The 56,450-nt window shown below is 38.5% G+C and carries 58 protein-coding genes and 5 tRNA genes (2 of these 63 cut by a window edge); 37 read left to right on the forward strand and 26 right to left on the reverse strand.

The annotated features are described in order from the left end of the window. Positions 1 to 455, reverse strand: the beginning of a protein-coding gene (gene amrS, locus SAR02S_RS00265; RefSeq protein ID WP_041955811.1) for an AmmeMemoRadiSam system radical SAM enzyme. It extends 535 nt beyond the left edge of the window; only the first 455 of its 990 coding nucleotides appear in the window; its start codon is at positions 453 to 455; its stop codon lies beyond the left edge, outside the window. Beyond that, positions 455 to 997: an AmmeMemoRadiSam system protein A gene (gene amrA / locus SAR02S_RS00270; RefSeq protein WP_041955814.1), complete on the reverse strand. Its 543-nt coding sequence runs from the start codon at positions 995 to 997 to the stop codon at positions 455 to 457. The genes amrS and amrA overlap by 1 nt, the downstream gene beginning before the upstream one ends. 68 nt (positions 998 to 1,065) lie before the next feature. Here amrA and SAR02S_RS00275 point away from each other — a divergent pair, with 68 nt between their 5' ends. From SAR02S_RS00275 to SAR02S_RS00290, 4 genes are read left to right on the forward strand one after another with little or no spacing between them, the layout of a single operon-like run. Continuing rightward, positions 1,066 to 1,563: a DUF6622 family protein gene (locus tag SAR02S_RS00275; protein WP_041955817.1), complete on the forward strand. Its 498-nt coding sequence runs from the start codon at positions 1,066 to 1,068 to the stop codon at positions 1,561 to 1,563. A 43-nt stretch (positions 1,564 to 1,606) separates the two neighbouring features. Continuing rightward, complete coding sequence (locus SAR02S_RS00280) at positions 1,607 to 2,005, forward strand: hypothetical protein (RefSeq protein WP_041955819.1); 399 nt, start codon at positions 1,607 to 1,609, stop codon at positions 2,003 to 2,005. A gap of 51 nt (positions 2,006 to 2,056) precedes the next feature. Then, positions 2,057 to 2,857 (forward strand): AraC family transcriptional regulator, encoded by an 801-nt coding sequence (locus SAR02S_RS00285; RefSeq protein WP_041955821.1) that lies wholly within the window; start codon positions 2,057 to 2,059, stop codon positions 2,855 to 2,857. 36 nt (positions 2,858 to 2,893) lie between these two features. Further along, positions 2,894 to 3,793: a DMT family transporter gene (locus SAR02S_RS00290; RefSeq protein ID WP_041955823.1), complete on the forward strand. Its 900-nt coding sequence runs from the start codon at positions 2,894 to 2,896 to the stop codon at positions 3,791 to 3,793. Here the strand turns inward: SAR02S_RS00290 and SAR02S_RS00295 are convergent. Continuing rightward, the gene (locus SAR02S_RS00295) at positions 3,756 to 4,328 is read right to left on the reverse strand and encodes a YqiA/YcfP family alpha/beta fold hydrolase (protein ID WP_041955825.1); all 573 of its coding nucleotides are present in this window, start codon (positions 4,326 to 4,328) and stop codon (positions 3,756 to 3,758) included. The genes SAR02S_RS00290 and SAR02S_RS00295 overlap by 38 nt on opposite strands. A gap of 191 nt (positions 4,329 to 4,519) precedes the next feature. Here SAR02S_RS00295 and SAR02S_RS00300 point away from each other — a divergent pair, with 191 nt between their 5' ends. Then, positions 4,520 to 4,804 carry a hypothetical protein gene (locus SAR02S_RS00300; RefSeq protein WP_041955827.1) on the forward strand — a complete coding sequence of 95 codons (285 nt, stop codon included), beginning with the start codon at positions 4,520 to 4,522 and terminating at the stop codon, positions 4,802 to 4,804. A gap of 3 nt (positions 4,805 to 4,807) precedes the next feature. Then, a complete protein-coding gene (locus tag SAR02S_RS00305; RefSeq protein ID WP_041955831.1) occupies positions 4,808 to 6,871 on the forward strand; it encodes a molybdopterin oxidoreductase family protein in 2,064 nt (687 codons plus the stop codon). 80 nt (positions 6,872 to 6,951) lie between these two features. Here SAR02S_RS00305 and SAR02S_RS00310 read toward each other — a convergent pair. From SAR02S_RS00310 to SAR02S_RS00325, 4 genes are all read right to left on the reverse strand, one after another. Then, positions 6,952 to 7,039, reverse strand: a tRNA-Ser gene (locus SAR02S_RS00310). Between the two features lie 34 nt (positions 7,040 to 7,073). Further along, positions 7,074 to 7,147, reverse strand: a tRNA-Cys gene (locus SAR02S_RS00315). A gap of 22 nt (positions 7,148 to 7,169) precedes the next feature. Then, a tRNA-Leu gene (locus SAR02S_RS00320) sits at positions 7,170 to 7,256 on the reverse strand. 29 nt (positions 7,257 to 7,285) lie between these two features. Then, a tRNA-Gly gene (locus SAR02S_RS00325) sits at positions 7,286 to 7,360 on the reverse strand. A 129-nt stretch (positions 7,361 to 7,489) separates the two neighbouring features. Here SAR02S_RS00325 and ilvD point away from each other — a divergent pair. Genes ilvD through SAR02S_RS00340 form a run of 3 tightly spaced genes read left to right on the forward strand, consistent with a single transcriptional unit; the run spans position 7,490 to position 10,021 of the window. After that, positions 7,490 to 9,169 carry a dihydroxy-acid dehydratase gene (gene ilvD / locus SAR02S_RS00330; RefSeq protein WP_041955835.1) on the forward strand — a complete coding sequence of 560 codons (1,680 nt, stop codon included), beginning with the start codon at positions 7,490 to 7,492 and terminating at the stop codon, positions 9,167 to 9,169. Then, positions 9,169 to 9,807 carry a MarC family protein gene (locus SAR02S_RS00335; RefSeq protein WP_041955837.1) on the forward strand — a complete coding sequence of 213 codons (639 nt, stop codon included), beginning with the start codon at positions 9,169 to 9,171 and terminating at the stop codon, positions 9,805 to 9,807. Before ilvD ends, SAR02S_RS00335 begins: the two co-directional genes overlap by 1 nt. A 13-nt stretch (positions 9,808 to 9,820) precedes the next feature. Then, entirely contained in the window at positions 9,821 to 10,021 is a 201-nt protein-coding gene (locus SAR02S_RS00340; RefSeq protein ID WP_041955840.1) for a hypothetical protein, read from the forward strand. Positions 10,022 to 10,458: 437 nt separating this feature from the next. On the opposite strand, the gene SAR02S_RS13520 is transcribed toward SAR02S_RS00340, so the two are convergent. After that, the gene (locus SAR02S_RS13520; RefSeq protein ID WP_041955843.1) at positions 10,459 to 12,129 is read right to left on the reverse strand and encodes a methyl-accepting chemotaxis protein; all 1,671 of its coding nucleotides are present in this window, start codon (positions 12,127 to 12,129) and stop codon (positions 10,459 to 10,461) included. Between the two features lie 177 nt (positions 12,130 to 12,306). Here SAR02S_RS13520 and galU point away from each other — a divergent pair, with 177 nt between their 5' ends. The 3 genes from galU to recJ all read left to right on the forward strand — a co-directional run bounded on the left by galU (position 12,307) and on the right by recJ (position 16,534). Beyond that, positions 12,307 to 13,176, forward strand: coding sequence for a UTP--glucose-1-phosphate uridylyltransferase GalU (gene galU, locus SAR02S_RS00350; RefSeq protein WP_084218416.1), 870 nt, complete (start codon positions 12,307 to 12,309; stop codon positions 13,174 to 13,176). Between the two features lie 141 nt (positions 13,177 to 13,317). After that, entirely contained in the window at positions 13,318 to 14,958 is a 1,641-nt protein-coding gene (pyrG, locus tag SAR02S_RS00355) for a CTP synthase (protein ID WP_041955845.1), read from the forward strand. Beyond that, a complete protein-coding gene (gene recJ / locus SAR02S_RS00360) occupies positions 14,951 to 16,534 on the forward strand; it encodes a single-stranded-DNA-specific exonuclease RecJ (RefSeq protein WP_041955846.1) in 1,584 nt (527 codons plus the stop codon). Before pyrG ends, recJ begins: the two co-directional genes overlap by 8 nt. Here the strand turns inward: recJ and SAR02S_RS00365 are convergent. The 9 genes from SAR02S_RS00365 to purB form a co-directional block, all read right to left on the reverse strand. Then, positions 16,531 to 17,190: a protein-L-isoaspartate(D-aspartate) O-methyltransferase gene (locus SAR02S_RS00365; protein ID WP_041955847.1), complete on the reverse strand. Its 660-nt coding sequence runs from the start codon at positions 17,188 to 17,190 to the stop codon at positions 16,531 to 16,533. The two genes, recJ and SAR02S_RS00365, sit on opposite strands and share 4 nt — an antisense overlap. Continuing rightward, positions 17,168 to 17,923 (reverse strand): carbon-nitrogen hydrolase family protein, encoded by a 756-nt coding sequence (locus SAR02S_RS00370; protein WP_041955848.1) that lies wholly within the window; start codon positions 17,921 to 17,923, stop codon positions 17,168 to 17,170. Before SAR02S_RS00370 ends, SAR02S_RS00365 begins: the two co-directional genes overlap by 23 nt. Then, positions 17,913 to 18,935: a ribonucleotide-diphosphate reductase subunit beta gene (locus SAR02S_RS00375; RefSeq protein ID WP_041955849.1), complete on the reverse strand. Its 1,023-nt coding sequence runs from the start codon at positions 18,933 to 18,935 to the stop codon at positions 17,913 to 17,915. The genes SAR02S_RS00370 and SAR02S_RS00375 overlap by 11 nt, the downstream gene beginning before the upstream one ends. A 37-nt stretch (positions 18,936 to 18,972) precedes the next feature. Beyond that, the gene (locus SAR02S_RS00380) at positions 18,973 to 19,665 is read right to left on the reverse strand and encodes an anaerobic ribonucleoside-triphosphate reductase activating protein (protein ID WP_232293961.1); all 693 of its coding nucleotides are present in this window, start codon (positions 19,663 to 19,665) and stop codon (positions 18,973 to 18,975) included. Then, positions 19,643 to 19,807, reverse strand: coding sequence for an anaerobic ribonucleoside-triphosphate reductase (gene nrdD, locus SAR02S_RS13390; RefSeq protein WP_041955852.1), 165 nt, complete (start codon positions 19,805 to 19,807; stop codon positions 19,643 to 19,645). Before nrdD ends, SAR02S_RS00380 begins: the two co-directional genes overlap by 23 nt. Then, positions 19,804 to 21,909, reverse strand: a complete 2,106-nt coding sequence (locus SAR02S_RS00390) for a ribonucleoside triphosphate reductase (RefSeq protein WP_041955854.1) — start codon at positions 21,907 to 21,909, stop codon at positions 19,804 to 19,806. The genes nrdD and SAR02S_RS00390 overlap by 4 nt, the downstream gene beginning before the upstream one ends. 202 nt (positions 21,910 to 22,111) lie before the next feature. Beyond that, a complete protein-coding gene (locus SAR02S_RS00395) occupies positions 22,112 to 22,804 on the reverse strand; it encodes an aspartate/glutamate racemase family protein (protein ID WP_041955856.1) in 693 nt (230 codons plus the stop codon). 28 nt (positions 22,805 to 22,832) lie between these two features. After that, positions 22,833 to 25,199, reverse strand: coding sequence for a ribonucleoside-diphosphate reductase subunit alpha (locus SAR02S_RS00400; RefSeq protein WP_041955859.1), 2,367 nt, complete (start codon positions 25,197 to 25,199; stop codon positions 22,833 to 22,835). Next, the gene (gene purB, locus SAR02S_RS00405; protein WP_041955860.1) at positions 25,199 to 26,527 is read right to left on the reverse strand and encodes an adenylosuccinate lyase; all 1,329 of its coding nucleotides are present in this window, start codon (positions 26,525 to 26,527) and stop codon (positions 25,199 to 25,201) included. The genes SAR02S_RS00400 and purB overlap by 1 nt, the downstream gene beginning before the upstream one ends. 118 nt (positions 26,528 to 26,645) lie before the next feature. On the opposite strand from purB, the gene SAR02S_RS00410 reads away from it, so the two are divergent. Together SAR02S_RS00410 and SAR02S_RS00415 are read left to right on the forward strand one after the other, a co-directional pair. After that, positions 26,646 to 27,554: an RluA family pseudouridine synthase gene (locus tag SAR02S_RS00410; RefSeq protein ID WP_052433490.1), complete on the forward strand. Its 909-nt coding sequence runs from the start codon at positions 26,646 to 26,648 to the stop codon at positions 27,552 to 27,554. Between the two features lie 2 nt (positions 27,555 to 27,556). Beyond that, on the forward strand, positions 27,557 to 28,171 hold the full coding sequence (locus SAR02S_RS00415; protein WP_041955862.1) for a fumarylacetoacetate hydrolase family protein: 615 nt from the start codon (positions 27,557 to 27,559) through the stop codon (positions 28,169 to 28,171). 113 nt (positions 28,172 to 28,284) lie between these two features. On the opposite strand, the gene rlmN is transcribed toward SAR02S_RS00415, so the two are convergent. The 3 genes from rlmN to hisF form a co-directional block, all read right to left on the reverse strand. Next, on the reverse strand, positions 28,285 to 29,361 hold the full coding sequence (gene rlmN / locus SAR02S_RS00420; RefSeq protein ID WP_041955864.1) for a dual-specificity RNA methyltransferase RlmN: 1,077 nt from the start codon (positions 29,359 to 29,361) through the stop codon (positions 28,285 to 28,287). A gap of 131 nt (positions 29,362 to 29,492) precedes the next feature. Further along, complete coding sequence (locus tag SAR02S_RS00425; RefSeq protein ID WP_041955866.1) at positions 29,493 to 30,041, reverse strand: phosphorylase family protein; 549 nt, start codon at positions 30,039 to 30,041, stop codon at positions 29,493 to 29,495. Then, positions 30,038 to 30,796, reverse strand: a complete 759-nt coding sequence (hisF, locus tag SAR02S_RS00430; RefSeq protein ID WP_041955868.1) for an imidazole glycerol phosphate synthase subunit HisF — start codon at positions 30,794 to 30,796, stop codon at positions 30,038 to 30,040. The genes SAR02S_RS00425 and hisF overlap by 4 nt, the downstream gene beginning before the upstream one ends. 149 nt (positions 30,797 to 30,945) lie before the next feature. Here hisF and rsmA point away from each other — a divergent pair, with 149 nt between their 5' ends. The 7 genes from rsmA to SAR02S_RS00465 are packed head-to-tail and all read left to right on the forward strand — an operon-like array spanning position 30,946 to position 38,883. Next, positions 30,946 to 31,797 (forward strand): 16S rRNA (adenine(1518)-N(6)/adenine(1519)-N(6))-dimethyltransferase RsmA, encoded by an 852-nt coding sequence (gene rsmA / locus SAR02S_RS00435; protein WP_041955870.1) that lies wholly within the window; start codon positions 30,946 to 30,948, stop codon positions 31,795 to 31,797. Beyond that, on the forward strand, positions 31,757 to 33,757 hold the full coding sequence (locus SAR02S_RS00440; protein ID WP_041955871.1) for a ribonuclease J: 2,001 nt from the start codon (positions 31,757 to 31,759) through the stop codon (positions 33,755 to 33,757). Before rsmA ends, SAR02S_RS00440 begins: the two co-directional genes overlap by 41 nt. Positions 33,758 to 33,765: 8 nt before the next feature. Beyond that, positions 33,766 to 34,731 carry a KpsF/GutQ family sugar-phosphate isomerase gene (locus SAR02S_RS00445; protein WP_041955873.1) on the forward strand — a complete coding sequence of 322 codons (966 nt, stop codon included), beginning with the start codon at positions 33,766 to 33,768 and terminating at the stop codon, positions 34,729 to 34,731. A 9-nt stretch (positions 34,732 to 34,740) separates the two neighbouring features. Beyond that, positions 34,741 to 35,550, forward strand: a complete 810-nt coding sequence (locus SAR02S_RS00450; protein WP_232293986.1) for a pseudouridine synthase — start codon at positions 34,741 to 34,743, stop codon at positions 35,548 to 35,550. Beyond that, positions 35,540 to 36,739, forward strand: a complete 1,200-nt coding sequence (locus SAR02S_RS00455; RefSeq protein ID WP_041955877.1) for a replication-associated recombination protein A — start codon at positions 35,540 to 35,542, stop codon at positions 36,737 to 36,739. Before SAR02S_RS00450 ends, SAR02S_RS00455 begins: the two co-directional genes overlap by 11 nt. A gap of 42 nt (positions 36,740 to 36,781) precedes the next feature. After that, the gene (fliK, locus tag SAR02S_RS00460; RefSeq protein ID WP_041955879.1) at positions 36,782 to 38,608 is read left to right on the forward strand and encodes a flagellar hook-length control protein FliK; all 1,827 of its coding nucleotides are present in this window, start codon (positions 36,782 to 36,784) and stop codon (positions 38,606 to 38,608) included. Beyond that, a complete protein-coding gene (locus SAR02S_RS00465; RefSeq protein ID WP_041955880.1) occupies positions 38,605 to 38,883 on the forward strand; it encodes an EscU/YscU/HrcU family type III secretion system export apparatus switch protein in 279 nt (92 codons plus the stop codon). Before fliK ends, SAR02S_RS00465 begins: the two co-directional genes overlap by 4 nt. An 84-nt stretch (positions 38,884 to 38,967) precedes the next feature. Here the strand turns inward: SAR02S_RS00465 and SAR02S_RS00470 are convergent, their stop codons facing one another. Continuing rightward, on the reverse strand, positions 38,968 to 39,756 hold the full coding sequence (locus SAR02S_RS00470; protein WP_041955882.1) for a YdcF family protein: 789 nt from the start codon (positions 39,754 to 39,756) through the stop codon (positions 38,968 to 38,970). Beyond that, on the reverse strand, positions 39,756 to 40,751 hold the full coding sequence (gene purM, locus SAR02S_RS00475) for a phosphoribosylformylglycinamidine cyclo-ligase (protein ID WP_041955883.1): 996 nt from the start codon (positions 40,749 to 40,751) through the stop codon (positions 39,756 to 39,758). Before purM ends, SAR02S_RS00470 begins: the two co-directional genes overlap by 1 nt. A gap of 90 nt (positions 40,752 to 40,841) precedes the next feature. Here purM and coaE point away from each other — a divergent pair, with 90 nt between their 5' ends. From coaE to SAR02S_RS00490, 3 genes are read left to right on the forward strand one after another with little or no spacing between them, the layout of a single operon-like run. Then, positions 40,842 to 41,447 carry a dephospho-CoA kinase gene (gene coaE, locus SAR02S_RS00480; protein ID WP_041955886.1) on the forward strand — a complete coding sequence of 202 codons (606 nt, stop codon included), beginning with the start codon at positions 40,842 to 40,844 and terminating at the stop codon, positions 41,445 to 41,447. After that, positions 41,428 to 42,171: a diaminopimelate epimerase gene (gene dapF, locus SAR02S_RS00485; RefSeq protein WP_041955888.1), complete on the forward strand. Its 744-nt coding sequence runs from the start codon at positions 41,428 to 41,430 to the stop codon at positions 42,169 to 42,171. The genes coaE and dapF overlap by 20 nt, the downstream gene beginning before the upstream one ends. Then, the gene (locus SAR02S_RS00490; protein WP_232293962.1) at positions 42,149 to 42,895 is read left to right on the forward strand and encodes a glucosaminidase domain-containing protein; all 747 of its coding nucleotides are present in this window, start codon (positions 42,149 to 42,151) and stop codon (positions 42,893 to 42,895) included. Before dapF ends, SAR02S_RS00490 begins: the two co-directional genes overlap by 23 nt. A gap of 9 nt (positions 42,896 to 42,904) precedes the next feature. Here the strand turns inward: SAR02S_RS00490 and prfA are convergent, their stop codons facing one another. Together prfA and rpsT are read right to left on the reverse strand one after the other, a co-directional pair. Then, positions 42,905 to 43,972: a peptide chain release factor 1 gene (gene prfA / locus SAR02S_RS00495; RefSeq protein WP_041955890.1), complete on the reverse strand. Its 1,068-nt coding sequence runs from the start codon at positions 43,970 to 43,972 to the stop codon at positions 42,905 to 42,907. 36 nt (positions 43,973 to 44,008) lie between these two features. Further along, a complete protein-coding gene (gene rpsT / locus SAR02S_RS00500; RefSeq protein WP_041955892.1) occupies positions 44,009 to 44,284 on the reverse strand; it encodes a 30S ribosomal protein S20 in 276 nt (91 codons plus the stop codon). Positions 44,285 to 44,628: 344 nt separating this feature from the next. Between rpsT and glmM the strand changes: the two genes are divergently transcribed. From glmM to rplT, 7 genes are all read left to right on the forward strand, one after another. Next, entirely contained in the window at positions 44,629 to 45,969 is a 1,341-nt protein-coding gene (gene glmM, locus SAR02S_RS00505; RefSeq protein ID WP_041955895.1) for a phosphoglucosamine mutase, read from the forward strand. Next, the gene (gene lspA / locus SAR02S_RS00510; protein ID WP_041955897.1) at positions 45,962 to 46,408 is read left to right on the forward strand and encodes a signal peptidase II; all 447 of its coding nucleotides are present in this window, start codon (positions 45,962 to 45,964) and stop codon (positions 46,406 to 46,408) included. The genes glmM and lspA overlap by 8 nt, the downstream gene beginning before the upstream one ends. 82 nt (positions 46,409 to 46,490) lie before the next feature. Next, positions 46,491 to 46,566: transfer RNA gene (locus SAR02S_RS00515), tRNA-Val, on the forward strand. A gap of 52 nt (positions 46,567 to 46,618) precedes the next feature. After that, the gene (gene thrS, locus SAR02S_RS00520; RefSeq protein ID WP_198133056.1) at positions 46,619 to 48,436 is read left to right on the forward strand and encodes a threonine--tRNA ligase; all 1,818 of its coding nucleotides are present in this window, start codon (positions 46,619 to 46,621) and stop codon (positions 48,434 to 48,436) included. Next, on the forward strand, positions 48,433 to 48,948 hold the full coding sequence (infC, locus tag SAR02S_RS00525) for a translation initiation factor IF-3 (RefSeq protein WP_041955899.1): 516 nt from the start codon (positions 48,433 to 48,435) through the stop codon (positions 48,946 to 48,948). The genes thrS and infC overlap by 4 nt, the downstream gene beginning before the upstream one ends. Positions 48,949 to 49,074: 126 nt before the next feature. Then, complete coding sequence (rpmI, locus tag SAR02S_RS00530) at positions 49,075 to 49,269, forward strand: 50S ribosomal protein L35 (protein WP_041955902.1); 195 nt, start codon at positions 49,075 to 49,077, stop codon at positions 49,267 to 49,269. A 115-nt stretch (positions 49,270 to 49,384) separates the two neighbouring features. After that, positions 49,385 to 49,738, forward strand: coding sequence for a 50S ribosomal protein L20 (rplT, locus tag SAR02S_RS00535; protein WP_037961431.1), 354 nt, complete (start codon positions 49,385 to 49,387; stop codon positions 49,736 to 49,738). A gap of 371 nt (positions 49,739 to 50,109) precedes the next feature. On the opposite strand, the gene ccoG is transcribed toward rplT, so the two are convergent. Both ccoG and SAR02S_RS00545 read right to left on the reverse strand, forming a co-directional pair. Beyond that, entirely contained in the window at positions 50,110 to 51,480 is a 1,371-nt protein-coding gene (gene ccoG, locus SAR02S_RS00540; RefSeq protein ID WP_041955907.1) for a cytochrome c oxidase accessory protein CcoG, read from the reverse strand. Then, a complete protein-coding gene (locus SAR02S_RS00545) occupies positions 51,470 to 52,168 on the reverse strand; it encodes a recombinase family protein (RefSeq protein ID WP_041955909.1) in 699 nt (232 codons plus the stop codon). The genes ccoG and SAR02S_RS00545 overlap by 11 nt, the downstream gene beginning before the upstream one ends. A gap of 201 nt (positions 52,169 to 52,369) precedes the next feature. Between SAR02S_RS00545 and rpsU the strand changes: the two genes are divergently transcribed. The 6 genes from rpsU to SAR02S_RS00575 form a co-directional block, all read left to right on the forward strand. Further along, positions 52,370 to 52,582, forward strand: coding sequence for a 30S ribosomal protein S21 (gene rpsU / locus SAR02S_RS00550; RefSeq protein ID WP_025343347.1), 213 nt, complete (start codon positions 52,370 to 52,372; stop codon positions 52,580 to 52,582). Positions 52,583 to 52,715: 133 nt separating this feature from the next. Further along, positions 52,716 to 53,429: a helix-turn-helix domain-containing protein gene (locus SAR02S_RS00555; RefSeq protein ID WP_041955912.1), complete on the forward strand. Its 714-nt coding sequence runs from the start codon at positions 52,716 to 52,718 to the stop codon at positions 53,427 to 53,429. Between the two features lie 6 nt (positions 53,430 to 53,435). Next, positions 53,436 to 54,068, forward strand: a complete 633-nt coding sequence (locus tag SAR02S_RS00560) for a UPF0323 family lipoprotein (RefSeq protein WP_041955914.1) — start codon at positions 53,436 to 53,438, stop codon at positions 54,066 to 54,068. Between the two features lie 2 nt (positions 54,069 to 54,070). Continuing rightward, entirely contained in the window at positions 54,071 to 55,252 is a 1,182-nt protein-coding gene (locus SAR02S_RS00565) for a glutathionylspermidine synthase family protein (RefSeq protein WP_041955916.1), read from the forward strand. A gap of 3 nt (positions 55,253 to 55,255) precedes the next feature. Continuing rightward, the gene (locus SAR02S_RS00570) at positions 55,256 to 56,188 is read left to right on the forward strand and encodes a D-2-hydroxyacid dehydrogenase (protein ID WP_041955919.1); all 933 of its coding nucleotides are present in this window, start codon (positions 55,256 to 55,258) and stop codon (positions 56,186 to 56,188) included. Positions 56,189 to 56,197: 9 nt separating this feature from the next. Then, positions 56,198 to 56,450, forward strand: partial view of a YajQ family cyclic di-GMP-binding protein gene (locus tag SAR02S_RS00575; protein ID WP_041955920.1) — the 5' portion only. It continues 245 nt past the right edge of the window; only the first 253 of its 498 coding nucleotides appear in the window; it begins with the start codon at positions 56,198 to 56,200; the stop codon falls past the right edge of the window.

Below are 56,450 nucleotides of genomic sequence, written 5' to 3' on the forward strand. Positions count from 1 at the left end.
TTGGTGACGAAGATGTTTTTGATACCTTTTTCATGGGCTAAAAGGGCTATGTCTTTGGCATAAGGGTAAAAAATGGTAGGTTCATTGTAGGTGTACGCGATGGAGGCACATTCGTATTTGAGTGCCATTTCGACGATTTGCAAAGGAGAGAAAAATTCTTTTACATGTAATGTTTTTTCTTGCGAAATACTCCAATTTTGACAAAACGGACATTTGAAATTGCAGCCAATCGTTCCGAGCGAAAAGGCTCTGGTGTCGGGCAAAAAGTGGTAGAGTGGTTTTTTTTCCACAGGGTCAACGTGCATTGCCACGGGGTAGCCATAGACTAGATTTTTGATGACGCCATCAACGTTTTTATTCACACCACAAATCCCTGCTTGCCCCTCTTTGAGATGACAGTAGTGTGCACAGAGAAGACAAACGAGACGCGATCCTTCTGCTTTAAAGTAGTTCATTATTTCACCTTTTGGACTTTGTAACGCCAGATGTCAGGATGACTTTCCAAACACTCAGATTCGAGTCCGGCCTTTTGGCAGAGATGTGAAAAGAAAAGCTCAAAGGTGGGCAGTTGCTCCCAAACTTGGGGTAAAAACGTTGCTTTACGGCTCCCTTTTTGAAGGATGATACCATCTTCGCCTACCGTGACTTTGCTTTTAAGATCGTCGCTATTTTCATACGTGATAAGCTCAGGTTCACTTAGAAGTGAGACTTCGATGTGGATGCGTGAAAACTCTTCAGGATTCAGTGGATAAAAGCGTGGATCATCAAAGGCGGCGGCTTTTGCGTTGTAAATGAGGTCGTCTAATAAGGGTCGATGAGCGATGAGTGAGCCGATACATCCGCGAAGTTGACGGTCTAATGTGAGGGTTACAAACGTTGCTTTGGGTTTGGCAAATTCGGGATAGAGTTCCAGTAGAGCTTTTTTATCAAGCGTATCAGTGTGACTAAAGCCATCTTTGATGGCATTTTTAGCAATATCTAGGATCACGTTTTGCATGGTGCCTCCTTGGTGGAGGTTTATTATATGATAAAATGGCTGATAGGTTATACAAAAAAGGAGTCTTTATGCTCATGGCAATTTTGGAGCGAACACCTGTATGGGTCTATGTGCTGTTTTTAGCATTACTAGGGTTGGGCTGGACGCAGAGCCGTGATCGCATTGTCCCCTACGCTAGGGCATTGATACTTCCTCTCATTATGGTTCTTTTCTCCATCTATAGTGTTGTTTCTGCTTTTGGTATGAGCATTGGAGTTGTTGCATGGAGTTTGGGCATGATAATTGTTATGGCGCTTGGAATTCGCATACGGGCTTTTTACAATGCTGTTTTTATGGAAGAACACAAAGCGTTTGCCATTAAAGGAAGTTGGTTATGGTTAGCTTTGATGATGGTCATTTTTTGGCTAAAATTTGCCGTAGGCGTAGCTCTTGCTAGAGAATTAGAAATCGTTTATGAGCCTTGGTTTATCCTTGGAATTAGTTTATGTTATGGTGTGCTGAGTGGTATTTTTTTAGTTCGAATGGTTATTTTATGGAAGATCAAAAGTTTACATGTAAAACATTAACACAGTTTTGCTAGACTATCGTATGATTTTTAAGGAGCAATGGATGAAACAGTGGATAGTAATGGCGATGTGTATAGGTCTTTTTTCAGGCTGTAGCATGAGTTTCAATTATAATTTTTGGAGTCAAAAAGCACCTGCCACACCTTCCCCTGTTGTAACTGAAGTCAAAATAGCACTTCCTAGCACCATTTTGATGTATGATTTAGATATTACCGACCGCCCTTATACCAGCCTTGGTGAAGTAAATGTGAGTGTCACGAAACTCAACCCATGGGGTGATGATCCAAAACAATCTGACGCTGAAGCAAAACTCAAAGAAGAAGCAGCGAAAAAAGGTGCAGATGCACTTATTTATGTTCGCTATACCAAAGTGGGCGTTTCGTACAATCGCTGGAGTGGCATCGAGGGCAAAGCTCAAGCGGTTAAGTTTACACGCTATTAAAAGCGCAATTTTGTACTATTTTTATTGACAAAGTTGCGTTATACTAAAACCATGAAATCTGCACTTTTAAACGATACTATTTTTGAGAACATCACCAACTCCAATGGTCAATTTACCAACCATTTTCATGACACCTACACCATTGGACTCACGCATGATGGTATGTTCAAGTCTATTCACGAACATAAAGCAACCCTCGCTTACCAATACTCCACGCGCGTAATTAACCCTGGCGAAGTGCATTGTGGTGATTCACATGCATGGCAATACACCAATTTTTACCCTAGCGTTGAACTTTTAAGCAGTTTGTATGAGCAAATGTATGGTGAAAAAAAGATGCCGATTTTTGAACAGCATATTATCCAAGATGAGGCATTATATAGGCTTTTGGTCTCTTTTTTTCGCAGTGTCTATGAGCATGAAGAAACACTGCCCTGCGAGTCAAAACTTATCGATGCCCTCTCGCACCTGATAGCCAACTACACGCGTTCAGCGACACCCTACCCTTTTACATGTAAAGCAAAAAATACCATGTCGATGGTGGTTGAGTATATCCATGAATATTTAGATACCGAGATTTCACTGGACGCACTTTCAAAGGCGGCGATGGTGAGCAAGTACCATTTTCTAAGACTTTTTAAAAGCCACACGGGCTTGACGCCACATCAATACATCATTGCAGAGCGTATTCATAAGGCAAAAGAGCTTGTATTGGAGGGTGAATCGCTTTCGCTTGCAGGGCTTCATGCAGGTTTTAGTGACCAGTCACATTTTATCCGCAGCTTTCGCAAAATTTATGGCTATTCGCCAAAGACACTGCTTCAAAAAAGCAATTTTATTCTATATAAATAATATCAAAAAGAGTAAAATTCGCGCCAAGGAGTTACCATGGTCAATAAAAATCTTTTTTTCTTTTTACTCTTTCTCGCAATGGTCGCATGGGGTGGTTCGTGGGTCAATGTGAAAGTTTTAGGACATTATGTCAGTGCTTACGAGATGATCTTTTTGCGTTTTGGCATTACCGCTATTACGATGGTTCCGATCATTGTGTGGCTCAAGCACTCATTCAAAATTGATCTCAAAAGCTTCGGTTTGGTGGTACTCGTAGCGCTTGCATTGATCTTTTACAATAAATATTATTACCTTGGAACCAAGTTTGGTACGGCCTCTTTGGGTGGTGCGATGGTAACGACGATGATCCCCATTTTAACGTTTGTTTTACTAGCATTGATGGGTGTTAAAAAGGTGAGTTCAAAAGATCTGTTTGCTCTTGGTTTGGGTGCTATTGGCGTTTTGACGATGCTGCATATTTGGACATTTGATCTAGCGCACATACTGGTGATTCAAAATCTTTACTTTTTTCTTGCAGCTATTTTATGGGCAATTTTGACGATTATTAGCTCTAAGTCAACGAAAATTTCACCGATTGTCTTTACGTTTTACATGTACATTGTCACTGTTGCACTTGACTGGATTTTATTTGTGGATGTGAGTGCAATACCCTTTTCGTCACTTGATGGTATCTTTTGGATTAATACGCTGTTGATTTCCTTGGCTGCTTCCACCTTTTCCAATACGATCTATTTCTTAGGAATTGAAAAATTAGGTGCAGCCGAGGTGAGCTCGTTCGTCTTTTTGGTGCCGTTTTCAGCGATTGGACTGAGCGCTCTTTTCTTAGATGAAAAAGTAGATTTCTTCATCATCATTGGAACGATTTTAACGCTTTTTGCCGTTAAAATGCTCAATAATATTACAATTTTAAAGCGACGCCGAAAAAACGCTGAATAGTTGTAAAATGGCGATCCAGCCCTTCAAAGCTGTGATTGCCACCCTCTTCTACAACCATCTTCGCACCTTCTAAAAAGTCGAGTGCTTCTTCGTAGTCTAAGACCTCATCACCTTTTTGCAAAAGAAGTAAAATATTTTCAAGATTAGGCTCTTCTATCTCATAGCTTTCAAGCATTTCAAGATGAGACTCATTCCATTCATATGCGCTATTGTCATAGTAATTCACACCATGACCAAGTGCTCTTTGAAGTGTTTCAGGTGCATTCACCGCTGGATTTATGAGCACGGCTTTGAGATTGTACTTATCGCTGAGATACAGTGAATAGTAGCCACCAAGCGATGAACCCATAAGATAAACTGGCTCATTGTCCTGATAAGATTCGATGAGTTCACTAAGCGTTTTAATGGCAAGATCAGGAATCGTAGGCAAGGATGGTGCAATGAAGCGAATCTTGTTTTCTTGGCAATAAGTACGAAGTAATTTTGCTTTACTTGCCTCGCCACTAGAGCCAAATCCGTGAATATAAATGATCATGTTCTACCTTTTAATCAATAAATTAAGCACCAAAGGTGCGCGGGCCTTGTGCCGAACAAAACCCAGTGTTAACGTAGTTTTCAAAGCTTGCTTTGAAAACGTGTGTAGAGTTTTGTAAAGGACTCTCCTAAATGGAGTATAGCAAAAGTTTCGTTAGGCTATAATACGCGTAATTACTTAAAGAGGACAACATGAAATTACAAGAATTAGAAGCTAGAAAAATCATTTTAATGGTGATGGGTGACAAGCGGACACTCACCAAAAGCGATGAAGAATTGGCACTGCTTCTCAAAAAAAGATTGACCAAAAAAGAGTGCGAAGTTTTAAATGCTGAAGCACTTGGCAAAGACAAAGAGACGCTGATGAGTGAGCAAAAAATAGATGCAACACGTTACGATGCACTCAAAGCAAGTGCGATTAAAAAGATCAAAAATGAGTCCGTTCATGGAGATTTTTTCTATACCAAAGGTGAATAAAACATGGAACACGTTGAAGTCATAGACAGTGTTTGTACCTATTGTGGTGTGGGATGCGACATCGCTGCGAATGTCAAAGACAATAAAATTAAAAGCATTTTTGCCCATCCTGAAGGCGTAGTTTCAGAGGGAAACCTGTGCGTCAAAGGCAAATACGGCTTTGAGTTTGTGGATGCCCCAGATCGTCTGAGAATTCCGCGTATTCGCAAAAGTTTTTTGGCGCAAAACCCTGCAATTTACGAAGCGATAGCTTTACATGTAAACGAGTTGGATGAGACGTGGGTTGAAACGACTTTGGATGCAGCCACCACGGCGGCGGCTATGAAACTTCAAGAGATTCAAGCAAAGTACGGACGTAAAAGTGTCTGCTCCATCGGAGGGGCGCGAACCTCGTGTGAAAGTTCATACTTACTTCAAAAGTTCACCCGTCATACCCTAAACTCTCCGCATGTCGATAACTGCGCACGCATTTGCCACTCTCCAAGCCTGAAAGGCATGCGTACCACCATCGGTGAAGGTGCGGCGACCAATCCTTACAATGACATCTACAATGCGGAGTTTATGATCGTTTTTGGCTCCAACACCACCGAAGCGCACCCCATTATCTCCAACCGCATCGTTGATATGGCAAGCAAACATGATAATCTAGCCGTTTTTGATGTGCGAGAAATCACCCTTCACCGCTTTGCCAAATACAAAGGTATCATTCCTCACGAAGCCAATCTGCTTGTTTTAAATATGCTGGCATATGTCATCATCACCGAAGAGCTTTACAATGAGCATTTTCTAGCAGATCGCACCAAAGGTTTTGAAGCGTTTAAAGAGAAGATTTTAAATGACCCTTATGCGAATCCCAAATACTTCGAAAGTATTGAAGGCTATGAAAGCCTTAGCAAACTGATTCCTAAAGTAGCGCGTGAATACGCACTTAAACGATCGATGATTTTCTGGGGTCTTGGTATAACTGAGCACATTGATGGCTCATATGCGGTGATGGCGATCACGCATTTAGCGCTGATGACAGGAAACATCGGGAAACAAGGCGCAGGTCTTATGCCACTTCGTGGACAAAATAATGTCCAAGGTGCATGTGACATGGGCATGTTGCCTTACTACGACCCTGATTATCAAACGCCTAAAGAGATCGGACTGATGACGCCTGAGCTTGTCAATGAAATGCTAGAGGGTCGCATCAAAGCGGTGATCAATATGGGCGAAGATCTCACCCACGTTCACCCGAACAGCAATAAAGTGAACCGCGCACTGGATAACGTTGAATTTATCATGGTGCAAGAACTTTTTATGACAGAAATCGCGAACCAAGCAGACATTGTCATCGGCGTGAAATCCGCTTATGAAAAAACAGGTGTTTACGTAAACGCGATGCGTCGCCTTCACCTCTCGCAACCGCTTGTAAAGTCTGACTTACCCGATGATTGGGAAGTCATCAAATTACTCGATAACAAAATGGGTGGAAACTACGCGTATGAAGATTCAAAGCAAATTTGGGATGAAGTGCGAGAAGTGGCGTACAGGCGTTTTTCAGGAGCTAGTTACAATAGACTAGAGCGTCACCGCGTTCGTGGGCTTCAATGGCCCGTACACACCGAAGATACGCCGATTTTACATCAACTAGACTTCCGAACCGAAGATGGCTACGGTGAGTTTCACTACCACCCCTATCAACTTCGAGGCATGGTGCAAGAGATATGTGAAAAAAGACTCACAGGGTATCATCTCACCACGGGAAGAACATTGGCACAGTATAACAATGCTTCACAAACCAGTCGCTGTGAAAAACTCAATAAACGTTATGACGAAACGATTTTATTAGTGCATGAAGATGATGCAGAAGATTTTACCAGTGAAAAAGTCATATTGAAAACAGAATTTGGGCAAAGTACGCCACTCACCGTAAAGTTTACCGACAAAGTACAACCTAAAACACTTTTCTGTACGTTTCATCATGCCAAGTCGAAAATCAATAATCTTTTTGGTGATCGATGTGATGAACTCATTTTAACAGCAGCGTTTAAGTCGATCAAAGTGGAAATTGTGAATGTTTGAGTTTGATTAAAGTAGCTACTCGTTAGCTACTTTAAAAAAGTAGTGAAATAAAGTTTGTATTTAGGGATTTTAATATGAAGTGGCCGGGAGAGAGGGATTTGAACCCCCGGAGGTATTACCCTCAACGGTTTTCAAGACCGCCGCATTAAGCCGCTCTGCCATCTCCCGACAGAAAATTTGTAGATGATACATAATACAAAGGTGGAGGCGACACCCGGATTTGAACCGGGGATCAAGGCTTTGCAGGCCCATGCCTTACCGCTTGGCTATATCGCCACCGTATTTCTCTATATCTAAGTGGTGCCCGGAGCCGGATTTGAACCGGCACACCCAAACGGGCGAGGGATTTTAAGTCCCTTGCGTCTACCAGTTTCGCCATCCGGGCAACGCGTTTCTTTTTAAGATTAAACTAAATGGAGCGGGAAACGAGGTTCGAACTCGCGACCCCGACCTTGGCAAGGTCGTGCTCTACCACTGAGCTATTCCCGCATCTAAAAAAGAGATGAGAGTATAGCAGTTTTTTTTCGCAATGTAAAGTCATTTGCGAAAAATTCTTTACATGTAAGCTTTTTTAGAGCGGTTTTGCTATAATCTAAGAAAATTTTTAAGGAATAATTGATGCGTAGTGATCAAGTCAAAAAAGGGTACAACAGAGCGCCACACCGAAGTTTGTTTCGAGCAACAGGTCTAAAAGATGAAGATTTTAACAAACCATTCATTGGAGTAGCAAACTCTTATATTGATATTATTCCTGGTCACTTTTTCTTACATGAGTACGCTGTCATCATTAAAGATGAGATTCGTAAGAACGGCTGTGTGCCATTTGAGTTCAACACCATTGGTGTCGATGATGGTATTGCGATGGGGCATGATGGTATGCTCTACTCTCTTCCAAGTCGTGAGTTGATTGCTAACTCTATCGAGACCATGATGAATGCACATATGTTGGATGCGATGATTTGTATTCCTAACTGTGATAAGATCGTTCCAGGTATGATCATGGGTGCGCTTCGTGTCAATGTTCCAACGGTATTTGTAAGTGGTGGACCAATGAAAAAAGGCTATACCAAAGAGGGAGCTCCGATTGATTTAACGACGGCATTTGAAGCAGTTGGTAAATTTGAAAAAGGCGACATTAACGAGGCCGAGCTTAAAGACATTGAGTGCAATGCTTGCCCAAGTGGTGGTAGTTGCTCGGGTATGTTTACCGCCAATAGTATGAATACATTGATGGAAGCAATGGGCATCGCTCTCCCCGGTAACGGCACGATCCCAGCTTTAACACCTGAGCGTGAAGTGCTTTTACGCGCTGCGGCAAAACGTATTTGTGAGATTGCCATCGATGATCGTTTCAAGCTTCGTAATATTCTTAATGAAAAAGCGGTACGCAATGCTTTTGCTGTTGATATGGCAATGGGCGGCAGTTCTAACACTGTACTTCATATGTTAGCCATAGCTAAAGAAGCAGGCGTTAAGTTTGAAATCAAAGATATTAATGAGATCAGTAAGAACGTTTCACATATCGCCAAAATTGCCCCTTCTCTTTCAACGGTTCATATGGAAGACATCAACCGTGCGGGCGGTGTGAGTGCGGTGATGAAAGAGGTCAGTAGACGTGATAATGGCATTTTATTTTTAGATAATTTAACCGTTACAGGTGAAACCGTTGGTGAGCGCATTGCCAATGCTGAGATTAAAGATACTGCAATCATTCATACGCTTGAAAATCCTTACTCTAAAGTGGGCGGTCTTGCTATTTTATTTGGTAACTTGGCAGTTGAGGGTTGTGTTATTAAAACCGCTGGTATTGTGGGTGGTCGTCAATTTATCGGTAAAGCGGTCTGTTTTGACTCTCAACAAGAAGCACTTGCTGGAATCGTTGGTGGAAAAGTGAAAAAAGGCGACGTGGTTGTCATTCGTTATGAAGGTCCTCGTGGAGGTCCTGGTATGCAAGAGATGCTTGCTCCTACGAGTTTAATCATGGGTATGGGGCTTGGAGCCGACGTAGCACTTATCACCGATGGACGCTTCTCTGGAGCAACCAGAGGCCTTAGCATTGGGCATGTGAGTCCAGAGGCAGCTGAGGGTGGTCTTATCGGTCTTGTTCAAGATGGCGATACCATACAGATCGATGTAGATGCCTATACGATTGAAGCATTGATTGATGAAGAAGAATTGGCACGCCGTAAAGCTGCATTCAAACCAAAAGTGAAAACCATTCAAGGTAGTTGGTTGAAACAATATCGCCAACTAGTCACCAACGCAAGCAGTGGTGCTGTTTTAAAGACTGATGCGTAATGGCTGAATTTTTTAATTTATTACTCCAACATACCATCACAATGATGGCGATTGTTGATCCTTTGGGAGTGAGTGCGATTATGCTCTCACTCTTGCCGCAAAGTACAACGAAAGAGCATATTAATCAAATTGCTTGGAAAGCTACAGTCACCATTATTGTCGCTTTCTTTGTCGTTTTACTTACGGGTAATTTTTTGCTCAATCTTTTTGGTATTGAAATTGATTCGCTCAAAGTGATGGGCGGAATCGTGCTATTACTAACAGCGATTAAAATGGTTCAAGGTTCTATGGAGTCCAAAAACCAAACAGAAGAAGAACGAGAGGAAGCGATCAAAAATGATGAGTTTTCGGTTATTCCTTTGGGTATTCCTATTACTTTTGGGCCAGGTATTTTTGCAACCATCATTATTTTACGCGGACATAGTGAAGGTATTACTTCAGTTGCTGCGCTCATTATCGCTTATCTTATTGTTGCACTAAGCGTTTATCTCTCTTTTAAAAATAGTATTTATATTCGGCACTATCTCGGTATTACAGGACAAAAGATTGTGAGTCGTTTGATGGGCTTAATTGTTGGTGCTATTGCAGTACAGTTTGTTGTGGGTGGTATTAGCACGCTTGTAAAACATTACATGTAAAGAGGAAATAAGTATGAACCAAGGTGGCTGGACCTGTCCTCATGATGTGGAAGGTATGTGTGACATCATTAAAAAAGAGTGTGATCCAGGTGACAAAGGTTGTGTTTTGTACGGAAAAGCGAAATTTTCCTGTGAAGATTCACCTTCAAATGAAGCGTTTGAAAAACGTATGGAGCGCAAAATGCGCGAGATGCTAGGGGCAAACGACGAGTAATATAGTTTAAAAAGATGTGGTTTTGGAGATTGCTCCAAAACCACGAAGTGAGTGACAAATTAGGGTTAATACTCTATTATAGTGATTGTGATTGGATAAGATATACAAAGCCAACCGCACATAAAACTGCATTGATAAGCGTCATAGCTATTCCAGCTTTTACAACATTTAATTTCTTCATCATAACGGCTCCTTTTTATGTTTTCGGAATTATATGCACTTAAAACTTAAAATACAATAAAGTTGCCAAAAATAATTTTATTAACTTTATTTTGGTAACTTTTCTACACTTTAAATTTAATGAAAATAATGATATTAAAACTATAAAATAAGCTAATATTAAGTAAATAGAGGGTTTTTTGATGCAGTTATACTTGGGAATATAAGAAGTGTATGGAGATTTACACTTCCTACAATCATATTTGAAAAGAAGTCAATTAATTTTTGGGTCTATATCCTATTCTAAATCCGCCCCAATGACGGCCTTTAACGTAAATGGGGATCGAAATATCGTGCATGACATCGCCATTTTCTCTTCGGTAGGTTTGAAGAAGTACGCGTTTTTCGTGGTTTGCACCTCTAACACCACTGTCTGTAAAGATACGTTTGCTACGGTTACCAAAAAGATCCTTCTCATAATTACCCGTAAGTGGCGCACGTGCGTTGTGCGTTGAGATGTACCCTGATTTATGCATTGCAACAGCATAAAAAAGCATTTTTGGATTTTCATTCATCAACGTATCTATAATAGGAGGAAAGGTTTGATCTGTGAAGGCATCATAAGTCGTAGTATATTTTTGAGGATTTGTATTGGCGATGGGTTTGAAGTTGGTATCGAAAACAGCTTCTATACTTAGCTTTCCATTGGATATAGCATTCTCAAATAATGCTTCAACGCGCGATTTTGCATTAAAACAAAGTTGATACATTTTTTCATGGTATTCATCCATCGCAAAAGCACTGAGATTTTCATGGGCTTCTTCAGCTCCCGAGATAATTGCTTGCGTTTGTCCTGAAATAGCTTTCATCTCTTTTGTGCCAGATTCGAGTTGGTCACTGATTTTTGAGATAGCCTCTTTAATGCTCAGTAGTTGGTCACTGTTATAATCAGCACTCTTTGCAATGGTGTCAATTTGGTTTTCTATTTTTTCGGCATTACCGATAAAAAGCTTGATCTCATCGCCCACATGTTGAACGGTATGGGTTGCACGCTCTATCTCATGGCGCAAGGTTTCAATACTAGCATAGACATCATTTGTATCTTGTTGAATTTGTTTGACAATAAGAGTAACTTCACTGGTTGATTTTGAAGTGCGCTCTGCAAGATTGCGTACTTCGTCGGCGACAACAGCAAAACCACGCCCGTGTTCACCGGCACGTGCTGCTTCGATCGCAGCATTCAATGCTAAAAGATTGGTTTGGTCGGCTATATCGTCAATGACGGTTGTTACATTTTGGATGGTGATGGATTTTTCTTTAAGATCATTCACTTTGGAAGAGGCATCTGCTGATTGAACATTGATTGTATTCATACGCGTGATAATCTCATTAAGTTCTGCAATACTTTGTTGACTCTCTTTCATAGAAAGCTTGGCAAATGATGATGCTTCTTGGGCATTTGAACTTACTAAATTGACTTGTTCAAAAATGTTTTGAGTCGAACTTGAAATTTCTGCAATAGAGTGTGCTTTTTCTTCTAGCTTTTTAGACATAGAGTCAATTGAATACATTAACTGTGCTGTTGCAATGGAATTTCTACCCGCACTTTGTGAGTAGTTTTCACTCAAATAGGTTAGGAGTGTAACAAGTCGATAGATTCTTGGAAAAAGAAAATTGAGTAAAGTGTTTTGTTCTGTTACATGTAAAAACTCTTTTTGATACGTTTCTCGTAAATTTTTATCTCTAGCATCAAACTCGCTAAGGAGTTCTGTGGCATGGGAAAAGGGTTGAATGATAGTTTTATACAATGTGAGCGTTGCAAGCATAAAAAGAGCAAATGCAATGATAGCGATGATGAAAGGCTCAGTAATAAACCATGTGATCCCAAACAAGCCTATTCCAAAAAGAATAAAAATAGCACTGATTTTAAAAAAGTAGCGTTGAAGCATTATGTCCCTCGACTCTAATTAAGATGAATGAATTAGGGTAACACATTAAGATGATAAAGGTATGAAAAAAAATAACGATGACAAAAAAATGACTTTGAGTGTTTAGATTTGATACTCATAGAAAAAAGAGCAAAATTAAGATAAAATTTCACACTTAAAATTTTCAGGAGCGATACAGTGTCAAGTATCTCAAAATATAGCAAAATCAATAGTCTAAAATCTGTTAAAAAATGCCTTTTCCCTGCCGCTGGGTATGGTACGCGCTTTCTTCCAGCAACCAAAGCGATGCCTAAAGAGATGTTACCCGTTCTTACCAAACCATTGATCCAATACGGAGTTGAAGAAGCAGTAAGTGCTGGCATTGATACGATGGCAATCGTTACAGGTCGTGGTAAACGTGCCATTGAAGATCACTTCGATGTCAGTTATGAACTTGAGCATCAAATCAAAGGAACCTCAAAAGAGAGTTATCTTACTGAAATTCGTAACCTTATTGATAATTGTACCTTCAGTTATACAAGACAAGTGGAGATGAAAGGTTTGGGTCATGCGATCCTTACGGGTAAAACGTTGATTGGTGACGAACCTTTTGCGGTTATTTTGGCGGATGACTTATGTGACAATAACGATGAAGATCCAGTCCTTAAACAGATGGTTGAAGTGTATGAAAAGTATCGCTGTTGTGTGGTTGCAATCGAAGAAGTACCAAAAGAAGAGACAAATAAATACGGTGTGATTGATGGAAAAATTGTGGATGGTAATGAGTCCGTACTTCGTGTCTCAAACATGGTGGAAAAACCAGACCCAAAAGACGCTCCAACGAATCTAGCGATCATTGGTCGTTATATTTTAACACCCGATATTTTTGATGTTATTGAAAATACAAAACCGGGTAAAGGTGGCGAAATTCAGATCACCGATGCTCTTTTAGAGCTTGCAAAACAAGGTAAAGTTATCGCGTATAAATTCCAAGGAAGACGTTTTGACTGTGGCTCCATTGAGGGCTTTGTTGAAGCGACTAACTACTTTCACGACAAAGCAAAATAAGCTTTACATGTAAAGCCTCACGAGAGTATTGATGAGGCTTTCTCACCTTTTTTCACTGCTTTAAACCACACGAAGATAAACCCTTTATTAGCTTAGCTTAGCTATAATCTTGCCATTAAATAATAATGAGGCGGAAAGATTATGTCCAATCACGAAACAAAGTATATTTTTATTACTGGAGGCGTTTTAAGCTCTCTTGGTAAAGGCATAGCAGCGGCGAGTATCTCTACACTTTTAAAAAATGTTGGCTTTAAAGTTAGCATTCTGAAAGCTGATCCTTACATCAATGTCGATCCTGGAACGATGAGTCCCTTGGAGCACGGAGAGGTTTTTGTCACCGATGATGGTGCCGAGACCGATCTTGATCTTGGACATTATGAGCGTTTCTTGGATGAAAATCTAACCCAAGCCAACAACTTTACAACAGGTCGTGTTTATTCCTCTGTTATCGAAAAAGAGCGACGTGGCGATTATCTTGGTAAAACGATCCAAGTGATTCCTCACATTGTTGATGAGATTGCAAACCGCATCAAAGAAGCGGGTCGTGGTCAAGATATTTTGATTGTTGAGATTGGTGGAACTGTGGGTGATATCGAAGGATTACCTTTTTTAGAAGCCATTCGTTCTCTTAAAAGTGAACTTGGAAAACGCAGAGCTATGAATATTCATCTTACTTTGGTTCCTTTCATCAAAGCTGCAGGTGAGCTCAAAACCAAACCAACGCAACACTCGGTTCAAGAGCTTCGTCGTATTGGTATAACGCCTGATATGCTTATTTGCCGCTCCGAATACCCACTTCCTAAAGAGCTTAAAAACAAGCTAGCTTTTTCTTGTGGCGTAGAGCGTAATTCTGTCATTGAGTGTTTAGATGCGACAACGATTTATCAAGTGCCACTCAGTTTTCTCAAAGAGAACATTTTAGCGCCGATTTCTGAAGCGCTTGATCTAGGAGATTTGACACCTCATATGGATGAGTGGGACCTTTTGGTTAAGCGTGTCATTGCGCCACGTGATGAGTTGATGATCGCATTTGTGGGTAAATACCTTGATCTTAAAGAGTCTTATAAATCGCTCACAGAGTCGTTGATCCATGCGGGAGCACATCTGAATGCTAAAGTGAAAATTCGCTGGGTAGATTCTGAAGTCATTGAAGAAAAAGGTTGCGAAGATATTCTTTCCGATGTAGATGGCATTTTGGTTGCGGGTGGTTTTGGTGAGCGTGGTGTTGTCGGTAAAATGGCAGCCATTCAATATGCGCGAGAACATCAAATCCCTTACCTTGGAATATGTCTAGGTATGCAGCTTGCAATGATTGAATTTGCACGCAACGTTTTGCATCTTGAAGATGCCAATTCGGCTGAATTTAATCCTACATGTAAAAATCCTATTATCTATTTGATCGACTCTTTTATGGATGCGAGTGGTCAAAAACAATTGCGTACCTTCCAAAGCCCATTGGGTGGAACAATGCGTTTGGGTGGCTATGAGTGTGAAACAAAACCAGACTCATTGTTGCGATCTGTTTACGATGGAGCCAAAGTAATCCGCGAACGTCATCGCCACCGATACGAAGCTAACCCAGCATACCGTGAAGCCTTTGAAAAAGCGGGACTCATCGTGAGTGGTGAGAGTCATGGCTTGATTGAAGCAGTAGAACTTAAAGGTCATCCATGGTTTTTAGGTGTTCAGTTTCACCCTGAGTTTACATCACGTTTAACCAATCCTAATAAAACGATTGTGGGCTTTGCGAGAGCGGCTTTAACACAACGTCAAAATGGCTAAGCTACTGACCAAAGAGGAGATAAAACGGATTCTTCAAAGCAGGTTCGAGAATGACGAATGTACCCGTTTAAATGAGATTCCTAAGCCCTCCTCTTTAAAAGATATTGCACGAGCATCGAAACGCATTGCCGATGCGATGCGAAATGGTGAGCGTATTGCCATTGTAGGTGATTACGATGTCGATGGAGTCATATCTTCGGTTATTTTAAGCCAATTTTTTGATGATCTAGGGGTTGATTACTCCTTAATTATCCCTAACCGTTTTACCGATGGTTATGGTTTAAATCCAGATATTGTTGCAAAGCTTGATGTGCATGTGATTATCACCGTTGATAATGGTATCTCTGCCATTGAAGCCGCTCAAATTTGTAAAGAACAAGGGATTGATCTCATCATTACCGATCACCATAGTATCCCTTCTGTTCTACCTGAAGCGTATGCTATTGTCAATCCTAAACAAGAAGATTGTGCTTTTCCTCATTGTGAAATTTGTGGGGCACAAGTCGCATGGTATTTAGTCGCTGCACTCAAAGAGGAGCTAGGCGTCGAGTATGACCTTTCGAGCTTCTTAGACCTACTTTGCATCGCGATTATGGCAGATATGATGGAACTTGTGGGGATGAATCGCGTGATGGTCAAAAAAGGCATAGTCGAGCTTAACCACTCTAAACGTGCCGCTTTTGAGGCTATTAAACAGTATTTTGGCAAAGCAACCTTAGAAGGCGATGATATTTCATTTTTGATAGCACCACTCATTAATAGTTCAGGACGTATGGAAGATGCCATTTTCTCTTATGAATTTTTGAAGTCAAAAAATGTAGATGATGCTTTAAAAAAACTTGATTATATTGTTTCTTTGAATGAAGCACGCAAAGAAGAGGAACGCCTTTTATTTGAAGCAACGCTTCCTTACGTCAAAGAGGCTGAAAATATCATCGTGGCATGGGGTGAAGAGTGGCATGAAGGTATTGTAGGGATCGTCGCTTCTAGGCTCTCCAAACGCTTTAAAAAGCCTGCTATTGTCTTTTCAATTAGAGATGAGAGGGCCAAAGGGAGCGCACGTGGCATTGGCGATGTGGATATTTTAGAATTGATTCGTTCGCAAGAAGCTATTTTACTAGGATTCGGTGGGCACAAAGGTGCTGCGGGTGTTTCAATAGAAATCAAGCATTTGGAACAATTTCGTACCAATTTAGAGAAAGCATCGATCCAATTTACGCAAGAAGTATTGGAAGCGGATAATGATCTTTTGGGCGAGATCACTGCGGATCAGATTGATTTTGAGCTTTTAGAGATTTTAGAAAATCAAGAGCCTTATGGGCAGAAAAATCCAAAACCGAGCTTTTTACTGCAGAATATTCTGGTGAAAGTCGATCGGTTGATTGGCAAAGATGGGCAGCATTTGAAACTTATTTTGCAAGAGGGAAGTAACGCCCTTGAAGCGCTTTTCTTTAACTATGATATGAAAGCCAAACAGGGTGATCGCATTGATATTCTTTTTACGGTTTCACGTAATGACTATCGAGGGCTTGTGACACCTCAACTTTTAATCAAGCAGATTGTGAAAAAGTATTAAAATTCACGACCATCTTTAACAGGTACAAAGAGGCAATCACCGATTGTCTCTTTTCGTATTCCTTCTTCTGTTTTAATAAAACGGGTAATAATCTGCTTATCTCCTTTTTCAATAGGAGCAACTAAAATCCCCCCCACTTTCAACTGTTCAAAGAGTTTTTGAGGCACTTCTGGCGTTGAAGCTGAAAAAAGAATGCGATCATAAGGTGCAAACTCTCTCCAGCCATTTTGACCATCGTCAAAACGCGTGTGTATGTTAGTAATACCTAAGGTTTTAAAGCGTTCACGTGCCTCTTTAAGAAGGCGTTCAATGCGTTCAATGGTAAAGACTCTGCGAATAATTTTACTTAGGATAAGCGCTTGGTAGCCACTCCCACAACCGATCTCCAAAACACTGTCCGCACCTTTACATGTAAGCGCTTCGGTCATTTTAGCCACGGTTAAAGGCGAGCTGATCCATTGATTAGCAGCCAAAGGCAGAGCGTCTAGTTTATAAGCGTGCATGCTCATGCCTTGTGGCACAAAAAGTTCACGCTCACTCTGGCAAAAAGCATCATAGACATTGGGACTTATAGGACAAATTTTGGCGATTTCATCTGCCATTTTTTTATGTTTTTGAAAACGTATTTTAGTGTTAAAGTGAGCCGTTTGCGGCATTATGATTGAGTCCTATGTCAAGATATCGTCGCATTTTTTTGATCTCGCTAGCATCAAAAGCATGCATTATAAGTCTGCTACGATCATCGATGGTAACGTCACCAAAAGGAGAAATAATAGCACTGCCTTTAGCCATACTTTCATCGGCGCCATTCGCACACAGTACATACGCTTGATTGGCGATTGCCAATGCCGTCGTAAGCACTTCAAAGTGTTTTTTACGAAGTTTGCCCCAGTATGCAGGTACTAAAATCAGATCTGCCCCTTTGATTTGCTCCCAAAGGCATGGAAAGCGAAGTTCAAAGCAGATAAGTACAGCAATTTTTATTCCATCAACATCAATGATACTTATTTCTTCTGTATTTCCTGAGCTAAAGTAGTGCTCTTCTTCGCCTAAGGTGAACAGTTTTGATTTGGCACGTGTATAGATAAGCTCACCATGATGAAAAAGTTTGAAGTTATTCATATATCCCGCATCTGTTTTCTCAATTAAAGTAAGCCCAAATGTTTTACATGTAGAAAGTTTTGCAAGGTTTGGAATCATAGCGGCAGAAAAGAGAGCCGCTTCTTCCATTTTATCGTAGCTGTAAGCGCTCAAACAAAGCTCTGGCGCTAAAACAATGCTATTGGAAGGTGTTTGCTCTACCAGAGCTTGCAGGGTTGCAAAATTCTCCTCAAAGCTTCGTCCTTCATAGGCAAATTGTAAAGTGCAGAGCATCGGTTTAGAAGTCATCGAAAGAAAGACTTCCTTTACTGTAATTCGAGACATTGCCTTCAAAGAAGTTTGTTTTTTGGTCATTAAATTTTGAAAAGTCATCCACCCATTTAATCGGGTGCTTGGCGTTATAGAGTTTTTCAAATCCTACAGCGGTTAAACGATCATCGATAAGATAGTGAATGTACGTCTCGATGATATCATCGGTAAAGCCCATAATTTGATTTTGGGTGATGTATTTGCCCCACTCTATTTCAAGGTCACCTGCTTTTTGGAACATATCATAGACTTTGGCTTTAAGCTCTGGGGTAAAAAGCTCCGGACGCTCTTTTTGAACGGAATTAATCATGTTTTGAAAGATTAAAAGATGCGTAATTTCATCGCGTTGAATAAAACGAATCATCTGCGCACTTCCTAGCATTCTACCAGCACGTGCTAGGGCATAAATAGCGGTAAAACCAGAGTAAAAGTAAATGCCCTCTAAAATCTGGTTGGCAAACATCGCCAGCACGAGTTTTTCATCGGTGACATCACCTGCAAGCTCTTCGTAAACGCTTGAGATATAGTCATTTTTACGACGCAATACCTCATCGTGTTTTTCCATCTCATAAATGAGGTCTGTATTGTCACAAATTGCTTCGACCATAACAGCATAGGATTTCGAGTGGTTTGCCTCTTCGTACGATTGACGTGAAAGACATGCGTTAATCTCTGGGGCTGTGATATAAGGATTGATGTTATCGGTAAGGTTGTTGGTTTGGAAACTGTCCATACTAATAAGTTGGGACCAAACAAGGTCATACATACGTTTTTCAGCATCGGTCAAATTTCGGTTATAGTCGATGACATCTTTAGTCGTATCGACCTCTTTAGGAAACCATGTATTGCCTTCCATCATATCCCAAAGTTTGAGTGCCCAGGTATATTTTGCTTTGGTAAAATTTAAAATTCCATGAGGATTTCCGCCAAAGACTCTGCGATCATTTAAGCTCTCATCTGAGTTTGGGTTGTAGATTTTTTTGCGCTCCATTGCCATTCCTAATACAGTAATATCTAAAAAGATTGTATCAAAAATTTCTTAATTCTATAGGCACAAGAGGGGTTAGTTTGCTCAAATCAAACTGATTTTGTTGCATTTTTGTTGCGCCAAGGGTGGGTTCTACATGTAAATAATTTTGAAGATAATACAAGCCTTGATAGCCCTTTACATGTAAATCGTCTATGATACTATTGATGTCTTGTGGACTCAGCAAATCACTGTGCAGTGTGGTGCGTACTTCAAAAGGAAAATGCCCTTTTATCAGTAGCTTAAGGCTTTGCTCAAAGCGTTCAAAATGACGGTTATGGGTTAAGGTTTCATACTTATATTTAGGAGCTTTATAATCGAGTGCAATATAGTCAACAAGCTCTTTTTCAATCAAACGTGCAAGGAGTTGTGGATTGGAACCATTGGTATCGATTTTAATTTTGTAGCCTAAAGCTTTAATAGCTTCGCAGAACCCTTCAAGATGTGGGTAAAGGGTGCACTCTCCACCGCTTAATACAACACTATCAAGTCGCCCTTGCCTACTTTGAAGGAATTCGAGCGCTTTATCTAAGCTGATAGTACCCTCGTCTCGCACAATGTGCGGGTTGTAGCAATACGGACATGCCATATTGCACTTAGCAAACCAAAAGATAGACGCTAGATGATGTGGATAATCTAGCGTCGTAAATTTGGTAATGCTATGGATTGGGTTATTTATGGCAGCATCTCTCAACAAACTGAATACGCTCTTTGTGTTCACCTGTTTTTCCAACATTAAAACTCTCTACGGGTCTATGGTAACCCATAACACGGGTGTAAACGATACATTTGGTACGTTTTTCTCTCAATTTCTCTAAAATCTCTGTTTTGCTCATGATGCATCTCCTTGTTTGTATTGTTCGACTAACTCTTCGTCACATTTAGGGCAAAATTCATGCTCACCACTGATATAACCATGCTTCTCACACACCGAAAAGACAGGTGTGATCGTAAGGTATGGCATACGGTAGTTCGTAATGACATTTTTAACCAACTTCTTACATGCTTCACTTGAACTAATGCGCTCTTTCATGTAAAGATGCAGTACGGTTCCCCCTGTATAGGAGCATTGAAGATCATCTTGAAGATCCAATGCTTCAAAAGGATCATCGGTAAAATTCGCAGGAAGTTGAGAGGAATTGGTGTAATACACATTTTTTCCTGATCCTGCCTGGATGATCTCAGGGTAGCGTTTTTTATCTTCTTTTGCAAAACGGTATGTTGTACCCTCTGCTGGAGTTGCTTCAAGGTTGTAGAGATTACCAGTCTCTTCTTGATACGCGACCATTTTGTTGCGCACAAATTCTAATATTTCGTGAGCAAATTCCATTCCATATTCATCAGCAATCGTATGTTTGTCATCCGTAAAATTACGGATCATTTCGTTGATGCCGTTGACTCCAATGGTTGAAAAATGGCTGTTAAATCCTGGTAAATAACGTGCTGTATAAGGGTAAAGCCCGCGGTTATACATCTCTTGAACAAACACACGTTTTTTCTCTAAGGTTGATTTTGCAAGATCCATAAGGTATTCAAAACGCTCCATCAACTCTTTTTTGTTGCCTTTGTAAAGATAACCAAGACGTGCCATATTGAGGGTAACCACACCAATACTTCCCGTCATCTCCGCACTTCCGAAAAGTCCACCACCACGCTTTAAAAGCTCTCTAAGATCAAGTTGTAAACGACAACACATAGAGCGCACATGACCAGGTTTATAGGCTTTAGGATTTTCGACGAGTTTACCCTCATCATCTCTGACGTATTGGCTTCCAATAAAGTTTTGGAAATACGAAGAGCCAATTTTGGCTGTGTTTTCAAAGAGTAATTCGGTATTTTCTCCATCCCAGTCAAAATCTTCTGTGATGTTAACGGTAGGAATTGGGAAAGTAAACGGTTGCCCCGTTTTATCGCCTTCAGTCATCACTTCATAGTAAGCTTTATTGATAAGATTCATCTCTTTCTGGAAATGTTTATAAGTCATGGCTTCAAGAGACGTGACACCACGTTTTTTTGCCTCTTCCATAAGCTCAGCATCGTTAATCTCTTTAAAGAGATGACGTTGACTTGAGGTTGGAATTTGATCTGCCAAGTCTTTCGGCACAGTCCAGTCAATAGTAATGTTGGTAAATGGGCTTTGTCCCCAACGCGCTGGAACGTTTAGGTTGTAAATAAAGCTACGAATCGCTTTTTTGATCTCTTTGTATGAGATTTTATCTTTGAACGCGTACGGGGCTAAGTAGGTATCAAATGAGCTGAACGCTTGTGCACCCGCCCATTCACTTTGCAAAATTCCTAGAAAGTTTGCCATTTGTCCTAACGCTTCTCTAAAATGCATTGGAGGACGACTTTCAACGCGACCCCTTACACCATTAAAACCTTCATCCAAAAGTACTCTTAAACTCCAACCTGCACAATACGCTGTCAAACAGTCCAAATCGTGGATATGATAGTCACCATTTCTATGCGCTAAACCCTCTTCTTTAGAATAAATTTTATCGAGCCAGTAGTTGGCGATAACTTTTCCTGCTGTATTGTTCACAAGCCCTGCGTTAGAGTAGCCAGTGTTCGAGTTCGCTTTAATTCTCCAGTCGCTTTTGCCAATGTACTCTTCAATCGTTTGGCTAGAATTGACATAGGTTGTATCTTCATTAAGTCCGTAGATGTGCTCGCGCTGCATTTTATGCGTATGTCGGTAGAGAATGAATGAACGCATAACATCAAAATAGCGTGTTTTATAAAGCTCTTGTTCGATCATATCTTGGAAGTCTTCAACCGCTGCTACACGTTTTTTCTCAATACGCTTGAGAATCTCTTTAAAGATACTTTCGTCGTACGTTACACCTTCGCTTTTAAAGGCCTTTTTGATAGCGTCTTCGATCTTAAAAGGTTCAAATTCTTCTGTTGTTCCGTCACGTTTGAGTACTTTGGTTAGCATGGTTATCCTAGATTTAAAAGTAGTGAAGATTATAGTAAGAGTAAAATTTAAAGAAACTTAATGATTAAGCTGTAACAACTATGTCACAGTCCAAAACAAAGCTTTTTTTAAAAGTTTACTTAAAGGAATAAATCCCTTAATAAAGGGATTATAGTCTATTTTATGCTAAATAATATAAAAATTTAAAATTAATTTATAATATTTAGAGTGCATGATTAAGTGCTTCATTTACATGTAAAATAGTCGTGTCAAACAACGGAAGTTTCGAGCTTTGTTGATCCAGTAAAAGTCCAATTTCGGTACATCCTAAAATAACGGCATCAATGCTTGCATCATGACTTTTAAGATCATCAATAATCTTTAAAAATATTTCTTTGGAAGCTGTTTCAATTTTACCAATACAGAGTTCGTGAAAGATAATTTGATTGATCATTTCTATTGATTTCAGATCGGGAATAACAACATCAATGTGATGCGCATTTAAAATCTCTTTGTAAAAAGACTCTTGCATGGTAAATTTTGTCCCTAACAAGATAACTTTGTGAGAACCATGAGCATTGAGGGCATTTGCTGTCGCTTCCGCAATATGTAAAAAAGGTGTTTTAACATGTGGTGTGACTAAGGGAAGTACTTTATGCATGGTATTGGTACACAGAAGTATAAAATCAACTCCTGCACGCTCTAAAGAGAGAGCTGCTTCCTGAATAATTGAGGCAGCTTCCTCCCATTTTCCTTCACTTTGTAAGCGTGCAATAGGAGCAAAATCAACGGAATGTAAGATAATCTTTGCGCTATGCAGTCCGCCAAGTTTTGTTTTTACGCCTTCGTTGAGAAGTTTGTAATAACTGAGCGTTGACTCCCAACTCATGCCACCAATCAGTCCTATTGTTTTCATTTGCACCTTTTACATGTAAAGCATTTTTTTATTGACAACCCTCACACTCAATGCTACGGTCGGCTACTTCAAGTTTATTCTCAGGAGATTGAGAACGTAGATAGTATGTTGATTTAATACCCAGTTTCCAGCCTAGCATATAGATGTCATTAAGGTACTTTCCACTGGCTTTATCAAGCGTGATAAAGATATTAAGACTTTGTCCTTGATCGATCCATTTTTGTCTAATAGCACCTGCTTTAATAAGCACTCTTTGATCGAGTTCATACGCAGGCGTATAAAATCCCCACGTATCTGGATTAAGATTTGGAGCAACAACAGGGATCATGCCAGAGAGATTCTCTTCAAACCATTTACGTTTATAAACAGGTTCTATGGTTTGCGTTGTTCCTACAAGAATAGAGATTGAACTGGTTGGTGCTATTGCCATCAAATAGCCATTTCGCATACCATTTTGTTTCACTTTTTCTCTTAAGCTGTCCCAGTCGTACATGTAACCAAAAAGACCGCCACGATCAACTAATTTTTTCGCTTCTTCATTGGCTGTATCGATAGGGAAAATGCCTCTACTCCATTTTGAACCTGCAAATTCTGGGTAAGCGCCTTTTTCAATCGCTAGGTTAGAGGATGAGAGGATGACGTTATAGCTGATCGCTTCCATCACTTCATCAATTTTGCTAAAGTGTTCATAACTTCCCCATGCAATGTGTTGTTCAGCAAGCATTTGCGCTTCACCCATAACACCTAAGCCAATAGCCCGTGATTTGAGGTTTGTATGTTTGACTTTTGCATGTGGGTAGAAGTTAAGATCGATAACGTTATCGAGCATTCGAATGGCTATAGGAATCGTTCGCTCAATATCTTCTTTGGTATTAATGATGGAGAGGTTAACACTCGCTAAGTTACATACCGCCGTTTTCCCCTCGACCATCTCTTTTTCAACAATGAAAATATCTTTGCCATCAATGCTATCGAGTGCAGTGACTTTTTTGGCTTCTTTAGTAATGCCACTGTCGACTTTGACTAAATCACTCTCTTCGTAGGTAATGAAAGTTTGATCGTTAAAAACAATCTTAATTTTATAGTGGTTTGGCTGAGTATTTTGAAAAATCTCTGTACATAGGTTAGAACTTCTAATGATTCCTGAATGATCGTTTGGATTAGCTTTATTGGCATTGTCTTTGAAACATAAAAAAGGACTTCCACTTTCAAAATAGCTGGTAAGAATTTTCTTCCATAACTCTTTTGCAGGGACATACTCTTTTGCAACATTTTCATTTTGCTCATATGCAATATAGCGTTTCTCAAACTCTTCACCAAACACTTCACAAAGATCATGCGTTTCTGCTGGGTCAAAAAGCGTCCAAATGGCATTCTCTTCCACTCTTTTCATAAAGAGATCATTGATCCATAATGCTGGGAACAGTTCGTGTGCCCTACGTCTCTCTTCACCTGAGTTTTTCTTCAAGTCTAAGAAGTCAGAAATGTCCATATGCCATGGTTCTAAATAAACAGCAATCGCACCTTTACGAGTTCCTAGCTGATCAACGGCAACGGCGATATCATTGGTAATTTTTAGGAATGGTATAACACCACCAGCCGCATTTTTATGACCGTCGATCATGCCACCCATAGAGCGTACGAGATTCCAATCCCAACCAATACCGCCACCAAATTTACTGAGCAATGACATCTCTTTATAAGAGTCAAAAATACCTTCGATATTATCAGGCGTACTTCCAATGTAGCATGAGCTTAATTGGTGGCGTGTTGTTCGTGCATTTGAAAGTGTAGGTGTTGCGAGCATTACTTCAAATTTACTAATGACATCGTAAAACTTCTTTGCCCAGTCTTGTGAATTTAGTTCATTTTGGGCTAAGAACATTGCAATTGCCATAAACATATGCTGTGGCAATTCAATCGGCTTACCTTGTCTATTTTTGATTAAATAACGATCGTGGAGTGTTTTAATACCAAGATAGTTGAACTGAAGATCGCGCTCTGGTTTGAGGTGAGTTTCTAGATCTTTTAGATCGTATTTTTCTTTAAGACCTAAGGCAATACGTCCCTCTTTTTCACCACGCTCCAGATACTCGGCAAAGCTTCCGTATCCTGTAAAGCCATTGACTTTATGGTAGAGGTCATAAAGAAAAAGACGTGCAGCAACATACGTCCAGTTTGGACGATCAATATCAATTTTATCAACTGCTGTTTTAATCAATGTTTTTTGAATCTCTTCTGTGGTGATTTGATCACGAAATTGAATCTTCGCATCAACCTCAAGTTCACTTTGAGAGACGTTGTCCAAACCTTTGATGGCAGAGCTGGTATATTTTTGTATTTTTGAGATGTCTAGTGGCTCAATGCGACCATTACGCTTTTGGACGGTTAACATTATTTGAACACCCTTTGAAAGATTTTATCAACATTTTTTGTATAGTAGCTATAGTCAAAACACTCTCTGATTTCTGATTCACTCAGTTTTGCTCTAAGATCTTCATCGCCTAGTAAGTTTTGAAGGTACAAACTTTCTCCTTCACTATTAAGAGCTGGTTTTCCATGCTGAAGATCTTCCCATACTTTCATAGCATTACGTTGAACAATTTTGTAGGCATCTTCACGCGATACATTTTTGAGTGGAAGTTCAAGCAGAATACGTTGAGAGAAAACAAGTCCTCCTGTGAGGTTAAGGTTGCGCATCATATTGTCTGGATAAACAACCAATTTTGAGATAACACTGTTGAGGCGATTTAGCATGAAATCTGTGGTAATAAATCCATCGGGTAAAATAAAACGTTCGACAGAGCTGTGACTGATGTCCCTCTCATGCCACAATGCAACGTTTTCCATAGCTGGGATCGCGTAAGAGCGAATCATGCGGCAAAGTCCAGTAATGTTCTCACTGAGGACTGGATTGCGTTTGTGGGGCATTGCAGAGCTTCCTTTTTGTCCTTTTTCAAAGAACTCTTCACATTCATACACTTCAGTACGTTGATAGTGGCGAACAGCAACCGCAATTTTCTCACAACTTGAAGCTAAAAGAGCAAGTGCATTCATTAACGCTGCATAACGATCGCGTTGAATGACTTGGTTTGAAACAGGAGCAGGTGTGAGCCCAAGGTCTTCACATACATACTCTTCAAGTTCAATTGGGGAGTGAGCCATATTTCCCATAGCGCCACTGATTTGCCCTACTGAAATGACTTCCATAACATTTTCAAGATTTTTGAGACTTCGTTTGATCTCTTCGTACCAAATAGCAAGAACCAAACCAAAAGTGATAGGCTCACCATGAATGCCATGACTTCGTCCAACCATCAGCGTCATCTTGTGTTCCATTGCTCTAGTTTTTAAAGATTCCATCAATGTTTTGACATCGTCAATAATTACATGTAAAGAATCACGCATTTGAAGTGCAACTGCCGTATCGATACAATCAGAACTGGTCATGCCATAATGTACCCATCTGCTTTCTTCTCCAAGGCTGTCTGCAACACTGGTTAAAAAAGCAATAACATCATGCCTTGTTACTTTTTCAATTTCATCAATTCTGTCAATATTAAATTTGGCATTCTTAACAATTTTTTCACAATCGACATCTGGAATGAGCCCTAGTTTATTCCACGCTTTAGTTGCGGCCTTTTCGACTTTGAGCCATGCGTCGTATTTTGCCTCAATTGTCCAATGCTTTTTCATCTCTTCTCTTGCGTAGCGCTCTACCATTTTCATTCCTTGTCTATTTTGTGATTTTTCTGTGATAAAATACGGTGAATTTATCTATGGAATCGTGTTTTATTTGATTCTTTATTTTAACAATATAGGACTAAAAAAGGGTTGAATTTTGGCGTATACTTTGAAAAAGTTTGTTCTTGAAGAACCAACACTTGCCTTTCGCTTCTTAATGGATACCTTTGATATCAGCATGGGTGAAGCACAAAAGATGGTTGATAAAAGGCGAGTGTTTGTAGAAGAAGAGCAACTTCTGAAAAAATCAGCTCTGATTGTGGGTAATATTGGTGTTGTTGTCTTTGAAGGTAATCCCAAAGGCTTATTGCCAGTTTTTGAGACGGAAGATTTTGCAGTGTTTGAAAAACCTAGTGGGGTTATGATGCATCCTCGAAAACGAAGTGATGGATATACACTTAATGACGAGATTAAATCACTTTACGGTAAAGATGCCAATGCGGCACATCGTATTGATAAAAGTACGAGTGGTTTGGTGTTAGTCGGAAAACATAAACAAGCCGAAATTGATCTCAAGCGCATCTTTGCAACAAGGCAAGTTCAAAAGAGTTACTTAGCTTTGGTTCATGGTAAAATTGATGACATGATTATGATAGATGAGAAACTAAAACGCGATGTGGAAACAAGTCAAATCCGTCTTAAAGTCCATGTAGATGAAAGAGGAAAAGCTTCTCAAACCAAGATAACGCCCCTACACTATTTCGCAGATAAAAATGCTACGTTGGTTGAGGCTATTCCTTATACCGGAAGACAGCATCAGATTAGAGTTCATTTGTTCCACGTGAAACATCACATTGTTGGTGATCCAATTTATGGTATTGATGAATCTTATGCTGAAAAGTTTTTAGATGGTTTAATGAGTGTGGAAGAGCAATTGGAAATCACTCAAAGTTCACGTCTTCTTTTACATGCACAAACACTTGCATTTGAGTATAAAGGTATTCCTTATAAGATTGAATCAAAATTTGATGCGAAAACGATATTTTACAACTTAATGAAAGGATAGAAATGAAAACAGTTATTTTAGATGGTGTAAGAGTTGCCCCCAGTAAAGTAGTATGTATTGGACGAAATTATGTTGAACATATTAAAGAGTTGAACAATGAGGTCCCTACTTCCATGGTTTTGTTTATGAAACCTAACGCTGCGCTAAGCAGTGAGCTCATAACAGGTGCAATAACACCTCTTCATTATGAAGGAGAAATATCTTTTTTAATAAAGAAAGGAAAGATTGCAGCTGTTGCTTTTGGGCTGGACTTGACTAACCGTGAACTTCAAAGTGAGCTCAAAGGAAAAGGCTTACCATGGGAGCGTGCAAAGGCTTTTGATGGTGCAGCTGTTATGAGTCAGTTTGTAAGTATTGAAGAATACAATATTGATAAACTCTCAATGCAATTATGGATTAATGATGTGTTAGTTCAAGAGGGAAATATTGATCTAATGATTCATAAACCTCTTTCTATTATCAAAGAGATTAACTCATTTTCAACACTTATTGATAACGATATTGTTATGAGCGGTACCCCAAAAGGTGTTGGAAGTTATGTGAAAGGCGATAAATTTGTAGGTAAGATTTTTGTTGCAGACAGAGAAATTATTTCCAAAGAATGGATAGCTAAATAAAATCAAAAGAGCTTTACATGTAAAGCTCTTACTTCTCTTTTTTAAAGAGGACTGTCACCAATCCACCTACTCCTACGATAACAACAATAATTAAAAATCCAAGTTGAAAAAGATCAAGCATTGTCATTTTTTTGCTCCTTATCTTTTAGTTGACCACATGCCGCACTGATATCCAAACCTTTGGATTGACGAATAGTACAAAGTACTCCATGATCTACAAGATACTGTTGAAAAGCAACCATATCTTTCTCTAATGGACGTCCAAATTCACTTCCTGGATGTGGGTTAAAATAGATAAGATTGACTTTCGATTTTATGCCATGTAGGAGCTTCACCAGCTTCTTTGCACTCTTTTGGTCATCATTTACCCCTTTCATCACTAAGTATTCAAACATGACGCGTTTACGTGCATCTATGGGGAAAGCTTTGACGGCATTAATAATCGACTCAATATTATAGGCTTTATTGATAGGCATTAATTTTTGTCGTAGATCATCATCAACAGCGTGTAGTGAAATTGCTAACAGTACCCCTAAATCCATAAGACCAAGTTTTTCGATTTGTGCACTAAGTCCACTGGTAGAAATAGTTTGTCTTCGTGGAGAGATAGAAAGACCATCAAGATCGTTAAAAATACGCACTGCTTTGCTCACGTTAGTAAGATTGTCCAATGGTTCACCCATTCCCATATAAACAATATTAACACGCCTGTTTTCGGCAATAGCATTATCTCTTTTAATCATTAGAATTTGGGTTGTTATTTCACCGGCTGTTAAGTTACGTTTGAATCCACTTTTTCCTGTAAGGCAAAAGGCGCACCCTATTTTACACCCTACTTGAGAAGATATACAGATGGTATAGCGCGTATGATGAAGAAGTTTACCCTCTTCATCTGTTTGTTCTTGCTTCATGGGTAGGAGAACCGATTCTACTGTGTTGCCATCTTTAAGTGAAAATAGGTATTTTTTACTGCCATCCCTACTCTCTTCAACTTTGACGATCATAAGTGGATCAAGATAGTATGTTGAATTGAGTTGTTCTTTAAGCTCTTTTGGTAGATTTTTCATTTCATCAAAAGAAGTAACATATTTTTGATAAAGCCATTGATAAATTTGCTTCGCTCTAAATGCAGGTTTAATAACTTCTGATAACTCATCTTTCGAGAGATCAAATATATTTTGTTTTTCCATAATTCCTCAAATTTTTTATTTTAGTTCTTTCTGAACTTTGAACACGCATTTAAAGCAAAGCTTCAAATGCTACACTAACGCTTAGTTTTCTTCGGCAGAAAGCCCAAGCACGTCGTGCTTTATATTTTGCTTTACAAGATGCAGATTTTTTTTACATGTAAAGCAATTAACTCTTTAGCTTTAGCATGGTTTTTTATAAAATCATTATGTGCATTTTCATTGCAATAATTAGTAACCACAAAAAGGCCAGAACAAGGTATATTGAATTGATTGGCAACGCTTACAATCGAGAAGAACTCCATATTTTCTAACTCAATATTTTTTTCAAGCATTTTATTTGCTAAGGTAACATCCGTAGTAATGTAATTACTTGAATTGATAATAGGCGATGGATGATTTGTTCCACGTGAAACATAAATATTGTCTGCCTCAATTTGATTTTTTAAAGGAGTGTAGCACTGATTTTGTAAATAACCAAGTTCAATATTGGTAGCACTATGACTGTAAATTAGGTCTAAAGGTTGGTAACTGCCATAACTCCCTGCTGTTCCAATAAAAAATAAAAAAGCAGGTTTCTCTTCAAGTACAAGTTGGGTTAAGTTGATAGCGCTTTCTATAAGTCCAACACCAATCGGTTTAGCAAAATCAAATGTTTCATTTCGCCCAGCACAGAGAATCATATTCGTACTGCGATTCCCTCATGTCTGAGGTAACGTTTAAGATCCATAATATCAATCTCTTTAAAGTGAAAAATAGAAGCAGCAAGCGCTGCATCAGCACCATTTAAGAACGCATCTTTAATGTGCTCCATTGTCCCTGCCCCACCACTAGCAATGACAGGAATATCAAGCATGTTACTCATTTGAGAAGTAAGTGGAATGTCATAGCCATTTTTTGCACCATCACAATCCATAGATGTTAAGAGTATTTCACCTGCCCCTCGCTCTTGAGCCTCTTTTGCCCAAGCCAGTGCATCAAGACCCGTATCGATTCTGCCACCATTGATAAAAACATGCCATGAATCACCCATACGTTTAGCATCAATAGCTACAACAATACATTGTGAACCAAAACGTTTAGATGATTCATCTATAAAATGTGGATTAGCGATTGCTGGAGAATTGATGCTCACTTTATCGCATCCTACATGTAAAAGTCGGTAAATGTCTTCCAGTGTTCGTATACCTCCACCAACAGTAAGTGGTATAAAAACTTCGCGAGCTACTTTTTCAACAATATCAACAATTGTTCCGCGTCCTTCATGGCTAGCCGTAATATCTAAAAAAGTGAGTTCATCCGCGCCTTCATCATTGTATCGTTTTGCTATTTCAACAGGATCACCTGCATCTTTAAGTCCAACAAAATTAACACCCTTAACAACGCGTCCATTTTTGACGTCTAGGCAAGGGATAATACGCTTAGCGAAATGCTCCATAAGGCTCTCTTTTATAGATAAATATAAGCATAAATGATAGCAAAAGAATTAAAAAAAACTTCTGAAAATAGAGATTAATTAAGCGTATAACTCTTTTATAAGTAAAGATTAGCTACAATCGGTTAAATTTTAGAAAATAGGCGTGCAAATTGATAGAGGCAAAGAAGAAATTTGGCCAAAATTTTTTAAAAGATAGTAGTGTTTTAAGTAAAATCATCCAAGCGATGCCCCGAAATGATCGAAAACTCGTTGAGATAGGGCCTGGCTTAGGTGATTTGACGCAAGAACTACTGAAGGTTAAGCCTTTAGTAGCATACGAGGTCGATGAAGACTTGTGCGTTTATTTGAGAAAAAAATTCTCAAAAGAGATAGATGAGGGGAGCCTAACATTGGTCCACGCCGATGTTTTAAGCCAATTTGAAAAGGGTTCATTGCTCAACGAACCTTATGATTTGGTGGCGAATTTACCCTATTATATTGCGACAACCATTATTTTGGACGCTTTAGAAGATCCTTATTGTAAATCAATGGAGGTGATGGTTCAAAAAGAGGTTGCAGAGAAATTTGCAGCATCTCCAAAGACCAAAGAATTTACTTCTTTAGCAATTTTAGCCCAAAGTGTTGGCGTTGCAAAACTACTTTTTGATGTAGATCCAACATCGTTTGATCCGCAGCCTAAAGTTGTATCTTCTATTCTCAAGATTGACAAACAAAAAGAGTTTGTTGAAGGGTCATTTTCGGGTATTTTTGAAACCAAAGAGGAATTGCAAAAATTTAAAAAATATTTGCGCTGTTCGTTTCAAAGTCCACGAAAAACTTGGTTGAAAAATATTTCTTCTGAGTTTGATAAGCAGTCTGTGCAAGATTTGATGCAGATGCAAAATCTCCCTGCAACCATTCGTCCTCATGAAATAAGCGTCTTGTCTCATCATCTACTATTTAAACATTTAAGGTTGAATGATGCAAGAAAACGAAGTAACGCAACAACAGAACAACAGTAACGAAAAGCCTCAGGAGAGTACTCCAAAACCTGCTGGGCAACCCAAACAAAACCCTCATCCTAATAACAAAAAACAGGTGAGCCAAAATCCACAAACAAATGTACCAAAAGAGACTTCTGGAGAGACAACTACGGGTGAAAAAAAGCCACGTAATAACAGAAGACGCAAAAGTAACAAATCTCCTACAGCTTCTATAGAGGGTAATGAGCCTTGGCAGAGAGATATGAAAAAGGCTATCGAAGCTAATCAAAAAATGCATAAAGATAGGCTCAATCGCTCTAACCTTATTGACCAAGTGTCTAAAGGAAAGATTAAAATCACTCCACTTGGAGGACTTGGTGAAATCGGTGGGAATATCTGTGTTTTTGAAACAGACACTTCCGCCATTATACTTGATGTGGGTATGAGTTTCCCAAGTGAGGACATGCATGGCGTGGACATCTTGGTTCCAGATTTTAGTTATTTGAGACAAATTAAGAAAAAAATTGCAGGAATTATTATTTCTCACGCACATGAGGATCATATTGGAGCAGTTTCGTATCTTTTTAAAGAGATGCAATTTCCGCTTTATGCAACCCCTCTTCCTCTTGGAATGCTTGCCAATAAATTCGATGAACATGGATTAAAAGCACATAAAAAGTATTTTAGACCCGTTGAAAAACGTAAAATATATAAAATTGGTGAGTTTGAAATAGAGTGGATTCACATTACTCACTCCATCATTGACGCTTCTTCCCTTGCTATTACGACTGAGGCTGGAACAATCATTCATACGGGTGATTTTAAAATAGATCATACCCCAATTGATGGTTATGTAACCGATCTTAACCGTTTTGCAGCTTACGGCGAAAAAGGGGTCCTTTGTTTGATGAGTGATAGTACAAACTCTTACAAAGAAGGTATAACGCGTAGTGAGAGTACTGTTGGAAAAACGTTTGACTCAATTTTTGCAAAAGCAAAAGGTCGTGTCATTATGTCAACCTTCTCTTCTAATATTCATAGAGTTTATCAAGCAATTGATTATGGTTTAAAATATGGTAGAAAAGTCTCCGTTATTGGTCGTTCGATGGAGAGAAACCTCTTTACCGCGATTGATCTTGGCTATATCCAATTGGATAAAAGTATATTTATCGATCCACATGAGGTGAATAAATACCCTGACAAAGATGTTTTGATTGTGACCACAGGCAGTCAAGGTGAAACGATGAGTGCACTTTACAGAATGGCAACGGATGAGCATAGACATGTTAAGATCAAGCCAACCGATCAGATTATTATCTCAGCTAAAGCCATCCCTGGTAATGAAGGTAGTGTCTCTAAAGTACTAAACTTCTTACTTAAAAGTGGAGCTAACGTTGCGTATCAAGATTTTAGTGAAATTCACGTGAGTGGACATGCTGCGCAAGAAGAGCAAAAGCTTATTTTGCGTTTGGTAAAACCACGCTTTTTCCTTCCCGTTCATGGTGAGTACAATCACATTACAAAGCATAAAGAGACGGCGATGCAGTGTGGCATTCCTGAGCGTAATATTGTGCTGATGAGTGATGGTGACCAGATCGAAGTATGTTCAAAATATATGAAAAAGATTAAAACAGTCAAAACAGGGAAAGTGTTTATTGATAATCAAATCAATGAACAGATTGCTGATGATGTTGTTATTGATCGCCAAAAGTTAGCAGATTCTGGTTTGGTTATGTTAGTGATTCAGATCGATAAAAGTGATCACAAATTGATTTCAAAACCAAAAATTATTAGTTATGGTTTAGTTCCTGATCGTGATGATAAAGCTTTCTCCATTGAGATGGAAGGTGTTATTGACCAATTTATTGTAAATGCTAAAGCAGAACTACTTGAGAATGCAAGAGCATTGGAAAATGAAGTAAGACAAGTGGTTCGTAAGCATATTTACCGACAAATGAAAAAATATCCAACGATCGTTCCGACGATCTTTATGATGTAGGGAATGGCATGCAAGATTTTAAAGCTATCGCTAAAGAAGTATTAGAACTTGAAGCAAAAGAGTTGCTTAATGCCGCCCAAATGATCGGTGCTGAGATGAGTGAAGCAACCAACTTAATTGCTAACATCAAAGGTAAATTGATCGTAACAGGCGTGGGGAAAAGTGGACTCATTGGAGCAAAGATCGCGGCAACACTTGCCAGTACAGGAACCAGTAGTTTTTTCCTTCATCCAACAGAAGCGATGCACGGCGATTTAGGTATGGTTGGCAAAGACGATGCGGTGTTGGCGATTAGCTATAGTGGAGAGAGTGAAGAGCTCATCAAAATATTACCGCATATCAAACGTTTTGAAATTCCACTTATTGGTATGGCTCGTACAAAAGAGTCTTCTTTAGGACATTACAGTGATATTTTTCTACCTTTACATGTAGAAAAAGAAGCATGCCCACTAGATGCTGCACCAACATGTTCAACAACACTCACGTTAGCTCTTGGTGATGCGTTAGCCGTTTGTTTAATGAAGAAGAAAAACTTTCAAAAAGAAGACTTTGCATCATTCCATCCTGGTGGAAGTTTGGGCAAACGTCTCTTTGTAAAAGTAAAAGATTTGATGTTAAAGCAAGATCTTCCGACTATCAATGAGGCAACCAAGCTCAAAGATGCCGTTATTAAAATGAGCGAAGGCAGACTAGGCAATGTGCTTATAACGGATAAGAACAATAAACTCTTAGCGATTTTAAGCGACGGCGACTTACGTAGAGCGCTCATGAGAGATGATTTTACAATGGATGCAACCGCGTATGAATACGCTACCAAAAATCCAAAAAAACTAGACGATGAAACGCTTTTAGCGAGTGATGCATTAGCGTTCATTGAAACACACAAAATACAACTTGTAGCGATTACCGATAAGACAGGTACGCTTCAAGGTGTTTTACATATCCACCATTTAGTGGAAGCAGGAATAAAATAAATGGAATTAATGAGACTCAATAAAATGATTTCGCATAACACGCACTATTCAAGGCGTGAGGCGGACGAACTTATCAAAGCAGGACATGTTAAAGTTGATGGCACTGTTGTGGTGGATCTTTCTACACAGGTAAGTTTTAAAAATAAAATTGAACTAAATGGTAAAGCTCTTTTTGAAAAACATGGTTACTCTGTAATCGTTTATCACAAACAAAAAGGTGAGTTAGTCAGTAAAAAAGACGATCGTGGTCGTAGGACAATTTACGATACATTGCCTTCTCAATTTGGGCATTATCTGAGTGTTGGACGGCTGGATTTTGCCAGTGAAGGATTACTGCTTTTGTGTGATTCACCTTCCGTTGTATCAGCGTTGATGCATGGTGATTTAGAGCGTGTTTATTACGTAAAAATTAACGGTATGATAACACCAGCAATGGAAAAAGCGATGCAAGAAGGGCTTTTCCTCGAAAATGCACGCAAAGGTGGACATTCACATAGTGAGATTCGTTCAATGGATTTCGCACCATTTGTTTCGTATCGTATTATCAAAAATAACCCAACATTTTCTACGATTAAAGTGACCATCAATGAAGGCAAGAACAGAGAACTAAGACGTTTCTTTGGTTACTTTGATGTAGATGTTGTTGATCTCAAACGCGTTAGTTATGGCAAAATTGATCTAGGCATGTTAAGACCTGGTAAACACCGTTATTTTGATGGCGGAGAATATACCGCGCTCAGAGATTACCTTGAGTATATTAAAAGAGATGGTGATAAAATTCAAGTGGTTGACGAGGATGAAGAGGACGATGATCAATAACTTCGCTCTCTTCTTTCGCCCGAAAGCGATTGAAGCGTTAGCTGGGCAAAAACATCTGAGTGGTGAGAGTAGCCCTTTTCGAAAGCTATTAAAATCAGGTTCAATGAGCCATTCTCTTTTCTTTGGCCCTGCAGGTGTAGGGAAAACAACGTTAGCTCGTATTGTAGCGAATGAGTTACAGCTTCCTTTTTACGAACTGGATGCGACAAGTGTCAAGGTGGAAGAGATTCGTAAGATACTCTCCCAACACCGAGGAGCACTTCAAAAACCGCTTATTTTTATCGATGAGATTCATCGTCTCTCTAAAACGCAGCAAGAAGTACTTTTGCTTCCGATGGAAAACCATGAAGCGATTATTATTGGTGCTTCAACCGAAAACCCCTATTTTGTTCTGAGTTCTGGCATCCGCTCACGTATGATGCTTTTTGAGTTTTATCCACTTGAAGAGGATGATCTGAAAACCATTGTTGAGCATGTTCGTGAAAAAGTTGATTTTGAGATAGATGAAGATGCACTTGCTTATCTTATAAGTTCAAGTGCGGGGGACAGCAGAGCGCTCTTAAATTTACTGGAATTTGCACTCAAAGTGGATTTACATGTAAAGCTTGAAATGCTTAAAATTCTTCGTCCCAGTGCTCTTAAAGATGGTGTGAGTTCTGATAACACACACTATAACTTAATCAGTGCAATGATTAAAAGTGTTAGAGGTTCGGATGTGGATGCTGCGCTCTATTATTTAGCACGTCTTATTGATGGCGGAGAGAGCCCAGATTTCATCGCTAGACGGCTTGTAATCCTTGCAAGTGAAGATATCGGCAATGCTAACCCTAATGCGCTTAATTTGGCTTCTAGCACCCTTACAAGCGTCAGTAAGATAGGTTATCCCGAAGCACGAATCATTTTATCGCAATGTTTGATTTACCTTGCGTGTAGTCCTAAGTCAAATAGTGCGTATATGGCAATTAATAGCGCCTTAGAATACGTAAAAAATGAAAAAGCTCTCAAAGTTCCCGCTCATCTTAAAAGCCCCTCCCCTAAAGGGTATCTTTATCCTCATGATTTTGGTGGCTGGGTAGAGCAGAAGTATTTGGAAAAACCACTTCATTTTTATGATAATTTGCCGATAGGGTATGAGAAAACACTTTCTGAGTGGTTGATTAAAATCAAAACAAAAGATAAACAGTCATAAAAAGGCGCATGTAATGGTAATGTTTGTTATGGAAGTGTTTTAATGGACATTTCGACTACTTCTCTTCTTGCCAATCAACTCCAAACACTTGATCCCAAAGCTACGGCTAAAGAGAATGCTACAAAGATTATCCAAAACAGTGCTGACATACCTCTTTCAATTACGGCTCAAAAAACTATAACAACACCCAATAATGCGCAAGAAGTCATTGGACAATTGCTCGGAAGTGCTGTAAGTGAAGCCAAATCTAAAAGTGCCATTTTTGAAATTTTACAAAACAATCAGCTTTTTAAAAATATGGGTAATTTTGCTGAAGATATTAAAAATCTAACTTCTCTTGTAAAACTTGATTCGTCTATTGCCAAACCATTAGCACTTTTACAACTCTTTTCTAAGAGTATAGATCAGATTGATACAAAGATGCTTCAAGAACAAGTCAAAAATTCGGGTATTTTTTTTGAATCCAAGTTAGCTAACATCATCACACAAAAAGGTGTACAAGAGAGTATTCAAGCACTCTCATCAGAGCTGCAAGATCATTTTAGTGGAACCAACAAGGCCGTTGCCCCTCTTGCAAAAGAGATCATTATGATTATGGATCACTTAACGTCCACACAAGATCTTACCTCTAAAGAAGCGCAAACAAGCTTGAAAAATTTACTTGATCTTTTTCGCCAAAGTGTGAAGCAAGAACTTTCAGCAGAGGGGACCTCTGTCTTTAAAGAGGCTTATCAAAATATTCAAAAGCTTGACTACGCAATTAAGCAAATGGATTTGATCAACTCTAAAGTCGAAAATTATCCTGCGAGTATGAAAGTGGAAGAGAACTTTACAACGCAAGTAAAAGTTCTCTTAGAAATGCTTAAAGAAAACCTTAGTGCATTGCAACTTGATGATCTTCAGCCACAGATTGATGATTTACTCACTAAAGGAACACTTTTAAAAGAAACTAACAGTGTTGCCCTTCCTGCTAAAGAGCTGTTAGTGACTTCGCCTATTGCAGTTAAAGCGGAAGAGCTTTTGAAAACGGTACAACAACCCTTAGCAGAGCATAATGCAGAAGAAGGTTTAGAAGAAGTTGTGTTAGCAAAAGAAACACCAATGGTTTCACTCTCCTCCGCTTCTTTAACCGCAGCATTGAGTGGTAGTGCCCTGAAACCACCTGAAACAACTGAGGAAGCGCTCAAAATAGTTGCTAATCGCATCAAACAACAAATAGATATTCTTGATCCCAAAAGTGTACAACAAGCTGATTTTGTTGATAAGAGTAATGCATTAGAGCAAAAAATTCATAGTCTTATTAAACCAGAGCTTTTTTTGGGTAAAGCAATCGCTCAAAAACTCTCGCTTGATCCAACTGATGTTGAATTGCTCAGTGATATGAAAGGTGTTTTAACCAAGCTCAGCGACAATCTTCAAACATCACCTCAAAATAAAGAGGCTTTAGAGATTACGAATCGTCTTTTAACACAGATAGAGTACCACCAATTAGTTTCGTACGTGAGTAGCTCAACGCATCTGTATGTCCCTTTTAACTGGGATGGCCTTAAAGGTGGCTCAATGATGATGAAACAATCAAGCGATGATAACTTTCACTGCCAAATCGATCTTGATCTTGAAGCCTATGGTAAGCTCAATATGATGCTTCTACTCTCTGGTGAAAAATACATCGATATTTCGATTGCTGTGCAGAAAAAAGAGCTAAGCGAGAAGATTACAGATCAATTAAATCAATTAAAACGTGCATTCAACGAAGTAGGATTGATTACAGGCAATGTGAAAATGTTAGAATATAAAGACGTAAGCGTTGTTAAAAATGACTATTTTAGCGGGGAAAAGCTCCAATTTGGGATTAATATTACAATATGAATACACCAACTCAAAAACCACAAAAAGCCGTTGCCCTTAAATACGATCGTGAAAAAAGTGGCGCACCAAAAGTTGTTGCCTCTGGCAAAGGCGAAGTGGCAAATAAGATCATTAAATTAGCACAAGAGCATGATATTTTTATCAAAAAAGATGCTGATTTGGTTGAACTTCTCTCTAAGATAGAACTCAATAAAGAGATTCCTCCTATGCTCTATAAAGCAGTTGCAGAAGTCTTTAGCTTCATCTATAAAATTACTGGAGATAAGCGTAAATAAACTTTACATGTAAAAGCTGAGGAACTCGAACAGATGTGCAAAGAGTCGAGGTTAAACGTGAATATCGGTTTAATACCTCTAGGATTAAATCCCTCGAATTTTTAAGCTCAATAAGCCAGCGTACTCATGTAATGCCGTATAACTTAAATAAAGTGATTGAAAATTAGGTACAAAATGAAAAAAAGTAATTTCTTTTGATGTTGGTCCTAATTTAAAGTCTGTTGCACAAGGTGTTACTTGAAATCCAAAATGCTTATAGAGCTTCATTGAGCGTTCCATGTGGTATGCTGAAGTTACAAGACAAATTTTAGGATTTTGAATACCCGATGTTTCAAAAATAGATTTGCTAAATTTTGCGTTTTCGTAAGTATCTAAGCTTTTATCTTCCACATAAATAGAAAAATTGTTTAGGGTCAAGTTTTGTGTAAAGCGTGATTCAAAACCGAGAGTTTGAGACATTTCTTGTATAAATTCTATAAAAGCATCACTTTCTTTATATTCTTCAGCTCCGCCACCACTGAACAGCAGAGGCAATGAATATGATTTTGCAAGCATGAGTCCCCAAAGGGCTCGTTTTGTAGCATCTGGACCAAGAGGCAAGTTTGCACTAGCGGGGATATTACCACCTGATAAAACAATGACACTATCAACGTTTAGTTCAGTAAGTATAGTATTAAAGGGCTTTTCTAAAGGGGTGAGTAAAGCTTCTGCGACTATGAACGTTGATAAGAGGTAAAACGATAGAGCAAAAAGCCCTATCGTTTTTCTAAACTTTTTTGTAAAAAGCGCACTCACGAAGAGTAAAAAAATAAAAATTACAGGCGACAATACAACGTATGTAAAAATTTTTGAAAGAATATAAACCATACTCATTAGAGCATAACAGCGCTTTTAGGGCCAACTTTAAGCTCACCAATCACATAGCCGTCGCTGTTTGCAAGAACTTCATCTACATTTTCAGGACTGACAACAAGAATCATACCCACACCCATGTTAAAGGTACGATGCATTTCACTCTCTTCGACGTATTGGCTCATAAAGTCGAATACTGGAAGTGTTTTGATTTTTGATTTGTAGACATGTGCTTGTAATCCTTCAGGAAGAACGCGAGGAAGGTTCTCAACAATACCACCACCTGTGATGTGTGCTAAAGCGTTAATCTTAGATTTAAGTGCTTTAAAGAGTTTTACGTAGATACGTGTTGGTGTTAAAAGTGTTTCAATGAGTGGTTTCCCATCAAACTCTGTATCAAAGTTATAGCCTAATTTGTCAAAAAATATTTTGCGAACGAGTGAAAAACCATTAGAGTGAACGCCTGAGCTTGGAAGAGCTATAAGAACATCGCCAGCCTTAACGTGTGGAAGACGGTTCATCTCATCTTTTTCAGCAATACCAACTGCAAAACCTGCAAGATCAAAATCTTTACCATGATACATTCCTGGCATTTCAGCTGTTTCTCCACCGATAAGTGAACACTCAGCTTGAATACATCCCTCTGCAATGCCTTGGACAATACTTACAGCAGCGTCTATTTCAAGTTTGCTCATTGCATAGTAGTCAAGAAAGAAAAGTGGTGTTCCAAAGTTGCAGATAAGATCATTCGCACACATCGCAACAAGGTCAATGCCTACAGTGTTGTAAATGCCTGAATCGATTGCAAGCTTAAGTTTTGTTCCAACACCATCGGTTGCACCTAAAATAACAGGTTTTTGGTATCCGGTAGGAAGCTCATATGCACCTGCAAATGAGCCAATACCTCCGATGACATTTTTATCAAAAGTGGATTTGACCAATGGTTTAATATTTTCGACAAATTGGTTTCCCGCGTCTATATCGACGCCAGCGTCTTTGTAGCTGACTGTGCTCATGGATATGCCTTTAGTGAGGTTATTGTTTAATAGATTTTAACAAAAGTATGTTAAAATCGTTATAAAAATAGCAAAAGGTGTTAGGATTCTATGGCGTATGAACATGCGATTGTTTTAACAGGTGGAATAGCCACAGGTAAAAGTACTGTCTCGTCGATGCTCAGATCTCACGGTTTTGAAGTGATCGATGCAGACGTGATCGCGAAAGAGGTTTTACCTTTACATGTAAAAGAGCTAGAAGCTATTTTTGGGGATCGTGTCATTTGTGCTGGAGCAATTGATCGTAAGGCGCTTGGAACACTGATTTTTAATGACAAAGCGGAACGCGAAAAACTAAATGCTTTTTTACATCCCTTGATTCGTCAAGAGATATTTAGACGTTGTGATCTTTTAGAAGAGAAGCAAAAGCCTTATATTATCGATATTCCACTCTATTTTGAGAGTGATGGCTACTCGTGTAAGCTTGTCGCTGTTGTGTATGCACCTGTTGAGGTACAACGCAAACGGCTAATGGTGCGAGAGAATTTCACCAAAGAAGAGGCGCAAAAACGTATTGATGCTCAGATTAGTATTGAAGAGAAGAAGATCTTAGCCGATTTTCTTATCAACAACTCTTTTGATATGAAATTTTTAGAGAGTGAAATCGAAAAATTTATTAAATTTGTACGAGGCAAATATGCAAATTGCAAAATATAATGCAAATGGTAATGACTTTATTATTTTTCATACCTTTATTGAGGTTGATCGAAGTGCATTAGCGCAACAGTTATGCCATAGACAAAGTGGTATTGGAGCTGATGGATTAATCATTTTGCTACCACACGCTGAATATGATTTTAAATGGCAATTTTATAATAGTGATGGAAGTACTGCTTCAATGTGCGGTAATGGTACGCGCGCATGTGCTCACTACGCATTTACCAACCATTTAGCCAAGGCATCCATGCGATTTCTAACAGGTGCTGGGGTCATTACATCAATGGTGGAAAATGATATTGTTGAGACAGCATTAACAACACCTCAAGTGCTGAGCGAATCATTTGAAGAAAATGGATTAACATGGCATTTTTGCGATACAGGAGTACCACATTTGGTTACTTTTGTTGAGGATACAGCATGTTTTGATAAAGTGATTGCACGACAAATGCGCTACAAATACAATGCCAATGTGAATTACGCCAAATTTGAAAAAAATGCTTTACATGTAAGAACCTATGAACGTGGCGTTGAAGATGAAACACTGGCATGCGGCACTGGAATGGCAGCATGTTTTTACAGTGCGTATCGTCAAAAATTAGTAGGAATAAGTGCAAAAGTTTACCCAACCAGTGGGGATGAGTTAAGTTTGCGCATTGAAGATCAGAGACTTTTTTTCAAAGGTAGAATTCAAAAAGTCTTTGAAACGACGCTGGAACTCTAATTTCGTGAAATTTCTTTCTACTCTTTTTATCGCCTCTTGCATGCTCGCTCAGAGCGCTCTTTACGCAGGAGGTTTATCCTCGGAATATTATCAGATTGAAGACAATGCTAAACAAAAAGAGGAATTTATTCGCGAGCTTAAAGTACTGGTTGATAAAGGTAATGATGAGATCAAAAAAGATCGCGAGTTTATTACCAATTTTTTTGCGAAAGCTATGCCTGATGCGTTTCGCGGTCTCAATCATGCTAATGTCGGTTATCTAATCTCTTTACGCAATAAATACGGCATAGAATCGCTCTTTGATAGAGATGAGTACTTTAAACGTATTGATGTCATTCCTACTTCATTAGCATTAGCCCAAGCTTCTCTTGAGAGTGGATGGGGAAAGAGCCGCTTTGCAAGAGAGGCTAATAATCTTTTTGGACACTGGACCTATTCGGGTGTTGGATTGATGCCTCAAAATAGAACGATTGGTAAAACACATATGATCCGTATCTTTGGATCACTTCAAAAATCGGTCAATTCATACATGCTCAATCTTAATACCAATGATGCCTATATCGCATTTCGAGAAAAGAGACTACAAGCGCGCAACAGTGGGAAAAGTTTTGGAGGTATGGAAGCTTCTAAAACGATGGTCAACTACTCTGAATTAAAAGAGGAATATATTAAGATGATTAAAGAGATGATTGATCAAAATAATCTTCTTATTTACGATAAATAGAAGATTATTTTAGAGGTTAGCTTCTTTCATAAGCTCTGCTTGGTAGTGTGTAATAATTGGGTCAATAATTTCATCGTACAAACCGCTTTCCATAATTGCATCCAATCGGTAGATCGTAAGCCCTATTCTATGATCGGTAATACGGTTTTGTGGATAGTTATAGGTACGAATACGAGCACTTCTATCACCGGAACCTACTTGAATTTTTCGTGCCTCACTCTCTTTAGCATTGCGTTCTTGCATCTGCATATCATAGAGTTTTGCTTTGAGAATTTTCATGGCAGCGTCTTTGTTTTTATGCTGAGATTTACCATCTTGGTTGACAACGACAAGGCCTGTTGGTAAATGGGTAATTCTAACGGCACTATCCGTTGTATTAACCGATTGACCGCCATTTCCACTTGATCTCATAACATCAATTTTCAAGTCTTTTTCTTGTATATCAATTTCAACATCATCAACCTCTGGCATAACAGCTACAGTAACCGCTGAAGTGTGTACCCTGCCCTGTGATTCTGTAAGCGGAACGCGTTGTACTCTGTGAACGCCACCTTCGTATTTTAGACGTGAAAAAGCACCCTGCCCTTTAATCAGTGCAATAACTTCTTTATAGCCGTTAAGGACACCTTCACTTAGTGAGACAACTTCCACTTTCCAACCACGACTTTCAGCATAACGAAGATAGGATTTGAAAAGATCTGATGCAAAAATAGCTGCTTCGTCACCGCCTGTACCTGCGCGAATCTCTAAAAAGATATTGCGTTCATCATTAGGATCGGTTGGTAAAAGAAGAAGTTTGATTTCTTCTTCAATCTCTTCTTTTCGAGGTTCAAGTATTTTTAGCTCTTCTTTTGCAAGTTCGCTTAATTCTTCATCATCAAGTAAAAGTTTATTTTCATCAATTTGAGTGAGTGTTGAAAGGTATTCGACTGTCTTGTCTTTGATTTTTTCTAAACTAGACTGTTCTTTGGAAAGTGCAGTCATTTTTTTAATATCTGTTGAGATATCTGGATCACTTAAAAGTGTAGAAAGCTCATTGTAACGTTCAAGAAATGGGAGTAATTTATCTTTCAACATGGGAGGGAACTAAAATAAAGAGGGAGTTGCCGCAAGTTATGCAGCAACACTACCTAGCGTATTAACAAGTTGTGACAATCTGCTTACACGACGTGCAGCTGTATTTTTTGTTAAAATACCTTTGCCTGCATAAGAGTGAAAGTTTTTATTCACATTTTTCAACGCAATTTCAGCAGCCGCTTGATCGCCTGCCTCAACAGCTTCTCTAACAGCACGAGTTAGATTTTTGATTCTAGTTTTATAAAATCTATTTCTTTCGGTGCGTTTTTTTGTTTGTCTAATACGCTTTTCTGCTGACTTGTGGTTTGCCATAGATAAGCCTTTCGTTTTTAAATTTAGGCGTAGATTATATAAAAATAAATATTAAATAGAACTTATTTTAAGGACATTTTAAAATTAAAAGGGCAATTTTTTGATATGTTTTGTTGATTTATGTTTAAATATGCTTTTTTATACCAAAATTTTCATAGCTGTTATAGGTATTTTCATTTTAGGTATCAGAAAATTTATAAAATAATTTGGGTGAAGAATTCTATATAAAGCATGCTTATAAATTCATATTTTATTTGATCATTATATGGTTACATGTAAAGATTAAAAAAGTTTTGTTACAATTTGCTAATCATTTTACATGTAACGAGAAAATAGGAACAACAATGAAACTTTTTGGAACCGATGGAGTGAGAGGCAAAGCAGGTAAGAAACTGAGTGCTTTTATGGCAATGCGTTTGGCAATGGCCGCAGGTATCTATTTTCGTAAAAACTCTATTACTAATAAAATTTTAGTGGGGAAAGACACTAGACGCAGTGGCTATATGATTGAAAATGCAATTGTTTCAGGATTAACAGCCGTTGGTTATGACGTTAGACAAATTGGCCCTATGCCAACACCTGCTATTGCTTTTTTAACAGAAGATATGCGCTGTGATGCAGGTATTATGATCAGTGCATCACACAATCCGTATTTTGATAATGGTATTAAGTTTTTTGATTCGTTTGGTAATAAGCTAGGTGAAACAGAAGAAGATGCAATTGAAAAGATCTATTATGATGATGCTTTAATTGAAGCCAATCAAAAAATAGAGTTTGATATTGGGCGGTCCAAAAGAGTCGATGATGTTATTGGTCGCTACATTGTTCAGATCAAAAACTCGTTTCCAAAGAACTTGACGCTGAAAGGTCTTCGCATTGTTCTTGACACTGCCAATGGCGCGGCTTATAAAGTAGCACCTACTATTTTCAATGAACTAGGGGCGGATGTCATTATTATAAATGATGAGCCAAATGGCAGTAATATTAATCTTAATTGCGGAGCCCTACATCCAGAAGAATTGGGCGAAGAGGTAAGACGTTTGAGAGCAGACATAGGTTTTGCCTTTGATGGGGATGCTGATAGGCTAGTCGTAGTTGACGAAAATGGTAATCCCATACACGGTGACAAACTTCTAGGTAAAATCGCAACTTTTTTAAATAGTCAAAACAGACTTGCTAACAAAGGTGTGTGCGTTACTGTTATGAGTAATCAAGCGTTAGAAGATTATTTGGGTAAAACAGGCATAAAAACCTACCGTTGCGATGTAGGTGACAAAAATGTTTTAGAAGCCTTATATAGGGAAAAAATTAACTTTGGTGGAGAACAAAGTGGACATATTATTCTCTCCGATTTTGCTAAAACAGGAGATGCGTTAGTAGCAGCACTCGCTGTTATGCACTGTATGCTCACAGAGAAGCAAAAGGTGAGTCAATTATTCAATCCTTTTGAACTTTATCCTCAATTGCAACAAAACATTAAAATTGACAATAAAATACCTCTTTCTGAACTTAAAGGTTATGATAAATTGGTGACAGAGTTAGAAAGTAAGAAAATGAGAGTGCTTATTCGTTACTCAGGCACAGAAAATTTACTACGTATTTTACTGGAAGGTCAGAATGAAAAAGTTCTTGAAGATAGTCTGGAGAAGACCGTTAAATTTTTTAAAAGTGCTTTAAATGAATAGAACATGGATCGTTAGTCTTGTTTCTTTATGCCTTGTTTTTGTTGCAGATCAAATGATTAAAGCTCTTTTTTTAGAAGGTTTCCGTTGGTATGGGGATTATTTTTCATTGATTTTGACGTATAATAAAGGTGTTGCATTCTCAATGTTTGCATTTTTGGAAGAGTATTTAAAATATATACAGCTCTTGTTCGTAAGTGGTTTAGGAGTTTATCTTTTTTTTCGAAAAGAGGTCCTGCAAAACTATAGCTTACCTATTGGTATTATTGCAGGTGCAGCGCTCAGCAACATTTACGATCGCTTTATCCATGGCGGTGTCGTTGATTATTTCTTTTGGCATTATGGCTTTGAATTTGCTGTTTTCAATTTTGCTGATGTTATGATTGATTTTGGAGTACTTTTAATTTTATACCGTTCATGGAGAAGCCCAAAAGAGGCTTGAAAGTGCGATTTTACCTCTTTTGATTTAAAAAATAGTTGCATTTTTATTTTTTTTTGGTATAATCTCAGCTCTTAAATTGTGTGGCCGCGTAGCTCAGTTGGTAGAGCACTACCTCGACAAGGTAGTGGTCGGAGGTTCGAATCCTCTCGCGACCACCATTTTTTGTTCTCCCGTCTGTTTGGGAGTTCATACAAGTAAAAGGATCTGATTATGATGAATGATGTTATAGCCTACAAAGAAGGCGCTCTTGTCATCGACACCCAAACTGCTACTGCTTCCTCAAAGACTTACGAAGACAAAATCTTATTTGACAACTCTAAAGATGCCCTTGAAGTGATCCGTCATTCATGTGCGCACTTAATGGCTCAAGCGATTAAAGCGTTGTACAAAGATGCACAATTTTTTGTTGGACCTGTCATTGAAGATGGTTTTTACTATGATTTTCGTGTCAATGAAAAGATCGGTGATGCTGATCTTAAAGAGATTGAAAAAAAGATGGCAGAGCTCGCCAATGCCAAGTTGCCAATTGAGAAGAGTTATACTACTAAAGCGGCCGTTACTCAACATTTTGCACACGATGATCTTAAGCAAGAAGTCTTGCTTAGAATTCCTGATGGTGAAGTTTCCATCTATAAGCAAGGGGATTTTGAAGATTTATGTCGTGGCCCTCACGTTCCCAATACCAAATATCTTAGATTTTTTAAACTCATCAAAGTAGCAGGTGCCTACCTTGGAGGAGATGAAAAACGTGAGATGCTTACCCGTATCTACGGTATAGCTTTTGCAGATAAAGAGAGTCTCAAAGATTATGTTACTATGATTGAAGAGGCGAAGAAACGAGATCATCGTAAACTTGGTAATGAATTAAAGCTCTTTACCTTTGATGATGAAGTAGGTGCAGGACTTCCTATTTGGTTGCCAAATGGAGGAAAATTAAGAAGTAAATTAGAGCAACTTCTTTTTAAAGCACATAGACAACGCGGATATTTACCTGTGCGTGGACCTGAACTTTTAAAATCAGATGCATGGAAAATCAGTGGACATTACCAAAATTATGGTGAAAATATGTATTTTACTGTGATTGATGAATCTGAATATGGTATTAAGCCGATGAACTGTTTAGGACATATCAAAGTGTTCCAAAGCGAGGTTAGAAGTTACCGTGATTTACCTCTCAAATTTTTTGAATACGGTGTTGTTCATCGCCATGAAAAAAGTGGTGTATTACATGGACTTTTTAGGGTGCGCGAATTTACTCAAGATGATGCTCATATTTTCTGTACACCTGATCAAATTAAAGAGAATGTTCTAGAAATTTTAAGTTTTGTCGATTCTATTATGAAAACTTTTGGGTTTAAGTATGAGATGGAAATTTCAACTCGTCCTGAGAAATCAATTGGCGATGAAAAATATTGGGATGCTGCAACCGAAGGCTTAAAAAAAGCACTTGATGAAAACGGCATTAAATACGGCATTGATGAAGGTGGCGGAGCATTTTATGGTCCTAAAATTGACATTAAAATTACCGATGCGCTCAAACGTAAATGGCAATGTGGAACCATTCAAGTTGACTTTAACTTGCCTGAGCGTTTTGATATTTCTTATGTTGATGCAAACAATGAGCATGCGCGACCTGTAATGTTACACCGCGCAATTTTAGGTTCATTTGAGCGCTTTATTGGTATTTTAATTGAGCACACCTCTGGTGAGTTTCCATTCTTTATAGCACCAATTCAAGCTGTGATCGTGCCAATTTCTGATGCTCACTTAGCGTATGCAAAAACATTAGCAAATGAGTTGATGCACGAGGGCATTGATGTTGAGATATCTTCTAAAAATGAGAGTCTCAATAAACGTATTCGCAATGCTGAAACAATGCGTGTACCGATGATTTTGGTCATTGGTGATGCAGAAGTTGAAGGACAAAGCGTTGCCGTAAGAGATAGACGTGAAAGAACACAGTATAATTTAACAAAAGAAGCATTAATATCAAATATGAAGGAGAAACTTAGTGAGGTACACTTTTGAGTAAAGACAAAGAAGTCATGCTAAACGACGAGATCAGGGCAGCTGAGGTAAGATGTGTTGGTGACGATGGCACGCAATATGGCATCATTACCAGAAAAGAGGCTCTTGCGAAAGCAGACGAGCTAGGATTAGATCTCGTTTTAATTGCACCTGATGCAAATCCGCCTGTTTGCAAAATTATGAACTATGGCAAGTTCAAGTACCAACAAGAGAAAAAACTGAAAGAAGCTCGCAAAAATCAGAAAATTATTGAGATCAAAGAGATCAAACTTTCTGTTAAAATTGCGGCTAATGATGTTCACTATAAAGTTAAACATGCCAGAGAGTTTTTGGAAGAGGGAAAGCATGTACGTTTTAGAGTTTTTCTAAAAGGTCGTGAGATGTCTAATCCAGAGATTGGTGAACAGGTTTTAGAGAATCTTTGGCCTCTGATAGAAGATATTGCAGAGCGTGAAAAGACACCAAAGCTTGAAGGTCGTTATATTAATATGCTGGTCACTCCTAAAAAGTAACCTGAACTCGTCGCAATCTTTCATTGTTTTAATCCCCTCTAAGGAAAATTAAGCTATTATAGCCGTTTTCTAATGCTAGGGGGGATATTTCCTCATTAGATTTTAGAATAAATTCAAGGAGTAAGCATGCCGAAAATGAAAACGGTACGCGGTGCAGCTAAACGTTTTAGAGCAGGTAAGAACAGGATCAAAAGAGGCGCAGCCTTTAGAAGTCATATTCTTACTAAAAAACCAACGAAAAGAATGCGTGGTTTGAAAGTTGCTAAATCTGTTAATGCACGCGATGAGAAGTCCGTTAAATTAATGCTTTGTAAAGCGTAATTTAAAAAGAGTTTTTGACAAGAGTCATTCACCCTACATGTAATGTTCCCCTCGTTTATGAGGGCAAGTTCCCCAGTGGGACACCGACATTGATTTATTTGGTCAAGGAGACACCATGGCAAGAGTAAAAACAGGTATCGTCAGAAGAAGACGTCACAAGAAAATTTTAAAGATGGCAAGAGGCTTCTTTAGTGGAAGAAGAAAACACTTTAGAAAAGCGAAAGAGCAAATTGAGAGAAGTTTAGTTTATGCATTCCGTGATAGAAGACAAAAGAAAAGAGATTTTAGAAGACTTTGGATCACACGTATTAATGCAGCATGTAGACTTAACGATATCAGCTACTCACGTTTCATCAATGCTCTAAACAAAGCAAATATTGATTTAGACAGAAAAATTCTTGCAGATATGGCGATGAATGACCCTGAAGCCTTTGCAACTGTTGTAAAACAAGCAAAAGCAGCACTTTAATATCCATTTTGCTAAATGATGGCTAGTCCATCATTTAGCATCCCTCTTTAAATTTATTCCACCACAAATCTTTTTTTTAATATACCAAATTATTTTATAACCTACAAAACAATTACTATGTCAATATCGCTTAAAAAAGTCTATACGTAGTGCAAAAAAGATACCTAAAGCCAAAAATAAAAGACTTCAAGACTGTCAAACTTTCTTACTACTGATAAGATTCAACCATGTGGATTAGAAGTATTTCCCTCTGTAATAAGAAAAAGTTAGGATACGATTCGAGCTCATGCTTCAAGTAAATTATAAGTAGTGTGTGGGGGGGAGTAAATCGCGTAAGGAGAGTAGGGTTTCCTTACGCGAAAGATAAGTGTTTAGGGACGTATATCACTTTTTTTAGGGTAAATGAAGATTGTATGTCGATCAACTACAATCTTTTCTTTTGCATCAACGGCAAATGCTTTAATGCTAATAGGAAGATCTTCCCCTTCAACTTTAAGCTCTTTTGGAACAGAGACAAGAATGACCACTTTTTTTACTTTTTCACCAGCACTAAGTAAGAAAGGTTCACTTGGTTTATCAATTTTAATGTCACTATGAGAGACCTCAAAGTAGTAAAGATGATCTTTAGAGTCTGTATTTTGAAATAAAAATGTGTAGACATTTTCAACGGTTTTACCATCATCTGCCATTTTATAAAGTTGACTTGTGCGATTAATATTTAAAAGCATATATTCTTTTTGCGTACCCATGGCAAAAAGCCCAATTAATGCAATGGTCAGTGCAACCATATATGCAATTGTTCTAAAACGGAAATATTCTGTTTTGATTCCTTTTTCCGCGGCATTAGAGCTAGTCCATGTAATCAAAGAAGTTTTTCCAAGTTTTTCCATAACTGGTGTACATGCATCAGCACACTCCAAGCAGTTAATACACTCTAACTGCATTCCTTTACGAATATCAATGTGCGTTGGACATACGCGAACACAAGCTTCACATCCGGTACAATCATCGGTTGCTAAAGGAGGCTTACTGCTTAGCTTAATACCTTTAGCATCATAAATTTGACCACCGCGTTTTTCATCATAAATCGTTTGAATCGTATTTTCATCAAAGAGTGCTGATTGGATACGTGCATAAGGGCAGATATAAACACAAAAATTCTCTTTGAGCGCAACAACATCGTATACTAAAAACGTCGTAATGCAGATTAAAAAGCCATACATTACACTATTTTCAAGAGGGTCTTTCAGATAAGTAAAAAAGTCTTCAGGAGGGATGAAGTACCACAAAAAGTTAGAGGCTGCCAAAGCTGCTAAAAATGCCCATATGAGAATAGCGAGTATACGTTTAATGATCTGTCCCTCTTCAGGCTCTTTTTGTTTGTTTTTAAGGCTCTTACGTATGCCAAGAAGAGATGTTTGTATAAGATCACGGAAGATAACTCTAAAAATTGTTTGTGGACAGGCCCAACCACACCAAACACGTCCACCAAGAGTTGTAATAAAAAAGATACCTAAGAAAAAAAGCATGATAACAAAAGGCATTAAGTAAAGCTCTTGCATATCAAACGTGGTAAAAAGAAGATGTAACTGTTTTTTATCAAAACTGAGTAAAAAGAAATGTTTTCCTTCTATAGTTATAAATGGCAATATAAGGGAAATAAGCGTAATAATGCCAAAACTAATATAGCGTTTCAATCTATAATAAATAGGTTGAACTGAGCAATCGCTATTACAATTCATGGTGTAATCCTTCTGTTTGATCGATAGGTTGTTTAATGAGTGAACACTCTTTTGTCGCCTGGGACTTAGTAAGTGTTAGTGGTTGTTTTTGAGATGATTGGAGTAGGGTAATTTTTGCTTTAACAAGCTCTTTGAGACCTCTTGAGTTGACATAGTCTTTTAGCGAGGTACGGCTTACATGTAAAATCTTCGCAATTTCACTAATCGAGGTATGGCTTTCAAGGAATTCAATAATTTGAGGTCGATACGTATCAAATTTTGATTTGGACATGCGTCCTTTAGGTCTTCCTTGGGCTTTTTCTTTGTCTAACTTTTTATTGAGTTCACGTTGTTTGACAAGCAAATCAAGTAATACTAAGGGCTTTGTGTCAACATGAATACAAACATTAACATCAGCAATATGGACTGAAATAGAACGTGTAAGTAAACATTCAAAAATTTTGACCAGCTCTTCAACGTTTTTGGAAAAAGTGAAAAGATCAAAGATAATAATATGATCATGTTTTGAAAGGGAACGCAAGAATCCTTTGAACTCTTTTCGTTCTTCGAGTTCAAGTGTAGGATCGGAGTTTTCGATCTCTGTAGTATTGATTTTTAGATCATGATGGTGTGCATACTTTAGGATCTGTTTTTGTTGAACGATGATGGGAAAATCATCACTTCTATTTTTCAAAAGGACAATATTCATAAAAATGTCACCTTTTTATCATTTGATGTGAACGAAAGTATACAGACATTGACGTAGAAAGTCAATATTAAATTGAATTTTTACGTCAGTTTTATTAAAATATGGTATCTAAGAAAAATAATCATATGAGTTAAGCTTACATGTAAAAGGAATTGGGTACAATCCATTTTTAAAATTCATCAGAAAGGTGGTGGATAGAGTATGCCAGGAATTAAAGTACATCCTAACGATTCGTTTGACGAAGCGTATAGAAAGTTCAAAAAACAAGTTGATCGTAACCTAGTTGTAACTGAAGTGCGTGCAAGACGTTTCTATGAAACAGCAACAGAAAAACGCAAAAAAGATAAAATTAGTGCTCGTAAAAAACAGTTGAAAAGACTTTATATGCTTCGCCGTTACGAGTCGAGACTCTAACACACACAGCCAAGAAGTTAGCTTCTTGGCTTCTTCTCTTAACTCTCCAAAAAACTTTCTCAAAATAAACTAAACAAACCTATGATAACATGAATGTAAATATATTTCTCTTTGTTAGCAAAAGGGTTACAAGATGGATAAAAAACTAACCGTTATTGAAGCGGCAAAGCTTTTAGGTGTGAGTAAAGAGGCTATCTATAATCGTTTACGAAGAGGCTCTTTGCAAAGTGTTATTGAAAATGGTGTGAAATACATTTTGCTAACAAAAAGCAGCCTCAAAGAAGGGCCAAATACACGTAAACTCGAAAATGTTACCGATAGCGCTTATGTGGAGCTTTTAAAAGTTCAACTGGAAGAGATGAAACTCAAAAATGAAAAACTAGAATCTGATAAAGAGCGCCTTATTGCTGATAAAGAGCGCCTTTTGATTGAATCTAAAGAAAAAATAGAGATGATTTACAAAGAGAGAGATGAGCAACTTAAAGCCATTTTGACATTGGCTAATCGTCAAATTACACATACTGGAGCCGAGACAGTAACAACCAATACGTCTTCTACAAATATTCCTACACCAAAAAGTTCCACTGCGACACCTTTTTTCTTTGAAGAAGCAGATGTTCTCGATGAAGACGATGAGAGTAGGGTCGTGGAAGATATGTTTGAATCCTACAGTGACTGGAGAGATCTACGAAGCTACCTTAAAGAAAAAGGGTTTTCTAAAAAAGAGAAGCAACACATCAGCGATAAGATTGGTAAAAAAGTAGGTCAACTCAATGATGTGATGGACAAAGATGGCAAGCTTTTTATCAAAAAAGGGAAAAAGCTTAAAGAGATATTGGGAGAATAAAAAGAGATGAAGTATATTCGTAAAATTTCAGATTACATGATTGCCGGTGGTATTGGGGTGATGGTCATTGCTAGCATGCAAGGCTGTGACCAAAAAAAAGATGAAAATAAAAATGCTCTAGCGGATGCTGCAAAAACGCAAGGTGCGCTTGTTATTGTCGATGAAAGTGCCACAGGTGAGTATAAAATTGCGGAAGAGTATCCAAGTTCGACAACACGAGTCATTGTGCGAAAGCCTGATGGCAGTGAGCGCATTTTATCGCAAACAGAAATTGATGCTTTAGTACAAGAAGAGGCAAAGAAGATCGACAATAACACTTCTGCGCTTACAAATCCTCAAGTAAGTTCTGGATCAATGGGCCTAGGGGGTGTTTTACTCTCAAGTATTGCAGGTGCGATGATTGGTAGCTGGATTGGTAATAAACTTTTTAACAATCAAAATTACCAAAATCAGCGTGCGACAACGTATAAATCGCCACAGGCCTATTCTCGTAGTACTTCTAGTTTTAATAAACCTATGTCTACATCAACGAGTAGCAGTGCTACTAAAAGCAGTGGCTTTTTTGGTTCTGGTTCCGGAAGTAGCAGTTCATCTAGCGGCACTTCAAGTTCAAGTACTCCAACAAGCTCAGGAAGTTAATCATGTTACATGTAGAAAAAATCAAGCCGTTAAGCAAGGAATTTTTAGAGTCAATTGGGTTTTATTGGCATACGGATGCGGATCAAACATCTTACGTTGCCGACGAATTAGTTCTGGTCAATAATAATGAGGTAGAAGCCTATTATGAAGCAGCCAATGAGTTGTACGATATGTTTGCTGAAGCTGGGCAATATGTAATCGACAATAATTTGTTTCATGAGCTGAATATTCCGTTTAATCTTGTAGAATTGATTAAAAATTCATGGGCAAATGATGTACATTGGCATTTGTATGGTCGTTTTGATTTTGCAGGTGGTGTCGATGGGAAGCCTATCAAGTTATTAGAGTTTAATGCGGACACGCCAACATCACTGTATGAAACAGCAATTATTCAATGGGCAATGCTCAAAGCCAATGGCATGGATGAAGCAAAACAGTTTAATACTCTTTTTGAAGCCCTCAAAGAGAACTTCAAACGTCTTGTTGTTCTTGGTGGGGATACTGAAGATTTTGCTGAAAATTATGAGGGATGGAGAATTCTTTTCTCTTCCATTCGTGGGAATATCGAAGATGAAAATACCACTAGATTACTTCAAACAGCTGCAAATGAGGCTGGATTTCATACGGATTTTGCCTATGTCGATGAGGTAGGATTTAATGGTAAAGAGGGAATTTTTAAAGGAGATGAAAATTTTGAATATTGGTTCAAACTTGTTCCTTGGGAAAATATTGCGATAGAAGAGGGCGATTTGGCACTGCTTTTAGATGAAATTGTTCGTGAACAAAAGGCCATTATCTTAAATCCTGCCTATGCGCTTCTGTTTCAAAGTAAAGCGTTTATGAAAGTACTATGGGATCTTTTCCCCAATCATCCACTATTACTCGAAACCTCTTATGCACCGTTAAAAGATAAAAAACAAGTTGAAAAAAGAGCGTTTGGAAGAGAAGGTGCTAATACGGTTATCTATGATGCTGACATGTCTGTTATTGTTAAAACAGAAGGTGATTATGGCAATTATAAACCGATCTATCAAGAATATGTGGAACTTCCAAAAGATGGCGAAGGTAAATCATACCAAGCAGGTGTTTTCTTTGCTTATGAAGGATGTGGGCTTGGGTTTAGGCGAGGAGGGCTCATTATGGAGAACTTCTCAAAATTTGTGGGACACCGTATAAAGGACTAAACGATGAAAATTGTTTTTTTAGATGCCAAGACATTAGGTGATGATGCGGATTTGAGTATTTTTCAGCAGTTTGGACTGTTTGAAACCTTTGCAACTACGGCGTTATCACAGAGAGTTGAGCACATTGGTGATGCAAAGATAATCCTTACCAATAAAGTTGTTATTGATAAAGAAGTCATGGATGCATGCCCTAATTTAGGGCTTATTTGCATTACGGCTACAGGTATGAATAATGTTGATTTGGAATATGCAAAGCAAAAAGGCATTGTGGTTAAAAATGTTGCAGGGTATTCAACTGCATCGGTAGCACAAACCACATTTATGCTTGTTCTGAGCCTTTTAGAGCAGTGTGGTTATTATGACCAGTTTGTAAAATCAGGCAGTTGGATTAAAAGCCCTATGTATACGCATATTGATCGACCTTTTTGGGAACTTAAGGGTAAACGTTGGGGTATAATTGGCTTTGGTACGATTGGTAAAGAAGTGGCAAAAATTGCTTCTGCCTTTGGTTCAACGGTTGTTTTTTATTCTACCAGTGGCGCCAATAGTGACAGCCATTATGAACGTGTTAGTCTTGATGTTATGATGCAAACATGCGATGTTATTTCGATTCATGCACCTCTTAATGAAAACACAAAAAATTTAATTGCTAAAGAGCAGTTAACTATGATGAAAAAAGGTGCTATTTTAGTCAATGTTGGTCGTGGAGGCATCGTTAATGAAGATGATTTACGCGAAGTCATTGATACGAAAGAGATTTATGTAGGGCTTGATGTGTTGGCGGTTGAGCCAATGGTTGAGCATCATCCACTTTTACATGTAAAGCATCCTGAACGCTTAATTATTACGCCGCATATTGCATGGGCAAGTATTGAAGCAAGAACAGAACTGATGCGACAAGTGGGTGAAAATATCAAAGAATTTTTAAGACAATAAGGAGAAAAAATGGCAAAAGAGCATAGCTTTGACATTACTGCAGAAATCGATAAACAAAAGTTTAAAGATGCGTATGAGCAAGCTAAAAAAGTCATTACAAATCGATGGGATTTTAAGGGTATTACGTGTGAGTTTGATCACAATGAAAAAGCTAAAACCGTTACATTGTTGACAACCAGTGATAGTAAAGCCGATGCAATGGTAGAGGCGTTAATTTCAGAAGCCATTAAGCGGGATATCTCTTCTAAAGCACTCAAAGAGA

This window comes from Sulfurospirillum arsenophilum NBRC 109478, assembly GCF_000813345.1.
GTDB classification, from domain to species: Bacteria; Campylobacterota; Campylobacteria; order Campylobacterales; family Sulfurospirillaceae; genus Sulfurospirillum; species Sulfurospirillum arsenophilum.

Excerpts from the sequence above, each read along its gene's own strand:
- SAR02S_RS00280 (WP_041955819.1), top strand. The coding sequence starts at position 1,607 with ATGAAACAGTGGATAGTAATGGCGATGTGTATAGGTCTTTTTTCAGGC.
- coaE (WP_041955886.1), top strand. The coding sequence starts at position 40,842 with ATGGCGTATGAACATGCGATTGTTTTAACAGGTGGAATAGCCACAGGT.
- SAR02S_RS00560 (WP_041955914.1), top strand. The coding sequence starts at position 53,436 with ATGAAGTATATTCGTAAAATTTCAGATTACATGATTGCCGGTGGTATT.
- thrS (WP_198133056.1), top strand. The coding sequence starts at position 46,619 with ATGATGAATGATGTTATAGCCTACAAAGAAGGCGCTCTTGTCATCGAC.
- glmM (WP_041955895.1), top strand. The coding sequence starts at position 44,629 with ATGAAACTTTTTGGAACCGATGGAGTGAGAGGCAAAGCAGGTAAGAAA.
- SAR02S_RS00400 (WP_041955859.1), bottom strand. The coding sequence starts at position 25,199 with ATGTTAACCGTCCAAAAGCGTAATGGTCGCATTGAGCCACTAGACATC.
- rlmN (WP_041955864.1), bottom strand. The coding sequence starts at position 29,361 with ATGGAAAAACAAAATATATTTGATCTCTCGAAAGATGAGTTATCAGAA.
- SAR02S_RS00365 (WP_041955847.1), bottom strand. The coding sequence starts at position 17,190 with ATGCCGCAAACGGCTCACTTTAACACTAAAATACGTTTTCAAAAACAT.
- SAR02S_RS00545 (WP_041955909.1), bottom strand. The coding sequence starts at position 52,168 with ATGAATATTGTCCTTTTGAAAAATAGAAGTGATGATTTTCCCATCATC.
- SAR02S_RS00570 (WP_041955919.1), top strand. The coding sequence starts at position 55,256 with ATGAAAATTGTTTTTTTAGATGCCAAGACATTAGGTGATGATGCGGAT.
- SAR02S_RS00425 (WP_041955866.1), bottom strand. The coding sequence starts at position 30,041 with ATGATTCTCTGTGCTGGGCGAAATGAAACATTTGATTTTGCTAAACCG.
- SAR02S_RS00415 (WP_041955862.1), top strand. The coding sequence starts at position 27,557 with ATGAAAACAGTTATTTTAGATGGTGTAAGAGTTGCCCCCAGTAAAGTA.
- SAR02S_RS00395 (WP_041955856.1), bottom strand. The coding sequence starts at position 22,804 with ATGAAAACAATAGGACTGATTGGTGGCATGAGTTGGGAGTCAACGCTC.
- SAR02S_RS00335 (WP_041955837.1), top strand. The coding sequence starts at position 9,169 with ATGGCTGAATTTTTTAATTTATTACTCCAACATACCATCACAATGATG.
- SAR02S_RS00295 (WP_041955825.1), bottom strand. The coding sequence starts at position 4,328 with ATGATCATTTATATTCACGGATTTGGCTCTAGTGGCGAGGCAAGTAAA.
- purM (WP_041955883.1), bottom strand. The coding sequence starts at position 40,751 with ATGAGCACAGTCAGCTACAAAGACGCTGGCGTCGATATAGACGCGGGA.
- SAR02S_RS00375 (WP_041955849.1), bottom strand. The coding sequence starts at position 18,935 with ATGGAGCGCAAAAAAATCTACAACCCAAACTCAGATGAGAGCTTAAAT.
- SAR02S_RS00465 (WP_041955880.1), top strand. The coding sequence starts at position 38,605 with ATGAATACACCAACTCAAAAACCACAAAAAGCCGTTGCCCTTAAATAC.
- fliK (WP_041955879.1), top strand. The coding sequence starts at position 36,782 with ATGGACATTTCGACTACTTCTCTTCTTGCCAATCAACTCCAAACACTT.
- recJ (WP_041955846.1), top strand. The coding sequence starts at position 14,951 with ATGGCTAAGCTACTGACCAAAGAGGAGATAAAACGGATTCTTCAAAGC.
- SAR02S_RS00340 (WP_041955840.1), top strand. The coding sequence starts at position 9,821 with ATGAACCAAGGTGGCTGGACCTGTCCTCATGATGTGGAAGGTATGTGT.
- SAR02S_RS00455 (WP_041955877.1), top strand. The coding sequence starts at position 35,540 with ATGATCAATAACTTCGCTCTCTTCTTTCGCCCGAAAGCGATTGAAGCG.
- rpmI (WP_041955902.1), top strand. The coding sequence starts at position 49,075 with ATGCCGAAAATGAAAACGGTACGCGGTGCAGCTAAACGTTTTAGAGCA.
- SAR02S_RS00370 (WP_041955848.1), bottom strand. The coding sequence starts at position 17,923 with ATGACTTCTAAACCGATGCTCTGCACTTTACAATTTGCCTATGAAGGA.
- SAR02S_RS13520 (WP_041955843.1), bottom strand. The coding sequence starts at position 12,129 with ATGCTTCAACGCTACTTTTTTAAAATCAGTGCTATTTTTATTCTTTTT.
- SAR02S_RS00555 (WP_041955912.1), top strand. The coding sequence starts at position 52,716 with ATGGATAAAAAACTAACCGTTATTGAAGCGGCAAAGCTTTTAGGTGTG.
- ilvD (WP_041955835.1), top strand. The coding sequence starts at position 7,490 with ATGCGTAGTGATCAAGTCAAAAAAGGGTACAACAGAGCGCCACACCGA.
- dapF (WP_041955888.1), top strand. The coding sequence starts at position 41,428 with ATGCAAATTGCAAAATATAATGCAAATGGTAATGACTTTATTATTTTT.
- SAR02S_RS00275 (WP_041955817.1), top strand. The coding sequence starts at position 1,066 with ATGCTCATGGCAATTTTGGAGCGAACACCTGTATGGGTCTATGTGCTG.
- SAR02S_RS00470 (WP_041955882.1), bottom strand. The coding sequence starts at position 39,756 with ATGAGTATGGTTTATATTCTTTCAAAAATTTTTACATACGTTGTATTG.
- SAR02S_RS00305 (WP_041955831.1), top strand. The coding sequence starts at position 4,808 with ATGGAACACGTTGAAGTCATAGACAGTGTTTGTACCTATTGTGGTGTG.
- rpsU (WP_025343347.1), top strand. The coding sequence starts at position 52,370 with ATGCCAGGAATTAAAGTACATCCTAACGATTCGTTTGACGAAGCGTAT.
- purB (WP_041955860.1), bottom strand. The coding sequence starts at position 26,527 with ATGGTAGAGCGCTACGCAAGAGAAGAGATGAAAAAGCATTGGACAATT.
- SAR02S_RS00565 (WP_041955916.1), top strand. The coding sequence starts at position 54,071 with ATGTTACATGTAGAAAAAATCAAGCCGTTAAGCAAGGAATTTTTAGAG.
- pyrG (WP_041955845.1), top strand. The coding sequence starts at position 13,318 with ATGTCCAATCACGAAACAAAGTATATTTTTATTACTGGAGGCGTTTTA.
- nrdD (WP_041955852.1), bottom strand. The coding sequence starts at position 19,807 with ATGAGCAAAACAGAGATTTTAGAGAAATTGAGAGAAAAACGTACCAAA.
- prfA (WP_041955890.1), bottom strand. The coding sequence starts at position 43,972 with ATGTTGAAAGATAAATTACTCCCATTTCTTGAACGTTACAATGAGCTT.
- SAR02S_RS00445 (WP_041955873.1), top strand. The coding sequence starts at position 33,766 with ATGCAAGATTTTAAAGCTATCGCTAAAGAAGTATTAGAACTTGAAGCA.
- SAR02S_RS00290 (WP_041955823.1), top strand. The coding sequence starts at position 2,894 with ATGGTCAATAAAAATCTTTTTTTCTTTTTACTCTTTCTCGCAATGGTC.
- rplT (WP_037961431.1), top strand. The coding sequence starts at position 49,385 with ATGGCAAGAGTAAAAACAGGTATCGTCAGAAGAAGACGTCACAAGAAA.
- ccoG (WP_041955907.1), bottom strand. The coding sequence starts at position 51,480 with ATGAATTGTAATAGCGATTGCTCAGTTCAACCTATTTATTATAGATTG.
- amrA (WP_041955814.1), bottom strand. The coding sequence starts at position 997 with ATGCAAAACGTGATCCTAGATATTGCTAAAAATGCCATCAAAGATGGC.
- lspA (WP_041955897.1), top strand. The coding sequence starts at position 45,962 with ATGAATAGAACATGGATCGTTAGTCTTGTTTCTTTATGCCTTGTTTTT.
- SAR02S_RS00440 (WP_041955871.1), top strand. The coding sequence starts at position 31,757 with ATGCAAGAAAACGAAGTAACGCAACAACAGAACAACAGTAACGAAAAG.
- hisF (WP_041955868.1), bottom strand. The coding sequence starts at position 30,796 with ATGGAGCATTTCGCTAAGCGTATTATCCCTTGCCTAGACGTCAAAAAT.
- SAR02S_RS00390 (WP_041955854.1), bottom strand. The coding sequence starts at position 21,909 with ATGCTAACCAAAGTACTCAAACGTGACGGAACAACAGAAGAATTTGAA.
- SAR02S_RS00300 (WP_041955827.1), top strand. The coding sequence starts at position 4,520 with ATGAAATTACAAGAATTAGAAGCTAGAAAAATCATTTTAATGGTGATG.
- rpsT (WP_041955892.1), bottom strand. The coding sequence starts at position 44,284 with ATGGCAAACCACAAGTCAGCAGAAAAGCGTATTAGACAAACAAAAAAA.
- SAR02S_RS00450 (WP_232293986.1), top strand. The coding sequence starts at position 34,741 with ATGAGACTCAATAAAATGATTTCGCATAACACGCACTATTCAAGGCGT.
- SAR02S_RS00285 (WP_041955821.1), top strand. The coding sequence starts at position 2,057 with ATGAAATCTGCACTTTTAAACGATACTATTTTTGAGAACATCACCAAC.